Source organism: uncultured Dokdonia sp., assembly GCF_947492535.1.
In the GTDB taxonomy this organism is placed as follows: Bacteria; Bacteroidota; Bacteroidia; order Flavobacteriales; family Flavobacteriaceae; genus Dokdonia.
The window spans coordinates 115,344-173,014 of record NZ_CANLNH010000001.1; the positions used below are offsets into that span (position 1 = coordinate 115,344).

Here is a 57,671-nt window from a genome sequence, read left to right on the forward strand (position 1 = left end):
TATTATACTTTTCTATTGCCACAAAATTTTGAGCAATATATACGGTCTTTACAAAAGGAAGATAAAATAGTTGTTGTGCTAATGGAGAATTTGCAGCATCATCTATATTGTTAAACTCGTAACTATTATGGTTTACCAAAAATTGGTTTGCTTGAAATTTTTTTATTGCAGGATTTGAAGTTCCTTCAATAGTAATACTATATGTAGACATTACAATAATTTTTCTACAAAGGTAGGTATTATAGCTATTTATTACACTATAGAATATGTTCTTAAATAGAGGAGGAATCAACCTTAAAAAGTAAACATTAATGTTAAAAATGTATCTAATGATTCAATAAATAGATAAAATTGTCGTTATGCAATGCACAGGCGCCTAATATATGTTGTAATTTCCTATATTTACGCCCCCTTGAAAACTACATATTGATGAAAAGAATCCTACGTTTCTTACCATTACGAATAAATTTATGTCGCACATATTCATATGATGTGAATTTTTCTATATATGATAATAGGATATTTGAATTTGTATATGCGGTTTTCAATTACATAATGCCTGTTAAATCTGAACGCTTTAATACAAAAATTTATATATTTGAACGTTACAGAGCTTTCTGTACATCTTGTATTGTTATAAATGATTCGAAATTTAGATACAATACACTTGTGCTAAAGCCTGTGTTACAAAAAAAATAGTCCCATGAATCTAAAAAAATACTATATCATACTGGCATTGTTTTGCTCGCAATTTGTTGTTGCTCAGGAAGGTTTGCCGGTATTCTTAGATTATCTTCAAGATAACCTTTATCTGCTTCACCCTTCTATGGCTGGTGCTTCAAAAACAGCAAAGCTTAGAGGTACGGCACGTGGTCAATGGGCTGGTGTTGAAGATTCGCCTGCATTACAAACCATAAGTTTAAATGGTAGGATAGGAGAAAAAGTGGGTGTCGGAGGGATACTATTTAATGATAGGAATGGTTTTTTCTCTCAACAAGGAGTATATGCAACGTTTTCATATCATTTATTGCTTTCGCGAAATTATGTAGACCTTAATCAACTTTCATTTGGATTAAGTTTGGGAGTCTTACAAGGTAAACTAGATGAAACTAATTTTGATCTTACTGATTTTGACCCTGTGATTGCTGGTATTGAACAATCTGATTCGTATATAAATGTTGATTTCGGGATGTCTTATAATTTCTTAGATTTCTTTGCACACTTTACGGTGAAGAATGTACTTCCTGCAAACAGAGATATCTTTACAGAAGCATTTGAACCAAATAATCAACGTAGATATATTGTGTCTATGGGATATGTAATTTCTCCTAATTTTTCTGACTGGAGTTTTGAGCCTTCAGCCTTGTTCCAAGCGACAGAACGTACAGGAGAAGCAAATATTGATTTAAACGCAAAAGCATATTATAAATTAGATTGGGGTAGATTATGGGGAGGACTTTCGTATAGAAGAAGTCTTGATGGTGCAGAATTCACTCCAAACGGAGAAACTGTAGATATACAAAAAACACAATTTATTAGCCCATTTGTTGGGGGATCTTATGATAGATTCTTATTTGGATATACATATTCAAATCAAACAAACTCAGTAGTTTTAACAAACGGAGGATTTCACCAAGTAACATTAGGATATAACCTTGGAGAAAATAAAGATCCATATGATTGTAACTGTCCAGCTGTGAACTAATAAAAATGATAGTATAAAAAAGCCTCGTTTGTTATATAACAAACGAGGCTTTTTTATTGAATTATATGTCTTTTACTATAGCTTATTCATTTGATGCTATAAGCGCTAAAAATTTATCAAGATTTGGTAAAATGATAATACGAGTTCTTCGGTTTATAGATCTGTTCTCTTTACTATCATTTGGAACTATAGGCATATAGCTACTTCTTCCCGCAGCGATTAACTTGGCTGGATCTACTTGATAAGTGTTTTGTAACTCTCTAATAATAGCTGTAGATCGTTCTACACTAAGTTCCCAGTTGTCTTTGACATAAGCTCCGGGCTTTACAGACTGATCGTCCGTATGACCTTCTACCATTACTTCTATCGCAGGTTCAGAATTTACAACATCTGCAATTCGTTTAAGTAAGGCATTTGCTTCTTTATTAACTCTATAACTTCCTGACTTAAATAATAATTTGTCAGAAATAGAAATCATAACTACAGTTTCATCAATATCTATAGAAATATCATCATTTTCAATATCTTCTATGACATCACGGTCAAGATTGCGTTTAAGATTATGTGAAAGTGCTAAATTCATAGAATCTTCAAGCGTTTTGGCTTTTGAAAGTTCTGCTTGATCTACATTGGCCAATGTTGCTGCCATTCGTTTTTTGACATCATTTGATATCACAGCTCCATTACTTGTTCTGTCTAATTTCTGATCATTTGCTACGGTAAGTTCATTATTAATATCTTTTAAAGAATTAATTTTTGTATTATACTCTTCAACACGAGCTTGTATAGCGCCATATTTACTTTCTAATTCTTCTTTTTCTACTTTAGTTTTCGTTAGTGTAACCTTAGTGTTGTCATACTCCGACTGTAAAGCAACATACTTCTTTTTGGATACGCATGAAGCAAGAGATAGCGAGGTTATCGCAATAATTATAAACGTTTTTTTCATTTTAACTTGGGTTTTAATTGTTTTACTACTTTATGTCAGTAGTTCTTTGTTTATATATATTATACGTTTCAAGTAGTATATTTGGTTTTTACAAATTGTATTTAAAATAAAAAAACGTATACAATACTGTATACGCTTTTCATTTATAATGGAATATGGGTTTATTCCCAAGTATAATTTTTTTTCTTTGCTTGTGTTTTAATAGCTTCTACCATTGCATTACGTAACTGATTGTCGTCTTTTTTTGTTTGTGAAGCAACATATGCAACACGTTTACTATTAAGTTCTGCGATTTCTTTTTGTATCTGCTCTCTTTCTTTCCTTTTTGTAGCTATATATGCTTTGATTTCAGAAGTAGACTTTCCTTTAAGTTCATCAGGAAGATCTTTATCGTCTAATTTTTCATAGCTGAAATCTGCTTCTCCCTCAGCATCTACTAGATCCCAACTACTATTTTGATAAAAGTGTGAACTCTTACTAACGGCTCTTTTTACTGCGTTTGCTTGTCCATACTCATTTGCATTAGCATCTTGTTGTACTTGTAATGCCATTTTATCTTCCGCTAACCTTCCATAGCCAACATATGTATTGTTAAGTGCTTTGTTTTTTTCTAAAATGACTTGATCGTATGGAGAAGGGATATGTACAGTGCGTTTGTCATGGTTTATGGCAATGTACGTTCCTTTGGCAGACTCTGCGCCATCTTTCCAGTGGGTTTGGACTCCAGTATTATAATTTCCGCAAAAGATAGTGTTAATAGTTACGTCTTTCTCACACGCATTTAAAGATGCATCTTGGTAACGAACAGGGCCTTGGTCAAATGGTTCATTACCTGCTATAAAAATAAGATTCAAATCATTCTTATCTGTTCCCCAGTTTAATTGGTCTAATGATACTTGAATTACTTTGCCACAGTATTCATTTCCTCCATTGGTGGTAAGGCCAAATAAGCTCTTTGAAATCTCATCTAGGTCATTGCTAAATGCACTTACCTGCCTAATAAAACCTTCTTGTGCATTAAGCCTATCATTACCATATTCGTATAAAGCTATTTGTAAAGAGGGCTTACTTTCATGTTTGCATTTTGCATAAGAAAGTTCATTTACCAGCTCCCATAATTGTGATTTTGCTTGATCAATAAGGCCGTCCATGCTATTAGAGGTGTCCAATAAAAGAGCTACCTTAATAACATTTGTATCTGGTTCTAGATGAATTGTATTAGTATGATGTTGCTTTACTGCTGTTTGTTCTTTAAGGTCACTTTTAGGAGACGTATTAAAAATTGATGTAGCTAGTAGTAGCGATGTTATTAATAATGTTGCAGTCTTCATAATCGTTTGTATATTTTGATGAATATGATGTAAAACTAAAGACATAAAAAGAGGTTAAAAATTCAAAATGAGGGAACAGTTCATTTGAATGAGGGAACCCTACTATTATTTTAGTATGATTGTCATTTTGATACTTAAATAGTACTATATTTTGGTATATCTGAGTATAGTCATTTTTTGGTGTAGCAATTTTCTAGTATGTTTGAGCCTTATGAAAAAGATTTTTAAAATATATTCTACTATTGTCGTGCTAATGGCATTACTTTCTTGTGTAAACTCTTTTTCACAAAATAATAATTCACTTCCTAATGATAAAGGTCCTGAAGTTACTGTAAGAGGTAGTGTTATAGATATGGAAACATCAAGACCAGTCCCAAAAGTAAATATCGAAGTTCCAGGAGGTGATTACACGACAACAACCAAAGATGGAGAGTTTAGAATTAGAGCTCGGATAGGAGATGAGCTTGTAATACGTAGTGAAAATTTTGAAACCCAATATGTTGCAATAGAAAGTGATCAGCGTATTTATGTGCAAGTTCAACCTGTAGTATCTGATGATGATCTTCTAAGTGAGCAAGAAGATAAAAAGATATCTAAACAAAGTTTTGAAGACTATATTCGACAGGCTAAAGAAATTTATAAAGAAGATTTTTCTAAAGGAATTGATCATATAGCCTCAGCATTAAAGATTGAAACAATAAATCAATCCGAGAGAGCCATTGCTTATGAATTACTAGCAGATGTTAATAGTTATTGGAAACAATATGATCTGGCTGTAGCTAATTATAAATCAAGTTTAGAAAGCACCTATAACATAGGTGTTGATATAAAATTAGCAAGAGCGTATTTTGATAATAAAAATTATCAAGAAAGTATTAGTCTTTATCAAGTATTACAACAAAAATCATTGTCTTTTGAGCAAAATTTAGAAGTTTTAGAAGGACTTGGCGATGCCTATAAAATGACGAAAGATTATGAAAAAGCTATAGAGCAATATTCAAAAGTTGAGCGTATAGCAACAGACTCTTCTATAGTGTCATTAGCTACACGATTGAATACAAAAATAGCAGAGTCTTATGATGCCATTGGAAAATCTCAAGAAGCAGTTGTATCATACAATAGGGCATTAGATTTATCTAATCAAGAGAATTCAGAAAGCGCAGCACGATCCAAAGTCAATACAGCCGACTATTACAATAGAACACAACAATTTGATGAAGAAATAAAACTTCGTAAAGAAGTATTAGAAGATCTAGATAATGTTGTGAAAGATTCAATTTCTAATGATGATGTATTAACATCTCAAAAACAAAATTATAAAATTGCAAATGCATATGCCTATCAAAATAAGCTTGAAGAAGCAATTCCATTTTTTGAAAAAAGTATTTCTGAAGCAGCTACTAGAAATGATATTATAGTAGAAAAAGATGCTACTAGGCGATTGTCAGAGGTATATCGTGATCAAAAGAATTATGATAAAGCGACAGAAAGCTATATAAAATATATTACGCTTGTAGACGAAGAGTATCAAAGAAAAGAACAAGAATTATATAAAACAACACGATTAGAAAAAGATATAGCTGAAAAACAAGCTAGAATACGAAGCCTTGTAAAAGATAGGGAGCTGAATGAAGATCGATATGATTTGGCTTTTAGAGAGCAAGAAGTTAGAGAAGCAAGTGATAGAAATCAACGATTAATAATAGGGTCATTAATCGTAGTGGCCATTTCACTTCTTATTACAGCTTTCGCAATGTATCGCAGCTCAAAAAGACAGAAGTATGCAAACAATTTATTAGCACTTAAAGGACTTCGGTCACAAATGAATCCTCACTTTATATTTAACGCACTGAATTCTGTAAATAGTTTTATAGCGATCAATGATGAGCGTACAGCTAATAAATATCTTTCAGATTTTTCAAGTTTAATGCGAGCTGTATTAGAAAATAGTGAAGAAGATTTTATTCCATTATCAAGTGAAATAGAATTGATTAAAAAGTACACAATGCTTGAGCACTTTAGATTTAAAGATAAATTTGATTACACACTTACGGTAGATGAAAATTTAGCAATAGATGAATTTCAAATACCTCCTATGTTATTACAACCTTATGTGGAGAATGCAGTATGGCATGGCATGCGATATAAAGAAGAGAAAGGGCTGCTACATATAAACTTTAGCCAAAAAGATAAAGATACCGCTGTGATTACAGTGACAGATGATGGAGTAGGAAGGGAGCGTAGTAAAGCCATGAAAACGGATAATCAGAAAAAACAAAAATCAAAAGGAATGGGCAATATCAAAAAGCGTATCGCAATACTTAATGAGATGTATAGTGATCGCGTAGATGTAGCTATAACAGATGTTTTTGAAAATGGAGAAGGTACCAAAGTAACACTAACACTTAAAAAAGATTAATCATGCTAAAGCTTAAAACCATCATAGTAGAAGATGAAGAAATGAGTAGAGAAATTCTGCGTAATTATCTTCAAAAATATTGTCCAAAGATTGAGCTTGTAGGGGAGGCATCAAATATAGAAGAAGGACTTGCTTTGATACGTAATCATACATTAGATCTCGTTTTTTTAGACGTGGAAATGCCACATGGAAATGCTTTTGACCTATTAGAACAAGTGGGAGATCGTAGTTTTGAAACAGTCTTTGTAACTGCCTATAATCAATATGCTATTGAAGCACTTAATACACATGCCTCTTATTATTTGTTAAAACCAGTGTCTATTGATGAGCTTATTAAAGCGGTAGATTATGTGATTCAAATTAAAGAAAAAGAAAATGATTTAGAAGATAAAGTACTCACGGCTTTTAATGCAGATAAGCAAGGGAAGATTACAATTCCTGTTCAAGATGGATTTGAGGTTCTAGAAGCATCATCTATTTTATATTGCCAAGCAGACGATAATTATACCCAAATATTCTTAACCAGTGGCGGTAAAAAACTAGTAAGTAAAACACTTAAATATTTTCAAGATGCCTTGGTAGATTTCGGCTTTGTACGAGTACATAAATCGTATTTGATTAATATCAATGAAGTAACTGGGTATAGAAAAGGAAAAGGCGGTACTGTTGTTTTGAGTACAGGCAAAGAAGTGATGGTTTCCGCTTCTCAAAAAGCCAATTTACTGGCGTATTTTAAGTAAAAGTTAAAAGTCTTTATAAGAAACCTCAATGGCTATTTTTTCAGGGATTAGTCCGCTTTCGCGAAAGCGTATAATACAATCTTCAAGTACGTCAATAGTTTTATTAGAGTAGATATGATGCTTTATAGATTGAACAATCTCTGTGCGTATCATTTGCTTTTGCTCTAATATGGTTTTAGTCTGTTTTGCGACCGCTTCTCCTGAATCAATGATAGTAACTTGACTTGGTAGTAGTTCTTTTAAAATAGGTAGTAAAAATGGGTAATGACTGCAACCCAAAACTAAATAGTCAATATTTGCTTCTATCATAGGCGCTAAATAGGTAGCAAGTAACGCTCTTGTTTGTGTACTATCTATTTTTCCTTGTTCAATTAAAGGAACGAGGCCCGTGCCTATCACTTCTATGGTATTAATTTCTTGTGCGTAGCGTTTTGAAGTGGTAGAAAATAAACGACTGTTTAAGGTTCCTTTAGTCGCTAGAATAGCAATACTCTTATTTTTAGATTGTAATGCAGCAGGTTTAATCGCTGGTTCTATTCCAATAAAAGGAACATCGTAATTTGCTCTTAAATAGTCGATAGCATTTGTAGTAGCTGTATTACAAGCAACAACAATGATCTTAGCGCCTAGTTTGAGGAGTGTTTCTGTGTTTTTAATGCATAGATGTGTGATCTCTTCTTGAGATTTTCCTCCATAAGGGGCATATTTGCTATCGGCTAAATAAACGGTTGACTCTAAAGGGAGTAATTGAACAATTTCTTTCCAGATAGAAATGCCTCCTATTCCACTATCAAACACACCGATGTATTGCTTTTTTTGCATAGGTCTAAAATAAAAAACTGCCTTCATTTTGAAGGCAGTTTTTATAAACTTTCGCTTTAAGCGAAATTATAAGTAATGTGTTTAGATGCCTAAATCTGCTTTTACATCAGCCATAAGGTCATAACCATCTGCCATGATTACACCAGCAGCACCAGGCGTAGAATCAAGAACAAACTGGTATCCTTTTGCTCTAGCTACTTTTTGAATCGTTACACGAGCCTTTTCAAGGATAGGCTTTAATAACTCTTGCTCTTGCTGACGAAGCTTTGTGTATGCATTTTGCTCATAGGTATTAATTTGCTGTAATGTCTCTTGTACTTCTTTTTGACGTGCAAGATTAGTCTCGTCAGTTTGCTCGTTTACTTCACGACCATATCTTTCAGATGTTTTCTGAAGTTCAGTTTTCATTTCTGTTAACTGAGCTTGATACGATTTTTGTGCTTTTTCAAGCTCAGCATTAGCAGCTACATAACTTGGCATTGCTTCCACTAATGCCTGTGTATTAATGTGCGCAATTTTTGAATCTTGAGCTTGCATTACACTAGTCATTCCTATTACTAGAGCTATGGCTACGAATACTTTTTTAATGTGTTTCATTGTAATCTAATTAAGTTAAGTGTTATTATAAAAAGGGTTATTAAATACCTCCTTCTCCATTATCATCTTCTTCAGGAGGTTTTGGAAGGTTGTTTGCTTTGTTTTTACGAGCAGCTGTAATAGAATCTTTTCTTGCTTTACGTGCCTGTAAAATAGAATCTTTTCTTTTTTGACGCTCTGCTAATATTTTTTCTTGTCTTGCTTTCTTTTCTTCTGCTGTCAAAGGGGCTGGTCTCCCTGATTTTTCTCTAGCAGCAGCTTTCACAGCAGCAATCGAATCTTTCTTTTTTTGACGCTCAGCAAGGATACGCTGTCTTCTTTCTTCAAATGCTTTGTTACGTGCTTCTTTTTCTTCTTCACGTTGTTTTGCTTTTTCCTCTATTAAGGCTTCTCTTTCTGCTTTCTTGTCGTCTATTGCTTTCTGACGTGCTTGTGTCGCTTTATCTTGTTCTACTGTTTTTGCTTCGTCTCTATCAAAAGATTTTTCTTCTTTCTTACTATTTATTTGTTTACGTTTTGCAGATCTAGTAATACTTCTTAATACTTGATCACTCATATCAAGACGATCTGCCACATAAAGTACACCTGCTTCTTTCTTTGTTAAAACAACATCGTATTTCTTGTTTTTAGAAATTTCTTGTACGGCATTAAAAACTTGATCTTGTATAGGCTCTATTAATTGACGTTTTTGAATAGCCAAATCTCCTTCGGGTCCAAAACGTTTTTGTTGATATTCAAAAATCTGCTCTTCTTCATAAGTGATCTCTTCTTCACGCTCTTCTATCAATTCTTTTGTAAGCAATACACGTTCATTTTGTAATTGCTTTTTCATTTCCTCTATCTCTCCTATCTTTTTTTCGATTTCACTCTTCCATTTTTTAACCTTAGAGTCTAATTGCGAAGATGCTTCTTGATATTCAGGTACATTTTCAAGTATGTAGTCCATGTTTATATAGCCTACACGGATACCACGTTGTGCCTGCGCAACAAGGCTTACTAAAAAAAGTGATGCAAAAAAGAAAAAAACTTTTGTTTTCATATTTGGTTATAATAGCGTTAGAAATAATCGTGCCAAAATTAAAACTGCTGTCCTATGATAAAGTGCGTTTCCCATCCGTTTGGCTGTATTAGCCCAGGTATAGGATCGAATCCATATCCAAAATCAAGCCCCAATAATCCAAAGGCAGGCATAAATATACGAATTCCTGCACCAGCAGATCTATTCAATTGAAACGGATTATAATCTCTAAAATTGTCATAAGTTGCTCCTCCTTCTATAAAAGCTAGTGTATAAATGGTTGCAGCTTGGCTAAATGTTACTGGATAACGTAATTCTAAACTAAATTTATTGTAAATAGTAGCACCATCATTATTGTTTGCTGTTGTAGCAGCTCCTCTATCTAAAGGAGTTACAGATTGGTTAGGATATCCTCTTAAACGAATGATCTCACGACCATCTAATGCAAACCCTCCTAGTCCATCTCCTCCTAAGAAAAAGCGCTCAAATGGAGGGATACCTCTATCATTATTATAAGCACCTAGCCATCCAAATTCAACATTAGATTGTAAAACAAATTTACCTGGAAGGCTTGTGTACCACTTTCCGTCAAATTTAATTTTGTAAAATTCTAAAAAGTTGAAACGTTCTTGATCTATCTCTGCTAATGCATCTGAATCTTGATTTTCTACCGCAACTTCTCTGTCTGCTGCTAGTGCTTCATAATCTGTATTATTAAATAATGAGTATGGAGGCGTTAATTTTGCGGTAAGATTCCATCGGGAACCACTAGTCGGGAAAATAGGGTTTGTGGAAGTATTATTTCTGCTAAGACCAATAGTATATCCTAAGTTTACAGAAGATCCATTTCCAAACGTAAATAATCCTGTATTAAAATTCTTAAGATTAAAGTTTTGGTAACTAATAGCGTGTGATAAAGTAAATCTTGGATCTGGCCAGTTTAGAACTTTTGCTATACCAATAGAACCTCCAGTAATAATATTTCTACTATCTCTATTTACACGATCTCTAGCACTCGTAGCTAAGTTGTTAAATTGGAATTGTATGGTATGAGATAATGATACAGATAGCTGTACTGGTTTTTTGCCTCCAAACCAAGGGTCTGTAAGTGATATACTATATGTTTGGAAAAACTGACTCGCTTGAGCTCTTAATGAAAAGCGTTGTCCATCACCCATTGGTAATGGTTTATATGCTTCTTTTTTAAAGATGTTTTGTATGGAGAAGTTGTTAAAGGATAGTCCTAAGGTTCCAACAAAACCACCACCACCAAAACCACCTTGTAATTCTATCTGGCTAGCTCCTTGTTCAACTACATTATATTCTAAATCTACAGTACCTCCTATTTGATCAAAGTTTTTAAATTCTGGAGTAAGTTGCTGTGGATCAAAAAATCCAAGCTGTCCTAACTGTCTAATAGTAGATACTACAGCTTGCTTACTATACTGTTGACCTGGTCTCGTAAGTAGTTCTCTGTAGATTACTTTATCTTTTGTCTTGTCATTTCCTTTTACCTCAACTCTATTGAAATAAGCTAACTTCCCTTCAGAAATACGAATTTCAAAATTGATGGTGTCATTTTCAACGCCAGTTTCTACTGCATTAATATTAGAGAATAAATACCCATTATTTTGATATAAGTTGGCAAGATCGTCAGCATCAGGGTCTCCTTCTTTTTGAATACGCTCTTTCAATAATACCCCATTGTATACATCTCCTTTCTTTAAAACTAATTGTCTTAAAAGTTGTGCGTCAGAAAATACAGTATTACCAATAAAATCAATATCACCTATATAGTATTTTTTACCTTCTTCGACAGCAATTTTTAATGAAATGCCATCATCATCATTTTTGATGATAGTATCAGATACAATACGAGCATCACGATATCCATTTTCTTTGTACTTGTCTATAATAGATTTTTTATCGTCTTCGTAATCTGATTCTATATATTTAGATCGCTTATAAAAACGAAAAGGATTTTTTCTCTTCGTATTTTTCATAGCACGTCTTAGCTTTTTACTTTTGATTTTTTCACTTCCTTCAAAAATGATTTCGTCAACTTTTACACGCGACCCTCTGTCAATATTTACGAGCATATTGACTTTGTTTTTTGATACAGTATCTTCTTTCGGAATTACATTTATAAGCGTTTTGGCATTGTAATATCCTTTTTTCTTATACGTGTTCTCTATATAATTTTTTGTGGTAGTTACTAAGTTTTCTGTAACCTTAGCCCCTTTGTTTAAGCCATTGTCTTTAACAAAAGTGTTTCCCTTCTTTTCTTTAATTCCTTTAAACTTTATCTCGTTTAATTCTGGAACTTCTTGAATGTCTAGTTGAAGATCTACAACATCACCTCTTATATCTGTAACATATAAATTGATGTCTGAAAACAATTCTAGTTTCCATAGGTTTTTAATAACATTACTTATTTTTTCTCCAGGTAGGTATATACGCTCTCCTACACGTAAACCTGTAAAGGTAATTACAGTGTTTTCGTTGTACGTAGAAGTACCAGTTACTGTAATATTACCGATCTCATACTTAACTTCTGGATCTAGGGGTAAATCCCTCTGAGCTTGCGCGATTACAGCTGTAAATAATAGTAGTACAAAAGTAATTTTTTTTAATATCAAGCTTTGATTTATTAAGTTATTGAATTTGTTCACTTGTCTTTCCAAATCTTCGTTCTCTTTTCTGGTAATTGTAAATAGCTTCATGTAAATCCTTTTTCTTAAAATCTGGCCATAATACTTCTGTAAAGTAAAACTCTGCATATGCTATTTGCCATAATAAAAAATTACTAACACGTTGCTCTCCGCTAGTTCTTATAAGTAAATCAACATCTGGCATGTCGTGGGTGTAAAGATGCTTATTAATATAAGACTCATCAATCTCATCGGGCGAAATTATGTTATTTTTAACTTTAACGCTTATTTCTTTTACGGTTTTAAGAATTTCTTCACGAGCTCCATAGCTTAAGGCTAGTGTAACTCTTAATCTTTTGTTATCTTTAGTTTGATGTATAACTTCTTTTAATTCTTTTTGCGCCTTTTTAGGTAATGATTCAGTATTCCCTATTGTTCTTAATGAGACGTCGTTTTTTTGAAGTGTATTGATTTCTTTCTTTAAAGATGAAACAAGTAGATTCATTAAGGTATCTACTTCTTTTTTTGGGCGATTCCAGTTTTCTGTAGAAAAAGCGTAAAGTGTTAGATGCTCTACTCCCATTTCGGCACATCCTTCAACAGTTTCTCTTACCGCTTGAGTGCCTCTTTTGTGTCCAGCAGCTCGCAGTAGTCCTTGTTTTTTTGCCCATCGTCCATTACCGTCCATGATCACAGCGATATGGCGTGGTAATTTCTCGAGATTAATTTGATCTAAAAAGTCCATCTCATTATTAGAAGGCACAAAAACATGGTTTGCGCCCAAAGGTATAAGTTAAGGTGAATCCTGTAAACATATACCAATCATCATTGTTTATATTTCCAAAACGTAATGTTCCATTAGCATCATCGTCAGGAGCACTGCCATCTAGGTTATCTGTAAGCGTATACCTTGCACCTATTTCAAATGCAAGAATAAATTTTGTACCAATAACAGCTTTATACCCTAGAACCATTGGGATTGCAAAATCCCAAGCAGTACCAGTTTTCTGAACATTGTTGCCATTTAGGGCTAGCTCATCGTGATTAAAATATGTAAACCCCGTATATAAATAGGGCGTAGAAGGATTTCTATCATTAAACATATCAAAATCCCAGAATGTATATTCTAGACCTAATGAAACTTCTTTTACACTATTTTTAAAAGAATATCCTCTAAGCTGTCTCCTTGATTCATCACTTTGTGAGTCTGCACTTTCTAATTGTGTAAAAAGCGCAGTAAATCTAAAAGAGTGTCGCTTACTGCGATTCCATTTAAAAATACCACCTATAACAGGGGAGTTTGGAGCAATGTAACTTGTTGATCCAACATCTCCTATAAAATTTGACCCTCCAGCATACAAACCTACTTCATAAGTTTGTGCTTGAGAGTTAAAGCCTAAAAACATGGCGATTATTACAATCGTCAAATACCTCATATAGCTGTAAAAGTTTGCAAATATAACAATAATGTGCGGGTAGATACTATTCTATCAAAATAATGATCTATGAGATGCCTTCTTTTTAAATGATAAGGACTATAAAATATATCTAAACTACACACAGAGTTAACAATGTTTATTCCAAATTATTGCCTAGTTGCGTTTATCTTCTCCCCATAATAGCTTTTCACGTAAGGTTTTTAAAAAGCTTTCTCCTTCTAAATTAATAAGACTTATTGTGAAAGGGGCTTTCTTTAGGGTAATAATGGTTTCATTTTCTAGTGTAGCAATTCTTGAGTCTAATGAAATCAAATGCTGTTTTTCTCTACCTGATACTTTTAATGTAATTGTAGTGTCATCAGGAATCACAAGAGGCCTTGCATTTAAGTTGTGAGGAGCTATAGGTGTAAGAATCAAACTGGAAGTATGCGGTGTGATAACTGGTCCGCCACAACTCAAGGAATACCCAGTAGATCCAGTAGGTGTAGAGACTATTAGTCCATCTGCCCAATAATTTGTGAGAGATTCGCCATTTAAGTGCGTAGATATAGAAATCATCGATGTCGTATTCTTACGACTCACAACAATTTCATTTAATGCAAAATTTATTTCCCCAAAGACATTTGTATCTTGGCTGGTCATAACTTGCAATAAACTTCGTTGTGATAACGTATAATTACCAGCAAGAATTTTTTCTATCGAAGTAGCAATTTCTTGTTTTTTAATGGTTGCTAGAAAGCCCAGCCTTCCCGTATTAATACCTACAATAGGAATATTGAGGTCTCTTATGTATGTCGCAGTTTTTAGTATGGTGCCATCTCCTCCAATGCTAAAAAATAAATCATAACTAGTATCTAACTCTTCAAAAGTGCTAAAATGTCTATAGTTTTTGTCAATAGCATCATGCTCATGAATTAAATCAAGAAAATTCTTTTCAATAATAACTTCAATCTTCTTTTTATCTAAAATATCCAAAAGTTCTTGCACATAACGTGCAGCCTCTTGATGATAAAATTGGCCGTAAATACCTATCTTCATGAATTATATATTAAGATATTTTTCTAAATACTGAGAACGTTCTCTTAAGTCTTTGATAAATGTATCTTCTTGATGGCTGGAAATAACATTATAACTATATCTTCTAAATGCAGCCAAAATGTCATTGAAATTAGAACGTCCTATTTTTATTGAAATTTGAGCAACATCATTTTCTATTTTAGAAATAAATCCACCCCATATTTTTCCGTCATTAGACTCTACAATTTGACTTATTTCACTAAAAGAATAATCCTGTATACCTTTTTCTATAATGACAACACTTCCTGGCTCACTTATAAACGGCGTATTATTGAAAAAGTTCATAACATCTGCTAGTTCATAATACCCTATGTAACTGTTATTTTCATCAAGTACGGGCATGATGTTAGCGCTGTTTTGAGCAAATGTTTCTAATATATCTAACCAATTGGTCTCATATCTCACAAAAAAATGCTCATATGCATGTGTATAGTCAGAAATCTTACAATTAGAATCATAACAATGCGTGTCATTTTCGGCGAGACACCCCACATATACTGAACCCCTGTGTATAGGAACATGAGAGTGTGTTGTTTGACTAAAGATAGTCTGTACTTCCCCTATAGAAGCTGTCTCAGCGACTGGTTTAATATCGTTAATTATAAAATCTGTAATACTCATAGTGCAAAATAATGAAAAATAACTCGGCTAGCGTTAGCGTCTTTGTATTTTTGTGTTCAAAATTTATACCATATTTATAATGACAAAATTAAGTGTAAACGTAAATAAGATAGCAACACTTCGTAATGCACGTGGTGGTAATGTACCTAATGTCGCAAATGTTTCTGTTGATCTTGAGAAATTTGGGGCGCAAGGTATTACAATTCATCCAAGGCCAGACGAGCGACATATACGATATCAAGATGCTCGGGATTTAAAAAAAATAGTGACTACAGAATTTAATATAGAAGGAAATCCTGTTCAGAAATTTATAGATCTTGTATTAGAAGTGAAGCCAACGCAAGTGACATTAGTGCCAGATGCGGTTGATGCCATTACTAGTGATGCTGGATGGGATACGATAAAGCATAAGTCATTTCTTCAAGAGGTAATCACAGAGTTTAAAAATCAAGGCATCCGTACTTCTATATTTGTAGATCCAGTGCAAGAAATGATAGAAGGTGCTAAGGCAACAGGAACAGATCGCATAGAGCTTTATACAGAAGGTTATGCAAAGCTATACCCTTCAGATAAAGAAACGGCTGTTCGACCATATATAGATAGCGCTTTGGTTGCCAATGAGCTAGAACTTGGTATAAATGCAGGACATGACCTTTCGTTAGAAAACATTGAATACTTTAAGAATAGTATCCCAAATTTATTAGAAGTATCTATAGGACATGCATTAGTGTCTGAAGCGTTATACTATGGGTTTGAAACTGTAATTGCATCATATCTTAAAAAACTAAGCTAATGATAGTACACTCTAACATACTAGGAGAAGGGAAGCCACTCATTATTTTACACGGCTTTCTCGGAATGGGTGATAACTGGAAAACACTTGCTAAACAATTTGCAGGACAGGGATTTGAAGTGCATCTTGTAGATCAACGTAATCACGGACGTAGTTTTCATAGTGATGCGTTTAGTTATGAGTTAATGGCTAATGATCTTAAAAAATATTGCGAAGAAAAAGAATTGCCTTCTATTGATTTGATTGGGCATTCTATGGGAGGCAAAACAGCCATGCTTTTTGCTGTAATGTATCCAGAACTCATGTCAAAATTAATTGTAGCAGATATAGCGCCAAAGTTTTATCCACAACATCATCAGACTATATTAGAAGGACTAGAAGCTTTGTCTACTAATAAAGAAGCGTTAAAAGGGAGAAAAGAAGCAGATGCATTTTTGTCACACTATATTAATGAGGTAGGCGTACGCCAATTTTTATTGAAAAATCTTTATTGGGTAGACAAAGGGGTTTTAGGGCTTAGAGTGAATTTACCAGTTTTAATTCAGAATATTGAACAAATTGGAGAGGCATTACCCGTAAATTCATATTTCGAAAAACCTGCGTTATTTTTAAGAGGGGGCAATTCAAATTATATTCAAAAAGAAGATGAGGGTGCTATTTTTTCCGCTTTCGCGAAAGCAGAATTAAAAACAATTCCAAATGTAGGACATTGGTTGCATGCCGAGAATCCAACCCAATTTTATAAGGAAGTAATGGCATTTTTATGAGATTTCTCTTAAAATTTTACTATGTATGCATAATAAAGTGTGTTAATAAATTGTAAAAACTTAAAAATATCCTATTTTTGCTTGCTTTCTTTTAAGAAAACAATAATAAAATCTTAACCTAAATTAAATTATGAAAAAAGTAGTAAGTGTATTCGTACTTATACTTGTTTGTGCTGTTACTTATGCTGGTGGATACCGTGTAAGTCTTCAGGGAAACAGGTCGTTGGCTATGGGTCATACAGGAGTTGCGGTAGTGAATAATGCAGAACTAGCGTTTTTTAACCCAGCTGGGTTAGTTCATCTGGAAAATAAAATCAATCTTTCTGCGGGAGGATTTGGAGTGTTTGCAGAAGTGGCATATCAAAATGCACAATTTGGAGATTCAGCATCAACAGAAGATAATGTTGGAACACCAGTATATCTTTATGGGAGTTATAAAGTGAGTGAAAATTTTGCTTTAGGATTAGCTGTATATACTCCTTACGGAAGTACTGTAGAGTATCCAACAGATTGGGCAGGGTCACACCTTGTTAATAATATAGAGTTACAAGCAATCTATGTACAACCATTATTCTCTTGGGAAGTTGTAAAAGATAGATTTAGTATTGGTGGAGGACCTATCTTAGCGATAGGAGGTGTAGAATTTAACCGTAATCTAAGTAGAAACTTAACAGATTTAGACGGAAACAGATCTAACGTAACATTAGATGCTAGTGGTATTTTAGAATTTGGATGGTCTGTAGGAGCATTATTAAACCTTGATAACGAAGATAAATGGAAACTAGGATTCAACTATCGTTCATTAATTGATGTTGAGGTAGAAGCAGGAGATGGAGAGGCTACATTTGCAAATGTACCTAACTCACCACTTGCTCCAGTTCCAAACGGGACATTTGATTTTACAGCATCATTACCATTACCAGCAGAGTGGACCGTAGGATTATCTTATAAGCCTAATGAAAAATGGTTATTTGCTTTTGATTATAACTATGCAGAGTGGAGTGCATATGAATCTCTTGATATTGATTTCTTAAATGCAGATGGATCTGTAGCATTACAATCACTAAATCCACGTAATTATAAAAATGCAAGCACGTATCGTTTTGGAGCACAATATTCTCCTTCTAGTAAGTTAGATCTTAGATTAGGATACTACTTTGATGAATCTCCAGTGCAATCAGGGTTTTTTGCACCAGAAACGCCTCGTAACGATTCTCACGGATTTACAACAGGATTTACTTATAACATAAATGAGAAATTTGCTATTGATGCTTCTTTCTTATATCTACGTTTTGAAGAGATAGATGCTTCTTATGATTTCTTTACTGAAACTAACGGGCAAACAGCTCCTTTTAGAGGAACTTATAAGTCAAGTGTATTTTCACCAGGTATCGGGATAAGTTATAAACTTTAAATAAAAAACAGCGATGAAAAATTATATAAAATATATATCAGTTCTTGCAATAGGATTTGGGTTTGTGGCTTGTGAGCCAGAATTTGATAACCCAATTGATGAAAATGAATTTTATACTAGTGGAGAAGCAGATTTCTCTAACTATGTATCTATAGGGAATTCTCTTACTGCAGGATTTGCAGATGGAACCTTATATATCACAGGACAAGAAGATTCTTATCCAAATATCATGGCAGAGCAATTTTCGCTTGCTGGAGGTGGTACATTTACACAGCCACTTATGAATGATAATATAGGAGGGTTACTTTTAGGAGGAAATCCAATACCAGGATTTAACCCTCGTTTTGTATTAGCTACAGATGAGCAAGGTAATCCAGGACCTGCAATCATAAATCAAACACCAACAACAGAAGTTTCTAATATTCTTTCTGGACCTTTCAATAATGTAGGTGTACCAGGCGCAAGAAGTTTTGATTTATTGTTCCCAGGATATGGTAACATAGGAGGTTTAACAACAATGCCAGTAAGCGCAAACCCTTACTTTGTAAGATTCGCTTCTTCTCCAGATGCAACTGTAATTGGAGATGCAGTTTCTCAAAACCCTTCTTTCTTTTCTCTATGGATAGGAAATAATGATATTTTAGGATATGCTACTTCAGGAGGTTCTGGAGTAGATCAAACAGGTAATTTTGATCCTTCTACATATGGAGGTAGCGACATTACAGATCCTATGGTATTTGCAGGTGCATATTCTCAAATGGTAGATGCATTAGTAGCTAACGGATCAGATGGAGTACTTGTAAATATTCCAGATGTAACATCTATTCCATTTTTTACGACAGTTCCAACACAATCTATTCCTTTAGATGCACCAACAGCTGCATTTTTAAATAGTAATTTTGCATTGTATAATGATGTAGTACTTCCAACGCTAGTTAACTTTGGAGTGATTACAGCAGAAGAGGCTGCTTCACGTGCTATTAATTTTGAAGAAGGAGTAAACTTTCCAATTATTACAGATGATGATCTTACAGATGTAAGTGCTATTCTTCAAGGGCCTCCAGCTAATCTTGATCCTGCAACAGCAAATTTATTAGGACAGTTACGTCAGGCAAATGGAAATGATATACTTCCACTTACTGCGGCAGGAATATTAGGTACAACAATAAATAATGATCCTACATTAATTAATGGAGTTTCTGTACCTCTTGCAGATCAGTTTGTATTAACAACAGCAGAGCAAGCTAGAGTAACAGTAGCACAAAATGCATATAATACTACAATCCAAGCATTGGCAGCTGCTAATGGACTTGCGTTTGCAGATGCACGTTCAGCGTTACAACAAGTAGCTAATGGCGGTGTAACATTTAATGGTGGTACGCTGACTTCTACCTTTGTAACAGGAGGAGGTTTCTCTCTTGATGGAGTACATCCAACGCCTAGAGGGTATGCATTTACAGCAAATGTACTTCTAGATGCAATTAATGCAAGATATGGTTCTAATATCCCAGGTGTAGATATTGGTAATTTTGCAACAGTAACAATAAGTAATGACTAAATGACAGTCTATTATCTATAAGATTTTAAAAGATGCGCCTAATTAGCGCATCTTTTTTTTTGGTATTCTATTTGCTTTAGTAAAAGCAATATGAAATCTATTTTTAAAATTATACTTACAACAATTGCTGTGCTTGTTATAGCAAAGATACTCCCTGGAGTATATGTAGATGGTTTTATGACCTCTTTATGGGTTGCAATAGCATTGTCATTACTTAAGTTTATTGTAAAGCCTATTTTGGTGATTTTGACATTGCCAATTACAATAATTACGTTTGGACTTTTTCTATTGGTAATAAATGCAGTATTAATTTTATGGGTAGATTATTTTATTGGGGGTTTTGTAGTTAGCGGTATTTGGACAGCATTATTATTTAGTGTTTTACTAAGTATATTTCAAAGTATTTTGTTTCAATTGCTTAAAGAAGATGTGAAACTACAGGATAGAAGAAACTAAAACATTGTTGAGGTGTAAAAAAAAACGTATTTTTGCGCCCTTAAATTAAGAGAAGAATGAATATTACAAAGGAGCAAATCGATGAGCTTAATGCGGTTATCAAGGTAGATATCGCTAAAGATGATTATCAGGATAAAGTACAGTCTATTTTAAAGGATTACCGTAAAACGGCAAATATTCCTGGTTTTAGAAAAGGGCATGTGCCTATGGGACTTGTTCAAAAACAATACGGAATGGCTGTTCGTGTAGATGAAGTAAATAAATTACTTCAAGATGCATTAGGTAAATTTCTTTCTGAAGAAAAAATAGACGTTCTAGGAAATCCTCTTCCTAAAAATCAAGAAGATTTTGATTGGAGTCTAGATGATTATAGCTTTGAATTTGAATTGGGAATGGCTCCTAAATTTGATATAAATCTTAAACCTAAGAAAGCAATTGTAGGCTATGAGATTTATGCAGATGATAAGATGATCGAAAATCAACTTACGACAATTCAAAAACAATATGGTAAGTTAATCTCTCAAACTGAGGTTGCAAAAGATAGCGAAGTTACAGGTGCTTTTGTAAATGAACAACTAGAACTTGACAATACAGCTACTTTTGAAATTGCTCAATTAAAAGGAAAGAAAAATACAGATGCTTTTCTTGGAGCAAAAGCAGGTGATGTGATCACTGTAAAAACAAAAAGCCTTTTTAGTGAAGCGCATAGTTATCAAAATGCGTTTAAGAAAACTGAAGATGAAGCAAAAGAACTGAATGCAGAAGTTACTTTTACGATTTCAGAAGTAAATACAAGAGAGCTTGCAGAGTTTGATCAAGAGTTATTTGATAAACTATATGGAAAAGACGCTGTAAAAACAGTAACAGAGCTTAAAGAAAAAATGAAAGAAGATGCTGCAAAACAATTCCAGCAGCAAAGCGATCAGCAGTTAATGAATGATGTTACAGAACATCTTATCGCAGAAACAAAATTTGAATTACCTGCAGATTTTCTTCAAAAATGGATACAGTCTACAGGAGAAAATCCAATGACAATAGAAGAAGCTATAGAAGAGTATAATCGTTCTGAAAAAGGATTACGTTACCAACTTATAGAAGGAAAACTTATTCAAGAAAATAACTTGCAAGTAACCTTTGATGAGTTAAAAACATATGCTAAGGATATGATCAAAATGCAAATGATGCAATATGGTCAAATGAATCCAGAAGATAAAGAGTTAGAGGACATTGCGGCTCGTATTCTAGGAAACCAAGAAGAGGTGAAAAGACTTTCTGAACAACTTATGAATCAAAAAATGTTAACTTTCTTTAAGGAAAATGTAAACCTTAAGACTAAGAAGGTAACTTTTGACGAATTTGTTAAGGAAGTATACAATTAGAATACTTGTCTATAAATAAGTATCTTTAAGGCGTTTTACTTTTAGGAGTAAAACGTTTTTTTGTAATATAAAATCGTATTAATAATATATGGACTACGGAAAAGAGTTTAAAAATTTTGCAATTAAAGACCAAGGTATAAGTTCTACGTACTATGAAAAGATCGTAAGTAGTATGATGCCAGTGGGTCTTACTCCAAATATCATAGAAGAGCGTCAAATGAATATTGCTATATTTGATGTGTTTTCTCGTTTAATGATGGATCGTATTATCTTTCTAGGAACTGGAATAAATGATCAAGTAGCAAACATTGTTCAAGCACAGTTATTATTTTTGGAAAGTACAGATGCTGTAAAAGATATTCAGATATATATTAATTCTCCAGGAGGAAGTGTATATGCTGGATTAGGTATTTATGATACTATGCAGTTTATAAAGCCAGATGTAGCGACAATTTGTACTGGGATGGCAGCTTCAATGGGAGCTGTGTTATTATGTGCTGGAGAAAAAGGAAAACGTAGTGGTTTACCTCACTCTAGAGTGATGATTCACCAGCCAATGGGTGGTGCACAAGGTCAAGCAACAGATATTGAAATTACTGCTAGAGAAATCTTAATCTTAAAAGAAGAGCTTTATAAAATTATTGCAAAGCATTCGGGACAAGATTATGATAAAGTATATGCAGATAGTGATCGTGATTACTGGATGAAAGCAGATAAAGCGCTGGAATATGGTATGATCGATGAGATTTTAAAAAGAGATTAATTTTGATGTATACGCTTTCGCGAAAGCGTATAATTTATTAATAATAGTTAGTTTACATGGCAAAAGAAGATTTAGAATGTTCGTTTTGTGGTAGAAAAAAACCTGAGACAAACTTACTGGTTGCTGGATTAGATGCACATATCTGTGATCGATGTATTGAACAAGCACACGGTATTGTGGTTGAAGAGTCAAAAGATGTTGAAACCAACGAACTTGACAGTGATCTTATGCTTAAAAAACCACAAGAGATTAAAACATTTCTTGATGAGTATGTAATAGGGCAGGAGTATACTAAAAAAGTAATGGCTGTTGCTGTCTATAATCATTATAAGCGTTTGTTGCAGCCTAAAGATGATGACGATATTGAGATTCAGAAAAGTAATATCGTTATGGTTGGGCAAACTGGGACAGGAAAAACACTTATTGCCAAAACTGTGGCAAAAATGCTTAATGTGCCACTAGCTATTGTAGATGCGACTGTACTTACAGAGGCAGGATATGTAGGGGAAGATGTCGAGAGTATATTAACCCGTCTATTACAAGCTGCAGATTATAATCTGGAAAAAGCACAACGTGGGATTGTATTTATTGATGAGATAGATAAAATTGCTCGTAAAAGTGATAATCCATCTATTACAAGAGATGTAAGTGGAGAAGGAGTGCAGCAAGCCTTATTAAAACTTCTTGAGGGTACTATTGTAAATGTACCACCTAAAGGAGGTCGTAAACATCCGGATCAAAAATTTATAGAAGTAAATACAGAGCATATATTATTTATAGCAGGGGGTGCTTTTGATGGTATAGAAAGACATATTACCAAGCGTCTTAATATGCAAGCTATGGGCTTTAGCGCTAGTAAGAATGAAGATGCTATAGATTTAGATAATATGCTTAAATATATTATTCCTAAAGATTTAAAAGATTTTGGACTTATTCCAGAGATTATAGGGCGTTTGCCAGTTTTAACGCATATGAACCCTTTGGATAAAGGAACATTAAGAGCTATCCTTACAGAGCCTAAAAATGCCATTGTAAAGCAGTACAAGAAGCTATTTATAATGGATAATATAGCGTTTAGCATTACAGACGGTGCATTAGACTATTTAGTAGAAAAAGCGATAGAATATAAGCTTGGAGCCCGTGGTTTACGATCACTGTGTGAAGCAATACTAACAGATGCTATGTTTGAGATGCCTAGTTCTTCAGAAAAAGAACTGGTAGTAACGAAAGAATATGCAGAAGGTAAGCTTAATAAATCTACACTCAAAAAGTTAAAAGCAGTCTCTTAAAATTAAAATACATATAAAGTAAAAAGACCGTTACTTAATATAGTAACGGTCTTTTTTAGTTTGAAGTTGATTTTATATATTTTTAATCTCGTACAATGATAAATTCTACACGACGATTCATTTCATGTTGAGCATCACTACATGTATCACAATCGATTAGAGGTTGCGATTCTCCATATCCTTCTGAAGTAAGGCGATCTTCTGAAATTCCTTTACTTAGTATGTACTTCATTGCAGAGGCAGCTCTCTTTTTAGAAAGTTTTAAATTGTATGCACTACTACCTTGAATATCTGTATGTGCTTTAATATCAATTTTGATATCAGGATTTTGTGTTAATGTTGTAACTACGGTATTTAGTGTTATTGTAGAAATATCTTTAATTTGGTCACTATTAAAGTCAAATAAGATATTATCTATTTTTATAAATGTTTTCTCTTCTGTTTCTACAATTTCGGCAGCTTTAGCATCCAGAGTAATATCTGTTTCAAACGTTGCTACTAAGTTTGTATTGGTGTCAAAAGAAGTAGAATTACGTTCAAAACCTTCTTTGTAAGCTAGGATAGTGTAATCTAAAAATGCATCTACAGGAAAACTATATTCACCATTTTGATCAGAATTAACGGTAGCTACCTCTTCACCATCTGCATCTAATAGTACAATCGTAGCGTCTGCTAATGGGATTTGCGTTTCTGTATCACGCACAATACCAGCAACATTTTGATCGACAACATACTCGCGTATTTTATAGATATCATATTTTCCTTTGCCTCCTTCTCTATCTGATGTAAAATATCCTACAGTTTCTGTGGCAGGAATGTATGCAATTTCATCTTTAGCAGAGTTGATCGTGTTTCCAAGATTACGCGTTGCTACGTAATTTAATGATGCATTTCGAGATCTGAAAATATCAAAACCACCCATACTATTATGTCCGTTAGAAGAAAAGTATAAATACTTATTATCTAATGATGTGTGAGGAAACTTTTCATCTAAAACTGTGTTTACAGATCCTTCTATACGCTCTACAGCGCCATAAGTTCCGTTATTGTTTACAGCTACTTTAAAAATATCATATCCCCCAATTGCTTCTGGCATGTTTGAAGAAAAGTAAAGTGTCTTCCCATCTTTACTTAAATGAGGATTCTCTATTGAATACGAAGTGTCATTAAATGGAAGAGCTGTAATATTAATCCATTCTCCTTCAACCTCTGGATTCATAATAGCTGTATAGAGTTGGAATTTCTGAGTATCTTCTTTTATACTTTTAGAGAAATATATTCTATCACCATCTTTTGAAAAAGAAATGGTTCCAAGATTTTCACCTTTGTTAAGTACATGTGAGAATAATAATGGACGGCGTAAATCCCACTCATATGTAATATCCGAACAATATAATTTTGTATATGGTTCTTTAGTATTAGGATCTATTTTTGCTAATGCTCCGATTTTTCTAGCTGAAAATGAAATAAACTTTTCTTTAAAAAAACCAACTCCATAATCTGAATACTTAGAGTTAATTCCAGTGGTAAAGGTTTCAAATTTAAAACCGTTGTTTCCTATATTAGGATTTGAGTCTGTAAAGGCTATTTCTTGATCTAAAGACGCAACATCTTGATTAGAATCTAATGATTCTTGTGCTTGTATTTGAGATACAAATAGAAGTGCAAAAAATGTAGTAATTAATAATTTCATCATAATCTAATTTACGTTGACTTGGGGTCTTTAATACTGCTAAAGTAAATGGGGAACTATTGATTAAAAAACTTTTTGTCAATTTTTAGATGAGAAGACTGTTATAATCGTTAAAATGCAGGAATTATTCTTGTTAATCCGTAATAAAATTGAGGATTTTTGACAGTATATAGATAATACTTGTAAAAATGAGAATGCCTAATTAAAGATAATTATAAGGAAATATTGAAAAGACAGCGTGTTATTTGTTAAGTCTTAATAATTCATCTAAGAAATCTCTTTTGTTAGAGAGTCTGGGTATTTTATGTTGGCCTCCTAGTTTATTATTTTCTTTAAGCCAATCATAAAATAAGTGTTGTCTTGCACTATGGATTACAGGTGCGTTGAGTGTGGTATTGTTAAATCGCTTAGAATCATAATCACTATTTGCAGAACGAAGTGCATTATCAAGTTTAGTGTTAAAATCTTCAATGCTTTTAGGTGGGTTTTTAAATTCGATAATCCATTCGTGGGCTCCTTTTTCTTTTCCTTTCATAAATATAGGAGCAGCTGTATAGTCTTTAATCTCGCTATGCGTTTCTTTGGCAGCAATACCTAGCGCAATATCTGCATTTTCAATAATAAGCTCTTCCCCAAAAACATTAATATGATGCTTTGTACGTCCACTTACACGTATACGATAAGGATTAATAGAAGTGAATCTAACAGTGTCTCCAATCTTATAACGCCATAACCCAGCATTTGTAGTAATAACAACGGCATAGTTTTTATGTATTTCAACTTCGGATAATGGAATAATTTTTTGAGATGGAGTCCCATAAGTATCCATGGGGATAAATTCATAGAAGATTCCGTAATCTAGCATTAATAAAAGGTCTTTACTATCATTTTGATCTTGAATAGCAAAAAAACCTTCAGAAGCATTATAGATTTCATAATACTTAAAAGAATCCTCAGGGAGTAATTGTTTGTATTGATCAATATAAGGCTCAAAACTTACCCCTCCATGAAAATATACTTCTAGGTTTGGCCAAACATCAAATAGGTTTTCTTTGCCTGTAGTTTCAAGTACATTGTTAAGCAAAACTAGCATCCAAGATGGAACCCCCGCCAAACTAGTAACATTGGTTTGTATCGTCTCGTCAACAATTGCTTGCATTTTTACTTCCCAATCACTCATTAAGGAAATATCACTACTTGGCGTACTACTTAATTCTGCCCAAAAAGGCATGTTATCTATAAGAATAGCAGATAAATCACCATATACAGTGCCGTTATTTTCGTAAAGCTCTTTACTACCTCCTAATCGTAATCCTTTACCAGAAAATAACTGAGAATTTTCATTGTTATTAAGATACATACATAACAAATCTTTACTAGCAGCATAATGACAATCTTCAAGAGATTCTGAACTTACAGGAATGTATTTGCTTCTTGCATTTGTAGTACCGCTGCTTTGAGCAAACCATTTAATGGGGGTAGGCCATAAAATATTGTTTTCTCCTTTTCGGCTACGTTCTATATAAGGCTGTGTGTTTTCATATGAACATATAGGAAGGCGCTCAGCAAATTGGTCATAATTTTTTATTTCGTGAAATCCATACTTTTTACCTATCTCAGTGTCTTTAGCTTTGTCAATAAGTTGGTGTAGTAATTCATGTTGTACTTCATGAGGATATTTTAAAAAAAGTTCCATTTGATGAATACGTTTTTTTAAAAACCAAGAAGCAATAGAATGTACTAGTGGTATAGGCATAAAGTTGGTATATTTACAACGATCTATAGTCGAAATCTCAAAAGCTAATTTAGCTTTTTTTCCTAAATTCTATAAAGTTAAAACACGATAAATCGCATGCAGTATCAAGGAGTCCTCAAAAAAATGCAAACTGAAAACACAAATCCAGTAAATTATTATTTAATAATGGGAAGTGATTTTTTGCATATGAATCAGCTTATAGATAAAGAAGTGCATATAGAGTTTGTAGGATATCAGTGTCTTGCCTGTGGAGAAAATAAAAAGATATATAGACAAGGATATTGTTATGACGATTTTTATAAAGTACCACAAGCAGCAGATTGGATAATGAAACCAGAACTTTCTAAGGCACATTTAGATATTGAAGATAGAGACTTAGTATATGAAAAGAAAGTGCAGTTGCAACCTCATATCGTATACCTTGCAAATTCAAGTAATGTGAAAGTTGGAGTGACTAGAAAAACACAAGTGCCAACTCGATGGATTGATCAAGGCGCCCATGAGGCTTTAGAAATTGTAGAAGTCCCTAATCGTTACCTTGCAGGCATCACAGAAATTGCACTTAAAGAACATGTTTCTGATAAAACAAACTGGCGTAAGATGCTTAAAAATGATATTGAAGATGTAAATCTAATAGAACATCGCGAAGCATTAAAAGCATATATTCCTGAAGAAGCAAAGGCTTATTTTATAGAAGATAATGAAGAGACGCATATTCATTTTCCAGTCACAAAATATCCAGAGAAATTAAAAACTTTAAATCTAGATAAAACTCCAGCTTATGAAGGTATTTTAAAAGGAGTGAAAGGGCAGTATCTTATTTTTAATGACGATACAGTATTTAATGTGCGTAGTTGGGAAGGATATGTCGTGCGTATATCACTTTTATAGTTTTGAAATTTAATTTTCGAATTTAAAAAGACTATTTAAATAATGTATAACACATTTCTTTTGCAAGCGTAATGGACCATTCTTTTTTATGAAGATTACTTTGTGCTACAGCACCTTCAAGAAGTAAATATACTTTTTGAGCTAATACCTTATAATCTTTTTCTGGATTGTCCACTGTAATATTTTCTACTAGAAGCATTTCAATATAATTAATAAGACCATTTTTTTGAGCTTGGACTTCATTTTTAATAAGGGTATTGGACATAGGGACTTCAGAAAAAACCTTAATAGACCAACAACCATTAAAATCTTCCATTTGGTAAAAAAGTTCTAAATAATGAAATATAGCCATTATTCTTTCTTTACCTTCAGGAGCTTGTTCAACATATGCCATTACTTGTTTTGAAAATTCTTCATTACGATGTCGTAAGTGAGCAATACATATTTCTTCTTTGGTGTTAAAATGTTTAAGAAGAGTTGTCTCTGAGATACCAGAAGAAGCTATTATTTCACTTATTTCAGTATTGTTGTATCCGTTTTTATAAAAAAGATCAGATGCTTTATTAATAATGGCTTGACGCACAGAGTTCGTTTCCATGATCATAGTTTGTGAGGTTGTTTAGGACCCATCAAGGTAAAGATTTTTAGTAGACTATTTTTAATAAGACATTAAAAATGTCACAGTATACGCATGCTAGTAAATATCTTTGTTATACGACCTATTGATAATCACTTTTTTACCAATAGGTAAAAAGTGTTCTTTTTTAAAGAAAAACTCTTTTTGAAGATTTAAAAAAGTATAAGTTTTGCTGTTTGGATCAATGAAAGGCTTATAAGAACGATGCCTATCATCCTATTAAGAGAACTAGAATTAGTATCTGGTTTCTTCTTTTGAATACGAGTTCCTAACTTTCCATAACCATAAAGTGTAATCACTTTTCCTAAAAATACTCCCGTAAAAAATAAAATCAAATTAAAAGAAGACCTTTCTATACCTACATTAAAAGAACTTCTTAACAGAGAAAAAACAAGTACCCAATAGATTAATACCGGAGGATTGATAACACTCAGCGCAAATCCAGTTAAATATTTAGAACTGTATTTTCTTTTGTCTCTTTTTTCAATTTGTTTTGTTTTTATAAAGTAAATACCCGCTACTCCTAATACACCAGCTATTAAGAATTGTAACCAGATATGCATTGCAAAAAATTCTTGCACAACCATTCCAGAAGAAAAAGCAGTAAATGCAAGAAGGACTTCACCTATGCCAGAACCATAACTTATTTTTAGAGATTGGTATATGTTTTCTTTAACTGTTGTTTTGATAACAGCAAGATTTGATGCTCCAGGAGGCATGGCTCCTATAATAGTCGCAAAAAAACCGATAAGAAAAATACTTAAAATCATAGGCGTTTAGTAGTACGCTTTCGCGAAAGCTTACACAAAAAGTACCCCTAGGGAAATATTGAAAAGCATTTATGAAAATTGGATATCGCCCAATGAATCATACTTACTAAAGAAACGTAAGTTTTATCGCTTGAAGAATAGAAATGATTATTAGAATAACTCCTATTAAGCGATTTATAAAACATTTAAAATTACTTTTTTTGTTTTGAATTAGATGTCCTAATCTACCGTAGCCGTACAGTGTAAGAACTTTTCCTAAAAAAACACCAATAAAAAACAACATGAGCACAGGTATTGCAGCCATACTATTAAAATTGTAATTTTTATGAAGCATAGAAAAAATAACAACCCAATAAATAAGTACTGGAGGATTAATAATGCTTAGTAAAAAGCCAGTAGTATATTTTGAAGAAAAAGAAGAAGGGTCTTTTACTTTTTTAGGTTTTGTCTGCACTAAATAAATACCTACAATTAATAATACTATAATCAGTACTATTTGTATCCAAATATGCATGACGAAGTATTCCTTGATAACAAAACCAAAACTTAATGCTAGAAATGCAAGAATAACCTCTCCTATACCAGCACCATAACTTATTTTTAGACCTTGCTTTATATTTTCATTTATAGTTGTTTTGATAACAGCAAGGTTTGATGCTCCTGGTGGAAGTGCTCCTACTATCGTGGCAGTAATACCTATAAGAAAAAGTGAAAATATCATGCTTATTTAGTGATTTAGTATCGTAAAAGCGATAAGGTACGTTATTATAATATTCTAAAGGAACTAACGCTATAAACGAGCTGAAAATAGCTATAATTTTTAATGTGTTTGTATATAAATGAATATGGGGAGTAGATATGTTAATTTTACTTCTTGACTCATACTTTAAAACGTATCTTTGCAGACTAAATAAATACCATGAGTACCATTGTAGCCATAGTAGGTCGTCCTAATGTAGGAAAATCTACATTTTTTAATCGTTTAATTCAACGCCGAGAGGCAATTGTAGATGCCGTAAGTGGTGTGACAAGAGATAGACATTATGGGAAAACAGACTGGAATGGTCGCGAGTTTACGGTCATAGATACCGGAGGCTATGTGATAGGGAGTGATGATGTTTTTGAAGCAGAAATTGATAAGCAAGTAGAACTTGCTATTGATGAAGCAGATGCTATCATATTTATGGTAGATGTTGAAAATGGAATTACAGGAATGGATGAAGAAGTAGCTATGTTACTTCGTAAAGTGAAGAAACCAGTTTTTCTTACGGTCAATAAGGTAGATAATAATAAACGAGCAGAAGATGCTGTCGAGTTTTATAACCTAGGACTTGGAGATTATTTTACGATTGCAGCTACAAACGGAAGTGGAACAGGAGATTTACTAGATGCCGTTGTAGAAGCGCTTCCAGAAAAAGAAGAAGAGGAAGAAAATGAGCTTCCTCGCTTTGCTGTAGTAGGACGTCCTAATGCTGGAAAATCAAGTTTTATAAATGCACTTATAGGAGAAGAACGTTATATCGTTACTGATATCGCAGGGACTACACGAGATTCAATAGATACAAAGTATAATCGTTTTGGATTTGAATTTAACCTTGTTGATACTGCGGGGATACGCCGTAAAGCAAAAGTAAAAGAGGACTTAGAGTTTTACTCTGTAATGCGTAGTGTACGTGCTATAGAACATGCAGATGTATGTCTAGTGGTTGTAGATGCAACGCGAGGTTTTGATGGACAAGTTCAAAATATTTTCTGGCTTGCAGAACGCAATAGAAAAGGAATTGTGATTCTTGTAAATAAGTGGGACTTGATCGAGAAAGATACAAAGACCATGAAAGCTTTTGAAAAGCAAATTCGTCAAGAAATAGAGCCATTTACAGATGTACCTATTATATTTATATCAGTACTTAATAAACAGCGTATTTTTAAAGCGATAGAAACTGCTGTGCAAGTATATCAAAACAAGACGCGTCGTTTAAAAACAAGCGAATTAAATGATTTCTTTTTGCCGCTTATAGAGGCATTTCCTCCTCCAGCTTATAAAGGGAAATACATTAAGATTAAGTATTGTATGCAACTGCCTACACCACAGCCACAGTTTGCGTTGTTTTGTAATCTTCCACAATACCTTAAAGAGCCATACCGTAGGTTTTTAGAAAACAAACTCAGAGAAGCATATGATTTTTCAGGAGTTCCTATCTCTATTTATTTTAGGAAGAAATAAACCATGAAAAACTGGGGAAAGATACTTATAGTAGTTGCTATTTTGATAGCTATTTTTAGTACCATAGGGATTTATTCTAGTAGAGAGGTTTTAAGTGCTTTTGGAACAATAAATCAGAAGTTAGAAGAGGCAAATACTCAATCGGTAGTAAATAAAGATAGCCTCATAAATCAGATTCAAAATAATAGTTTTAAGATAAGAGCTATATTTTTGAAAGATGTTGTTCAAGAGTTTCATGAAGATCTAGAAGATCATAAAGAAAAGTTGCTGAACAACGATATTGGTGAAGACTATTCTAAAGCAGATATGGAAACTGTACTTTTTGTAAAAGATGGTCATATTACTGAAAATGGAACATCTTTTATAGCTTCTATGAATCAAATGAGGCGAGACTTTGTTAATAATGCACCAGAAGATTCTCTTTTGTTAAATAAGATCAATGAATTTTTCCCACGAGAACTTGTTAATTCTCAAGAAAAAAGAGAGTCTTGGTTACGATATCATTTTGAAGGCTTTCCAATAATCACTTCGGTTACAAAACTTACGAGTATTCAAAATGATGTTCAAGCTATTGAAAGTCAAATTTTGACTCGTTTTCTGAGTCAGAAAATTCCGGATACTCAATAAACTAGAAACTTCACAGTTATGTTAATTGTTTGCTAAACTATGTTAAGGCTATATGTAGTCTAATAAATGTTTCAGTAATTAGATTATCATCAATCAATCAACCATTCGCCTATATGACACAAGTACGTGCCGTCACTTTTCTCTTCCTTCTTTTTTCTAGTGTATTTCTACAAGCTCAAAATTTTGAAGTTACTGGAGTTTTAAAAGATAAAACGACAAAACAACCCTTAGAAGCAGCGACCGTTTTTATGGAAACAGTTAAGGATACTACCTTAATTACATATACAATAACAAATGCAAAAGGGATGTTTTCCTTAGAAGGAAAAACAAATCAAAAAGAAGTCTCTGTAAATATTTCATTTGTTGGGTATGAGAATTATAGAAAAACAATTGACTTAACAAACCCTGAAGTAGATTTAGGAGAAATTCTTTTAGATTTTAATGTAGCTACTTTAGATGAAGTAGTTGTAAAAAGTAGGGCTCCCATTACTGTAAAAAAAGACACTTTAGAATTTAATGTAAAATCTTTTAAAACCAAGAAAGATGCAAATATTGAAGATCTTCTCAAAGAGCTTCCAGGTGTAGAAGTAGATGAAGATGGGAGAATTACAGTAAACGGAAAAGAAGTTAATAAGATATTAGTAAACGGGAAACCCTTTTTTGGGGATGATCCTACCATTGCTACACGGAATCTAACGAAAGAAATTGTAGAAAAGATTCAAGTAACAGATACAAAAACAGATGATGAGGCGTTTGCAGGAGAAGATGGAGATAAAGAGAATAAAACGATCAACTTAACAATTGCAGAAGAAAACAATAAAGGAGTTTTTGGACGCGTTGCAGGAGGAGTAGGGACAGATGAACGTTTTGAATTTGCTGGGATTGTCAATGTATTTGATAATGATAGACGAGTGAGTGTTCTCGGCGGAGGAAATAACTTGAACTCTGCAGGATTTAGCTTTGGGGAAATTCGAAAGTTTTTTGGAGGAGGAAGATCCCTTTTTGTAAATAGTAATGGCTCCTTTGGAGTTGATGGACGTTCTTTTGGAGGAGGGCAAGGTATTGTAAACAGTCGTAGCGCAGGAGCAAACTATGCTGATGTCATTGGAAAGAAAGTAGATATTTCTGCCGATTATTTTTATTCTGGAGCCAATTCTTTTGATGAGGTGCGCACAGAGCGAGAAAATATCTTTCCAGATAGACGTTTCTTCACAAATAGTACCACACGATCTGATGGAAATGTAGATAATCATAGCGCTAATATGACCTTTAATATAAAAGTGGATTCTACTTTTTTAATCAATATTAGACCTGCTTTTCGATTAAATCGAAATGAAAATCGTTTTGCTTCTAATGAAGCATCCTTTGATGAAGAAGGATCACAAATCAATGAATCTAATGCTAATAACCGTACGTTAAACACAGGTGGTAATTTTGAAAATAATATAAGCTTAACAAAGCGCTTTGGAAGTAAAGGAGCTTTTTTGAAGTTTAGACTACAAAACGAGATTAATAAGCAAGACTCTGAAGATTTTATACAATCCCAAACAACTATTTTTGGGGATGAGCCTACAGAAATTAATAGGAATCAACTTACAGATGGAGAAGCTGGTGTAAATGGGTATAATCTTGGAGTTACGTACAGACAACCCTTAATTGCAAAAAAACTATTTTTAGACTTTGAGTTTGGCTATCGAAATGACAATCGAACTCGAAAGCGAAGTACGTTTGATTTTAATGAAGATACGCAACAGTTTGATGATTTTAATCTAACATTGAGTACCGATTTTGAAGGACGTAATATCCGTGCAACCCCAGAAGTAAGCGTACGATATAATACAGATAAATTTAATATAAGCTTTGGTGCTGGATATGTTTTTAGAAGATTAGAAAATGAAGACTTTTTGCGACCAGAGTTTAATATTACACAAGATTTTGAAGCAGTCGAATTATCTTCATATGTAAATTATACCTTCTCTCCAAAGGCATCTTCCTATTTTGGATATAATCTAACAAATAGACCTCCAGAAGTAACACAATTAAACCCTTTTGTAGATGTTTCCGATCCTTTAAATATCATACAAGGGAACCCTGATTTAGCACCATCAAATAATCATAGTTTTTATGGCGGATTTAATAATTATGACTTCCAAAAAGGAGGCGGGTATTATATAAACTTTAATGGCAATTTTGTGAATGATGCGATCATCACAAAAACAATAGTAGATGAAAACCTTGTACGCTCTACTACCTATGAAAATGTAAATGGAAATTATCAGATATATGGTGGCGGTGGTTATAATAAATCTTCAAAAATAGATTCAATACGTACCATAAAATATGGAGCTGGATTCAATGTAAACGCAAATCGTAATATCAATTTTAATAACGATGTGCAATATGCTAGTAGGACAACTTCTATTGGACCTAGTGTCAATGCGTCATTTACTTGGAAAGACCTATTTGAGATTAGACCTCGTTATAACTTAAGTTTTTCAAATACAGTATTTGGAATTGATGCTTTTGAAGATCAGGATTTCTTAAGACATAATTTAAATTTAGGTACAGCATTATTTATTCCTAAACATGTAGAATGGCGTAACGAAATACAATACAGTTATAACCCTAATGTGGCTCCAGGCTTTCAACAAAGCGCTTGGTTCTGGAATAGCACGGTAGCCTATAGTTTCTTAAAAGATAAAGCAACCGTAACACTTAAAGTATATGACGTACTTGATCAAAATACAAATGCACGTCGTACCGCCAATGCTAATTTTATACAAGATGTACAAAGTACTGTGCTAGAACAATATTTCTTACTAAGTTTTAGCTGGAAATTTAATACCCTAGGAAGTAAAGGAGAGTCTGACAATGGAGGAGTCTTTTTCTTTTAAATTGTATCCTTGATTTATCGTATCTATTTTAATCGTAAAATAGAACTAGAAATGTACTATGTTTGGTTACATTGCGTGATAACTATTAAATCAAAACATGTCTACAGAAAATGCCTTTACGATTATAAATCAAACTAGAGAAAATATTCTTGTTGCGTTTATCTCACGTATGACTCAATTAGAAACCTATGCATGGAAAGTAGTAGGCCCTTCCCAAGACCATCCCCATATAGAACCCTTTCCAAAACAAATGGAATTGGTGACTAACTACTACCTAGAAGGAGTGTCTAACAAAGACCCATATGGAGGGAAACAAACGGATTCTGTATGGTGGGATACTATTAAAAAAACACCAACAGCTTACAAAGCAGATTGGAATAAAGCTGCCAATAAAGTAGATGTGAAACTTGAAGGAGAAAACCATAACGGAGCAGATATAAGCATAAAAAATAATAGTGGATCTATGATATATGTACACCTTAAGTTTGGATCCAATGAATATATTCCTCCAATACCACTTATTGCTTTTTCTACAGCAAGCTATCAATTTGAATGGCCTATGTCTGTAGCAGTTGTTGATGGCTATAGTCAATACTGTCCTCCTAATGGAGAATTATATGAAGTGAAAAATAAGTTAAGTGATCTGTCTGAAATGCTTCCTGGGCAAACCGTAGTTATTACAGGCAATCTATCTGAAGGATATCAATTGGAAGTTTCTTAAATGTGCATACATGCACTTAATTTTTACTGATATAATTAGATCATGGAAAAGTTAAATGAAGAAGATATTAGTAAGTTAAAAAACGCAATTAATCTTCAGAAAAATGATTCCGATGAAGAAGCATTATCCATTCTATGGGATTTATATAAAAGGAATTCAGAAAACGGAAAAGTGATAGGGCTTTTAGGACTGATTTTAGCTAAAACAGGACAGCGCGCAAAAGCTATACCTTATTTAGAGAAGGCAATAACCATAAGTCCTCGTAGTGAATTAGTAAGCATGTCTCTTTATAATAGTTATGTTGAGATAGAAAAGTATGATATTGCTTTTAATGTGATTTTTGAATATCTCAAATTATATCCTGCAGATTTATATCTAACCACTTTAGAAGAATTGTTGGAAGGATTATTAAAGGGATATGGGACTACATATAAGGATAAGATTATTTTTCATGCTAAAAAAAATAAAGTTCCGATACCGAATGAATTACAATAAGTAAAATTATAAATAAGATTTCGTAAACTTCGCAAGGAGTCCTATCTTCGATCGTCTAATCGGTTTTTAAAAAGAAAAACTATATTATGAGGGCTTTAGTAATTTCTGGTGGAGGTAGTAAAGGCGCTTTTGGCGGCGGTGTTGCCCAATACCTTATGGAAGAGTTAGGGCATAGCTACGACTTGTTTATAGGAACGTCTACAGGAAGTTTATTAATATCTCACCTAGCCTTAGGAAAGATCGAAAAAATCAAAGAAGCCTATACCTCAGTAAATCAGTCGGCTATTTTTAGTAATTGCCCCTTTGTAATAAAAAAAGACAAATGGGGACAAGAGCAAATAAATATTAATCATTGGAGTGTTGTTCGTAATTTTATGAAAGGCTCTAAAACCTTTGGCGAAAGCCAAAATCTCAGAGAACTCATAGGAAGACTGCTTACGCGTGAAGAGTTTGAAGAACTCAAACAAAGCCATAAAGACATCGTTGTTACAGTTTCTAATCTGTCTTTGCATGAGACAGAATATAAATCTATCAAAGAGGTGACCTATGAAGATTTTTGTGATTGGATCTGGATTTCTTGTAACTATATTCCGTTTATGAGTCTTGTAAAAAAAGAAGGATGCGAGTATGCTGATGGAGGTTTTGGGAGTATGGTGCCTATTAAAGAAGCAGTAGATCGAGGTGCCACCGAAATAGATGTCATCATTCTAGAAACAGAAGTCACTTATTACAATAGCTTGCCCTCTAAAAATGTATTTTCATTATTGACCAATTTACATTCTTTTATGGTAGACCGTATTGAAAAGCAGAATATTACGATTGGGAAGTTTGCGGCAAATAACAAAGATGCCATCATCAACCTTTATTACACACCTATTGTATTAACCACAAATTCATTGGTGTTCAACAAAGAGAAAATGGCCGATTGGTGGCAACGCGGTTTTAAATATGCTGCTAGTAAAAATAGAGAGCTTAATGAAATTAGGGATTAGGGTTTTATACGCTTTCGCGAAAGCGTATACAGAATATAGACCGCTTTACTAGTAGAATATAGGTTTTAACCATACGAGCCTTTTGCCTCTTCTCTATATTCTTTTCTCTGGAAAAACTAATTCCCCACACTATCCTTCTTAGTTTCCTTCTTTTTATTGCCAAATAAACCACCCAGAAGTCCGCCAGCTGCATCTTCAATAATATCTTCCACTTTGGGTTTCGGTGTGCCTTGAGAACTTGTAGAAGTACTGTCTTTAGGAGTGTCTTTTCCGCCTCCTAAAATATCCCCAAGAATATCAGTAATCTTACTCGTACCTTCTTCTATTAATCTGTTTTTCTGAATCTCGATAATCTGATTGGTCAAGTCTCCAATAGCCGACTTTAAATTAAGCTGCACAGTGGGTTTTGTGAAATTTCCCGAAAGGGTAATAGGAACATGAGCAGATAAGTTTTCTTTTTCTTTATCCGTAAGTTTTGCAAGCAATTTACTGACATCTCCACCTAAATATTTTGCAGGAATATTAAGCTTTAAATTATATCCAATTGCATTGTCAAAACTATGCCCACCACTTACATCGATGTCAATATCATCTGCTTTAATGGTAAACGGGTTTACCGCCACTTTTCCATCTTTAAACGTAAGGGCCGCTTTAAGGTTATCTAAGTCAACACTGTCTAAGTCTATAAAATCTAATTGACTATCTAATGCAGAAAGCAACGGAGTATTTTCTGTTTGAACATTGGCGGTAAGGATTTCTGCAAATGCATTTCCATCTATAGAACTTAAAATCGGTGCAAAGTTTTCATCCAGTTGTCCCTTTATATTGATCTTAGTATTAAGAGACCCTTGCAATGCTTTTGCTATAGGAGCAAGTTGTTTTAAGAGTTTTATGTTTTGAAAAGATTGATCAATATTTATTTTACTTAAATCAAGTTCCATATCAAAAATAGGAACGCCCGTTTTTGTAGAAACATTTCCAGAAACGCCAGCAGTACCTCCAAATAGAGAAGAATTTACATTATTTAAAAGCGCTTTTTCATCGTTAATAGCAACCGTTCCTTTTACATCTGCGAGTTCTAGATCATCATAAATTACTTTGCGTGCATTAAAATCTAAAGACGCATCTAAAAAATCAGGAATCTGAATAGCAGTTGCGTCTGCCGTTCCTGTTGAGGTCTCTGAAGAACTTTTAGTAGGAGTAGTTTCGTTGTCAACCGTTTCAGTTACCGAAAAATCATTGAGATTAAACACCTGCGAAGTCACATTAAATCGTCCTTTTAGATCTTCTTTAGACATCACAAATGGGATGAGATTTTCTATCGTTCCCGTTGCACTAATATCGGTATCACCACTTTTACTTTCAAAATTAGTAAGTTGTATTGTTCCTGGTTGAAAGGTAAGTGCCGCTTGACTTATAGTCACAGGTTTAGGGAGCTCTTCCCCTTCGTATCTGAAATTAGATAATTGTGCTTGTCCGCTACTTTTAATACGTTGATATTGCTGTTTATCTACAGCGTCCATATCAAAGATAGTAGTCATATCTGCCATTACTTTTCCTTCTAAAGGTGCTCCTATATCTAATGGATATACTTTTCCAATATTTGCAAGATCTAGTGTTCCTTTAATGGCGAGATTCACTAAAATATTTGTCGTAAGATTACGCAGTTTTCCATTAGCCGAAAACAAGTCATCATCTATTTTGAAATTAAGTGTATTAATACTTACATAGGTGTCGTCTACCAATCCAGAGTCGTTTATGATCTTTGCATCAATATTGATATTATTCATTTGCTTCGGTAAATTTGGATATTTAAAAGAAGCATTATTAGAGACAATAGCAATATCTAGTTTCGGTATGGTACTCTCTGTCGCTTTTCCATTTATTTTTCCGCTTACGCGAAAATCACCGCCGGTCTGAACCCCATCAAGACTTCTAGCATATGCCTTCGGAATAATGGCTAAAAAGTTTTTAAAATCTGACGATGGTGTCTCGAACGAAACATCCATCGCAGTTCCATCATCTTCTAGCTGTACATATCCTTCAAATTGTAAAGGCAAGTCATGTACAATTGCTTTATTTTCTAGAAATGTATACTTCTGGTTTTCGAGATCAAGTTCTATATCTGCTGTCAAATCAATAGCAGCATTATCTAGATAGTTAACGCTATCAAGTTCAAAAGAGGCAAGTGCGGTTGTTTTCGTTTCAAGCGTACTTTGATTGGCACTAAAATCTCCATTGCCTTCATGATTTACTTCAGATAATCTTAGATATGTTTTAGAACTTTCATCCAAATAATTAATGATTGCATTGTTGAGTTCATAATGTTGAAGGTCAAATGTAAATGGTTTTGAAGCAGTGTCTTCTTTCGCGACAGCGGAATCAGAAGAAGAAGACTCTTTTGCAATATCATAATTGGCATTCCCTAGTGAGTCTACTTTAATGTTTATAATCGCATCATCTAGTCGTAGCGCATCTACTTTTATAGGATCATCGCCTGTATCTTTTATAAGCTGTTTTACACCCATCGCAATACGAAGCTCTTTTCCAGCGGCAAGCGTATCTCCTTCAAACGGAGCATTGTTTACCACACTAAAATTATTGAGTGTTACGGTAGCGTCTGGGAAGTTTTTAATCAAACTTATATCTAGCGTTTCCCAAGTGACTTGCGCATTTAGATTTTCATTAATCGTTTTTTTAAGTAAGTCTTCTAGTTTTCCTCTAAATAAAAAAGGAGAGGCTATAAGGAGTATAACAAGTACTAAAAGGATGCTGCCTACTATTTTTAAAATGCGTTTCATACTGTCGTTTTATTAGTGAAACTTAATTTTGAGGAGTCTATAAGACGTACTCAGAATTATAAGTTGAACTAATCCCGCTTTTTCAGCGGGATTTTGGTTTAATACCTCGACCCTTGGGTCGATTCTTTATATTGGTTCCAAGGCTTGCCCTGATGTTTAACACTTCTTATTATTATACGTCAAGTTGTAATTCTTCGCCTTCAGAAAGGTTGAATTTTTTCCTAAATACATACACTCCTAGATATAAAAATGGGGTGTCTAGTGCTGCAATTAAAACTTTAAATAAAAATCCACCTACTAATAATCCGCCAAAACGACTCCAATCTATTTCTCCAAAACTACATAGTAGTAAAAGTACGGCCGCAGTATCTATAAACTGTGACAAGAATGTTGAGAAATTGTTACGAAGCCATAAATGTTTTCCTTTAGTAAGTTTTTTCCAAAAGTGATACAAATGTATATCCACATATTGTGCCAATAAATAAGCGGTCATACTTGCAAAAACAGCAATGGCCGTCGCACCAAAAACTTTTGAAAACAATGCGTCATTTACAGGAGACCAACTAGTGGCTGTAGTTGCATTACCCACATATATAATTAATAACGAAAAAAATGAAGCAAAGATACCTGTCGTAACCATCTGATTTGCTTTCTTTTTTCCATAAATCTCACTAATGAGATCCGTAATTAAAAAAGTAATAGGGTAAGGAAGTAAACCCACTGATATTTCAAATGTGTATATGCCAAAAAAGTCCCAGCTAAAAAATTTTTGAAAAATAAGATTAGATACGACCAGTGCACATATAAATAAGGCACCAAGTGTAAAGTATATCCTATATGCAGTTTGTAAATCCTTAAGAGAATGTTTAGGTGTTGCTTGATTCATATTTCTTGATAACTTCAAGGTTAAAATTAAAGCATTATGAGAATCTTTTACTTAATTTGTTCATAAATGTTAATGTACTAACCATCTTGCATACCATCTATCTGTCATTAGGAAGTAATCAGGGGAATACTTATGAAAACCTCACAAAAGCAATACAACTATTATTTGCTCAAGTAGGTCGTATTAGTAAAATATCACCCGTATACCTGAGTCCATCATTAGGTTTTGAAGGACCAGATTTCCATAATTGTGTGGTGCGTATTCATACAAATCTTACATCAACTAAGCTTATAAAGAACATACTTGCCATCGAAACATCCATGGGACGTGTGCGAGAAGAAGGTGTGGGATACCAATCCCGTCCTATAGATATTGATGTTTTGTTGTATGATGATGCTATTATAGAGACAAGTATACTTCAGGTGCCACACCCTCGTATGTGCTATCGTACCTTTGTGCTGCAGCCACTTGCAGATATCGCAGGAAGTGAAGAACACCCAGTATCTAAAGAAACATTTTCTTCTCTATTAGAAAAGTGTCCAGATGGAAGTGTGGTTACTAAACAACCTAAGTGGCTTAAAAACCCTAAAGATTCTATGCTTTTGGGTGATTATAATTATATCGTAGTAGAAGGAAATATAGGAGCAGGTAAAACCAGTCTTGTAGAGATGATCTCTGAAGAGTTTAATGCAAAACCTATTCTTGAACGCTTTAAAGACAATCCTTTTTTGCCTAAATTCTATAAAGAACCAGATCGGTATGCGTTTCCGTTAGAAATGTCTTTTCTAGCAGATAGATATCAACAATTGCTAGACGATATAGGACAGTATGATCTTTTTAAAGATTTTATGATTGCCGATTATGATCGCTATAAATCACTCATCTTTTCACAAGTTACACTGCAAGAAGAAGAGTATGTATTGTATAAACGCTTACACGAAATGATGTATCATGATATGCCACAACCCGATTTATATGTATACTTATATCAAAATACAGAACGCCTTTTGAGTAATATCAAAAAACGGGGACGTAGTTATGAAAAAGAGATAGATGCAGCATATCTCGAAAAAATTAATCAAGGCTATCTTGATTTTATCAAATCACAACATCAACTCAATGTAAAAATTATAGATATCTCTGATCTTGATTTTGTAAAAAACAGAGAAGACTATCTAAAAGTAGTGAGTGAGTTTTACGTATAAATCCCAGTAGCTTCAGTACATAGTACAATATTGCGCTGAAATTTCAGTTATATTTGATATGTAATAATAGATGTCATAATACGTCTATACCATCATTACAACTAAAGTCGCACTAGATTTTAGTAACAAACTATCCCAATCAATATGATTAAAGAGACTCTTTAATCTCACTAAAACATGTCATGAAATACCTGTTTATTCCATCCAAACAAGTATATGTGATGTATAAAAATCGTTGTATATGAAAAAGTATATGATATTGGGGACATTACTGTTTTCTTTTTTCTCAGTTTCTGCTCAAAATGTAAGTATTGATGGGCGTTTACAGCCGCTGCTTAATGAGTTTTTTGAGTTGTGTAAAACCTATGATATTGAGTATTACGATAAATTGTTTAAACTAGAAAGTATAGATGTCGTAAACACACTTACGGTATCTGAAAAAGGATCTACACTAGGCATGTTACGTAGAAACGAACAAGGCAGTGTAGTTGCTATTGACATTAATTGGGTGGCCCAATTAGATCCTGAAATTTTAAAAGTGGTTGCTTTTCATGAGTTTGCACATTACTTTTTAGAATATTCAAAACATGTTTGTGATGACTGCGGGCGGATTATGTCTGTCGTAAATTCAAGCTATTTTGAGATTATAAGAGATTGGGATAATCGTATCAAAACATTATTTGAAAGTTCTCCTGCATATCTTAAAAAACAGCAAGTATCTAATGGTATTTCGACTCAACTATAAATTAATATAGAGTATATAGATAAGTATGCTTTCGCGAAATCGAACCTGTGAGACCTGCCTGCCGGCAGGCAGGTTCACGACCAAAGGGAGAGCGAAGCGTTAAAGCGTACCCAGTATGATTACAATTGTATTGTAAAATTAGAAAAGGCATAGATACCCTAATCTATGCCTTTTTATTTCAGAATAATGATTCTTACTCCTCTCCTAAAGAAGGATGCCAGAGATCTTTAGAAGTTCCAGTAACAGGTATAAATTGCAACGGAGGATATGACATGGTTGCATCATCTATATTCTCCCTTTTTAAAAATCGTAAAATAGTTTCTTGCGCTTTAGGATGATATACAATCTGCTCATGTCCTGCATTTTTTACGACAATATGATGGCTATTTGTATATCCCCATCGTACCTGCTCGGCTTGATACGGTGGCGTATTAAAATCTAATGTCCCGCTTAAGAATAGCGTAGGTATATCTGTAACAAGCGGAGCTCTAAAATCTTCTCCTACATCAGGAGTAGGCCAGTTTTTTAGTGTAGACATATTTACAACATTTTTAAAAAAACTTTTTTGATTTTCTTCTTCAATACGAACCATTCTACTAGCAGAAGCACCAGAAGCGGCATCCATGGTAATAGACATTCCGTGTATACCATACACCATTTGATGCCTTTTCTGAACAAACCATTGTAATAAAGAATAATCGCCTTGATCTATGCTGTATAAAAGTTTAGGTAATACTGGGATATCACTCGCGTCACCAATATCTATTCGGAGTATTAGGTTAAGGCCATACGAACCTACCAAGACTTTTAGAGGAGCTCCCGTAAGCGCAGAAGTTATTTCAACTTCTACTGGATTTGTAGTCAATTTTGTAATCACTTTCTTATATAAAGCAACTAGGTCTGGAATGTCTTTATTTATAGTAGCGTCATTATTCGAGAGCAGTGCAATTTTATGTAATTGAATATCCATTGCTAGGGGTAACTTAAATGTGTCATTAAACCCTTCAACACCTATGAGTATGGCATTTTCTACATAATCAGGGTAATATTTCATATAGGTTTGACCTAAATGTGTACCATAACTAAAACCAAATAATGAGATTTTAGAATACCCTAACGCTTGTCGTAATACATCTAAATCAGTTGCATTTTCTATAGTTGTATATCCTTGTAAATCGACGCCTCTATCATTAAAAGTTTTTAAAGCCTCATGAGACATCGTATTAAAATGCTTTTGAGAAGCCTTTGCATCGACAAAAAGGTTTTTAGGGAGTTCCTTTTGCCATATAAATAAGGTGCGTTCAGTCTCGGCACCCGTCCCTCTTTGGTCCACAAGGATAACGTCACCAAGTTCTAAATATGGCAACCAGTTTTCTAAATATCTAGGATTACTAGCTTGCCACGTACAGCTTGAACCTGGCCCTCCTTCTAAGTAAAATATAGGCGATGTAGGAGTGGGGTTGCTGCTTTTTAATTTGATAAAATGAACAGGGATTTTTGCACTATTAGGGTTGTTACGATTTTCAGGAACTTCTATCGTACCTACCTCTGCAAGTACTTCCTTTCCTGATTCACTTGTAAACGTAGCAGCAGTCATTTGTAATTGTTGGGCGAATACACTTTGTATTGCGATACTGAAACATAAAAGAAAAATAAGTTGTGATTTCATGAGATATTTAATTTTTGAGCAATGTAATAGCTGTGTAGATAGCTATTTTAAAAAGTAGATGGATGTCACATCACGATAGTTGCATACTGTATAGAAATTGTCAAATGCAATTCGTAGGACGATATGTAAAATTGAGGAGTCGATACTGCGTATTGATCGATCTGTTCTAAAATCAAGCTTATTTTTTTCTACTTTCCCATTAATTATGGAAAAATCAATTCATTTTTTAGACAAACTACTTCAGAATAGGATCGCGTTGCATGTGCTTTTTTGGCTCTTTGTATTGTTTTTAGCGCCCTTAGTAGCAGATAGAAGTATTATGGAGGTATGGCAATCTCTTGTGTATAGAGGTGTAGGATTACCTACAAAGATGATTGCTACCTATTTTTTAGCCTATTATTTGATTCCGAGGTATTTTCAGAAAGAAAAGTATTTTCAGTTTATAATATACTTCGTTATAAGCTCTTTTATTCTTTGTGTGATATATCGTTTTAATAATGTACAAATCGCAGAACGATTAGCTGGAGAAGAAGGGTATAAAGAACGCTTATGGGAAATTGTAGCCTATTATGATGAGACTATTTTAGGGTATATTGGAAGAGTTTATTCTGTAACGATTCCTTTTATTTTTATAAAAATGCTGAGGTCTCGTGGCGCTGAAAAAAGGAAAGTAGCACGTTTAGAAAAAGAAAAAATAGATGCTGAGCTTAATTTTTTAAAAGCGCAAATACATCCTCATTTTTTATTCAATACTTTAAATAATTTATATGCATTAACCCTAAAAAAATCTGATCGTGCACCAGATGTAGTCGCTAAGCTTTCAGAAATACTAGATTATATGCTATACCAATGTAAAGAGGATAGGGTTTTGGTAAGTAAAGAAATCACACTTTTAGAACACTACTTAGATTTAGAGAAGCTACGATATGGAGAACGATTGCAATTAACATTTGATCATGATCTGGATGATCATACCTCACAAATAGCACCTTTAATTTTGATTTCTATTGTAGAAAATGCATTTAAACATGGAGTAAGCGGAGCAATACAACAACCAGTTGTAGCCATTTCTATAAAAGTTAAAGAAGGAGTATCGTATATTAGAGTCTATAATTCAAAACCAGCAACTCCTCAAATAGATGAAATGGGCTATAAAAAAGGAATAGGAGAGACGAATGTAAAACGGCAATTAGAACTCATTTATCCTGAACGTTATGAATGGAATTATGAGGAGTCACCAACATCATATGAAGTTAATTTAACGATTCAGTTATGAGTAAAAAGGTGACCTGCATTGTTGTAGATGATGAACCTTTAGCGATTGAATTGCTTGAAGGGCATATCCGACAGTTTACACAATTAGAACTTATAGCGACTTGTTGGAATGCGATAGAAGCTTTTGAAATTGTAAAAAACACACCCGTTGATATTATTTTTTTAGATATTCAGATGCCAGGCCTTTCTGGAATTCAATTTGTGAAGTCGCTTCAAAACCCACCTGCTATTATTTTTACAACTGCCTATCGAGAGTATGCAGTAGAGAGTTATGAACTTGATGTCATTGACTATCTATTAAAACCCATTACAATGGATCGTTTTTTTAAATCCATTACGAAATATTTTGATAAGATAGGCAGCCCAACCATTCATAAAGAGAGTGTTAAAGCGACAGTAGTAGAAGATGAGTATATGTATGTGAATACGAATAGAAAGTACGTAAAAATTACTTTTGAAGAGGTATTGTATGTAGAAAGTATTAAAGATTATGTGCGTATACATCTAGAAAACGAAAGTATCTCTACCAAAGATAAAATTAGTCTCTTTGAACAAAAAGTACCCTCTTATTTTATGAGAGTTCACCGTTCTTATATGGTAAACACCCATAAAATCACAAGCTATACGATGCAAGATATTGAAATCGGAGCAATAGAAATCCCTATAGGTATCTCGTATAAGAAGTTAGTAATGAAGATATTGCAGAAGTAGTATTAGGGTTATGTACGCTTTCGCGAAAGCGTATAATAAAATATTAAATTATTAAAACAGACGTCTGATTAATCAAAATAGGTTTCTATAGTCTGTATACCAGCAATATCTTTATTTAGGTATTTTATGCTCACTTTAGGCGGAATAGAAATTTCAATACAGATTTCATTAAAAACGAGTTGTTCTGTAGAAATCTTACTTTGAAATTCATTAGACATTAAAAGCGATTTAAGAATCATTTTAAACATTTTTCTGTTCTTATATTCTTCTAATAATTGGTCTATTATTTTTTGATCTACTTCTTTGAATCTGCTTACGTGAATTTCAACCGAAGGAGGTACAGAAATCCCTACAATAAGTCTATTAGTTCTGAAGCCCGCTTTTTCGATGAGAGGTAGGATGTCAAATACTTCTTTCACATAATTAATAAACTTGTTTTTTGCAGTACTGCCAATTTCACTTAATTTAGAAAAACCGCTTTTAAGCTGATGTAATAATTGATCAGTACTATCAGAAATACTCTGAGTTGTTTTCTCTACTAATGACTTTTCTTTCATAAAATTAAGTTGTGCTCGTTTTTAAAGCAATGTTCATCAATTCTTGTCTATATTATTTGAAATTTAGATTTCGTCGTTCGTACTTCTAACTACTATTTTATAAAATGAGTAACGGAAAGTTTACTTCTTTTTGTAAAGGAAAAGGTACAAAAAGCTGTAAACAATCACATTCAGTTCGGCTAGCTATATCTATGATTTTAGACTTCGTACTTCCAACTTCTAACCTCGTACTTTGATTACCATCCTTGTTAAATCAGTAACGGAAAGTTTTCGAAAATTTAAACAGAAAAAAGTTTTTAAATTTTCAAAAACTACCACCGCCATATTCGGCTAGCATATTATAGTAATAGATATTTCGTCATTCGTACTTCAAACTTCGTGCTTCCAACTACCATCCTCCAGAAGCACCACCGCCTCCGAAGCCTCCACCTCCAAAGCCACCACCGAAGCCACCGCCTCCAAAACTTCCACCGCCGCCACTTCCGAAGCCTCCTCCGCTTCCAAAAGAACCACGGCCCATATTACTAAGGATAATAACATCTAAGAGGGATTCAGCTTTACGTCTACGGCCGCCACGACCGCCACCACGATGATTTTTTCTACTTAAAATGATGAGTATAACGATAAAGAATACAAATACGAGTACGGGACCTATGGGAAACGAATTATTGTTTTTGCGAGTGCCTGTAAAATTGCCTTCAAGACGTGCGATCATTTCATCGGTAGCGGCATCAAGACCTCCATAAAAATCTCCTTTTTTAAAAGCAGGAATGATGGTTCTATTGATCATACGTTCAGCATCACGATCCGAAATAATAGATTCAATGCCGTAGCCTGTATTAATATCTACTTTACGATCATCTTTGGCTACGATAATAATAATGCCATTGTCTTCATTAGCCTGTCCGATACCCCATTTCTGTCCCCATTTAGCTCCAAGGAATGAGATGTCTTCCCCTTTTGTAGAAGATATAATCGCAATCACTATTTGTGTTGAGGTAGTATCGCTATATCGTATAAGTTTTTGCTCAAGTGATTTCTGTTGGTAGGAATTAAACAAACCAATATAGTCATATACAGCTGTTTGTTTACTAGGTTTTGGTGGAATGTCAAATTGCGCATGCGCTATGTGTCCTCCTCCTAAAAAAAGAAGGATACACAATAAACGTATGCAAGTACTTACGCTTTTGCGAACTTGTCTAACTGGCAGGCAGGAGCGAACGAACCCTATGTTATATATAGATAGTAGCTGTGTCATTAACTTGTAGTAATCTCATCTGGGAGTTCATTAATATCTCCATGTTGCCATGGGAAATAAGCACTTAATCGTTTACCCACATCCTGAATCCCTTCAATGATTCCTTCTTTAAAACGCCCTTCTTTAAAATGAGTACTCATGGTATCTCTTGTGGTTTCCCAAAAATTAGTAGGCACTTTTTTATCAATCCCTCGATCGCCACATATAGCAAACTTGTGATCGTCTACAGCTATATAAATGAGAACTCCGTTTTCTTCTTTGGTATTATCCATTTTAAGGATATGAAAGATTTCTTTAGCACGCGTGAAGACGTCTAGATCTGTATGTCGTTCTAAATGCACACGTATTTCACCAGAGGTATTGCTTTCGGCAATACGAATAGCCTCAACAATGTCTTGTTCTTCTGTTTGTGTTAAAAAATCTTCTACCGTAGATGCCATTAGTTACTAAAATCAAATTCTACATTTGGTGCATTTTCAGTTCCAGCGTCAGCTTCAAAATATCCCATCTCTTCAAACTTTCCTATAAACATGTTGATGAAATTATTAGGAAACTTTTTGAGATGTTTGTTAAAGGGTTTTACAGATTCATTAAAGCGATTACGCTCTACATTGATGCGGTTTTCCGTACGCTCTAATTCGTTGATCAATTCTTTGAAATTTTCATTAGCTTTTAGATCTGGATACCTTTCAAAGGTTGCTAATAATCTTGATAAAGCTGAAGTCAATCCTGATTGTGCTTGTTGAAATTGCTTTAATTGGGCAGGTGTGATATTAGATGGGTCAATGGTAATGGAAGTTGCTTTAGAACGTGCTTCAGTAACCTTTACAAATGTTTCCTGCTCATATTCTGCATATCCTTTTGCTGTCTTTACAATGTTAGGAATTAGATCAGCACGGCGTTGATAACTACTTTCTACATTAGCCCATTGTGCAGTAGCGTTTTCTTCTAAATCTATAGATGTGTTGTAAAAACCTGGACTTACAACAAATGCAATGTATGCTATAATTGCACCAATTACTATTAATACGATTAATCCTTTCTTCATATCTGGTTAGTTTATGTTTATTGATTTTTGTTACAAAACCGCTCTGGATTTAGTAAACGATTGCAAGTTAAGAAAATCTTATTTTCTTTATTTTGTAACAAAACAAGTGTCTTATCTACCTATAAAGTGTATAAAATAATCGATAATGAGAACAACAAAGTATCTATTAGTAATTATAGGAGTTTTAGGAATGATGGCTTCTTTATATCTGGGAATTGTACATAACGATGTACTACCTAATATACCATCGTTTATTGCAAGTTTATCTTTGGTGTATTTAGGACTGTATAAAGTAGCTACTCCAAAAACAACCCAATGCTCTGTAGAAGTTGAAAAAACTAAAGATTCTTTTTAAGCTCTATAAGTTGCGCTTTTACATTTTCTAGCTTTCGAATAATATCAAAATTACTAAGGGTTTCTTTCTTTCCTTCTTTAAGATGAATTTTAGCGCCTTCTAATGTAAAGCCGCGTTCTTTAACAAGATGATAAATCAGTTCAAGGTTTTTGATGTCTTGAGGCGTAAATTTACGATTCCCTTTTGCATTCTTCTTAGGTTGTAATACATCAAATTCTTTTTCCCAGAAACGTATGAGAGACGTGTTCACTCCAAATGCTTTGGAGACTTCTCCAATGCCATAATATAATTTTTCTGGAAGGTTTACATGCATAAGATTAATCTAACGATTGGTTTTCTTGTTGAGATTGTTTTAATAATTCATCAAACTCAGCAGGAGAAAGTTTTCCGTAGTAAAAATGAATAGGATTGATGCGTTCACCTTCTTTAAAAATCTCATAATGTAAATGCGGTGCTTCAGAACGTCCTGTGCTTCCTACAAAACCAATGAGATCGCCACGTTTTACTTTTTGTCCCTTTTTTACATTGTAGGCATTTAAATGTGCATACAAACTCTCATATCCATATCCATGTGTGATACGGATGTGTTTTCCATACCCAGAAGCAGTAGCATCTGCACGAGAGACTTTACCGTCCCCAGATGCATATACAGGAGTGCCTCTTGGTGCTGTAAAATCCATTCCCCAGTGCTTCTTGCGAGCCTTTGTAAACGGATCGGTACGATATCCAAAACCTGAGGCCATACGTGTTAAATCTTCATTACTTACAGGCTGTATCGCTGGAATAGCAGCTAGTAATTTTTCTTTATCGGCAGAAAGTCGTGCAATTTCATCAAGCGACTTCGATTGAATATCCAGTTGCTTTGTGATTTGGTCCATACGCTTATGACTCTCAATAATCATAGCTGAATTGTCGTATCCTTTTAAGTTTTCATAACGATTTACACCACCAAAACCAGCTTTACGTACTTCATCAGGAATAGGATTGGCATCTAATAAGATTCTATAAATCTCATTATCTCGTTGCTGTACATTTTCAAGAACCTTACTGGCAAGGTCCATTTTAGATTCTAATATAGAGAGTTGTAATGCAAGATTTGAGTTTTCACGTTCCAGCCTACGTTCTTTAGGAGTGTCTATTCCAGAATTGAATACCGTAATGAGTATAATAAGTCCCATAAGGGTAGCTGCTGTAAAAAACAACAGAACAAATCCTATAGTGCGTCCTTTTTTACGCTCTACTTTTCGATAAGAAAGCGTGTCACTATCATAGTAATATTTTACCTTAGACATAAGTTAAAATGTGTATTTTTGCCAGATGTTAAAGATGATTTATACGCTTTCGCGAAAGCGTACTTCAATTATCAAAACGATCAAAGATAAAAATAATTATTCGATACGATTACTTCTATGAAATCTCAAGAAATACGTGCCAAATTCCTAGCGTTTTTTGAATCAAAAAAACATGATATAGTACCCTCTGCACCTATGGTGTTAAAGGATGACCCTACACTCATGTTTACAAATGCAGGGATGGTCCCGTTTAAAGAATATTTTCTAGGTAATGGAATTCCTAAAAACACACGTCTTACAGATACTCAAAAATGCTTACGTGTCTCTGGCAAGCACAATGATTTAGAAGAAGTAGGAAAGGATACCTATCATCATACCATGTTTGAGATGTTAGGAAACTGGAGCTTTGGAGATTATTTTAAAAAGGAAGCAATTGATTGGGCTTGGGAATTACTAACGGAAGTTTTTAAGATTGATAAAGACAGTTTGTATGTAACCATTTTTGAAGGAGATGAAAGCGAAAAGTTAGAACGTGATCAAGATGCCTATGATTTATGGAAAAATCATATCTCAGAAGATCGTATCCTAAATGGAAATAAAAAAGACAACTTCTGGGAAATGGGAGCACAAGGGCCTTGTGGTCCATGTAGTGAGATTCATGTAGATATACGTTCTGAAGAAGAAAAAGCTAAAGTAGACGGAAAAACATTAGTAAATCAAGATCATCCATTAGTTATAGAGGTTTGGAATCTCGTATTTATGCAATTTAACCGTCTAGCTGATGGGTCTTTAGAAAACTTACCTGCACAACACGTAGATACAGGAATGGGGTTTGAACGACTTTGTATGGTTTTACAAGGCGTACAATCTAACTACGATACGGATGTCTTTACGCCATTAATGCGCGAGATTGAGACGATCACTTCCTCTAAATGTGGTCATAAAGAAGAAACGGATATCGCTGTACGTGTAATAGCAGATCATGTAAGAGCTGTTGCATTTTCTATTGCAGATGGACAATTGCCAAGTAATACAGGAGCTGGCTACGTAATACGTCGTATTTTACGTAGAGCAATACGCTATGGATTTACATTCTTAAATACCAAAGAACCTTTTATCTATAAATTAGTAAATACACTTGTGAAACAAATGGGAGAGTCTTTCCCAGAATTGAAACGAGAGAAAAACTTGATTGTTAATGTCATTAGAGAAGAAGAGCAGTCTTTCTTGCGTACCTTAGATCAAGGATTGATTTTACTAGATACAGTGATTGCTAATACAAAAGGAGATACCATTTCTGGAGAAAAGGCTTTCGAATTGTATGATACCTATGGTTTTCCTATAGATTTAACAGCGCTTATTTTAAGTGAAAAAGGATTGAAATTAGATGAAGAAGGTTTCCAAGTAGAGCTTCAAAAACAAAAAGATCGTTCTAGAAATGCTTCTAAAGTAGAGACAGGTGATTGGACAGTATTAATAGAGGATGCCGAAGAAGAATTTATAGGGTATGATACGCTTGAAGCTTCTGTGAAAATAACAAGATATCGTAAGACAGAGAGTAAAAAAGACGGAGAGTTATATCAGCTAGTGTTTAATCTGACGCCGTTCTATCCAGAAGGAGGAGGGCAAGTAGGAGATAAGGGATATCTAGAGGTGCCTAATGGAGAAGTGGTGTATATCATAGATACTAAGAAAGAAAATAACCTTATTATACATTTAGCAAAGAATCTTCCAAGATCTACCGAAGGAACATTTAAAGCTGTCGTAGATGAGAAACAACGTTTCCGTACCTCTGCAAATCATACAGCAACGCATTTATTGCATCAAGGATTACGTAAAGTGTTAGGGACGCATGTTGAGCAAAAAGGAAGTATGGTGCATAGCCGTAATCTTCGTTTTGATTTCTCACATTTCTCAAAAGTGACTACTGAAGAATTAAAAGCAGTAGAAAACTTTGTAAACGCTCGTATTCGTGAGAGTCTGCCATTAGAAGAACAACGTGGTATTGCGTATGACCAAGCGATTAAAGAAGGTGCAATTGCATTATTCGGAGAAAAATATGGAGATGCTGTACGCGCCATTCGTTTTGGAAAATCGATGGAGCTTTGTGGAGGAACGCATGTACAAAGTACAGGTGATATCTGGCATTTTAAAATTACATCAGAAGGCGCTGTTGCTTCAGGAATACGTCGTATCGAAGCGATTACAAATGACGCTGCTAAAGAGTATTTTACTTCAGAAACTGAAGCTTATAATAAAGTAAAAGCAACCCTTAAAAATGCACAAGATCCTGTAAAAGCCATTACAAGTTTACTAGATGAAAATACGGCGCTTAAAAAACAAGTGGAAGCACTTATTAAGGAGAAAGCGCAAAACTTAAGTGGTGATTTGGAGAAAGAATTCCAAGAAGTCAATGGGGTGCAATTTTTAGCGAAGAAAGTAGACCTAGATGCAGGTGCTATCAAAGATTTGGCTTTTAAGTTAGGGCAGAATAAAAATGATGTTTTCCTTCTCTTCGGAACCGAGCAAAATGGAAAAGCATTGTTGAGTTGTTATATCTCTAAAGAGTTAGTGGACAGTAAAGGGTTGAATGCAGGTCAAGTGGTACGCGAATTAGGGAAACACATCCAAGGCGGTGGTGGCGGACAACCTTTCTTTGCAACAGCAGGAGGAAAGAATCCCGCAGGAATTAATACTGCATTGGAGGCCGCTAAGGATTTTTTAGATTAAAAAAGAAAATAGAACATAGATTATTCGCGTGCGCTCTCTTATAGATAATTGCGACTCTAATGATAGATGTTAGAAAATACAGCTCCTTCCCTTTTCAGGGGAAGGTGGATTTTTATTTACTCATGAAAGTAAATGAAAAGACGGAAGGGGTCTCCTTTTCACCATACGAGCAAAAGATTTATCTTTCAATATCTATTCTTAATTTAAAATATTACTAATGAATCTTCAATTGTTAATTCCTTTATTAATCACATCTCTTATAACAATTTTTGGCTGGTATGTTTTACATAAGCTTACCAAAAAGAGAGAGCAAGAAAATAAAAAGAAAAACCTTCGAGTAGAATACTTAATAGATGCTTGGAGTAAACTTGAATATGGTTCAAATAGAGATATTGATAAAGAAGAATTTGTTGAGTATTTTGAAAAACCTATAGCTATGATTCAGTTATTTGGAACTTTAAATCAAATTGATCTAGCTCAAAAGTTAGTTGAAGAAATAAAAAATAATAAACAAGTTAGTCTTGACGATATATTAGAAGACTTAAGAAATGATCTTAGAAGTGAATTAAATCTCGAAAAGGCTAAATCTAAGATGAAATATATTAGATTTAGTAAATGAAAACTTAGCGCCTTTGCGAGATAATATTGCAATGCCACAATAAATTTACACCTTAACGAGATGAAACTACAAACCAACATCCCATTAGAATCTGCTTCAAAACAATTTGGGTATGAAGATAATGTGTTGTTATTAGGTTCTTGCTTTGCAGAAAACATAGGAGAGAAACTTTTGTATCATAAGTTTCAAACCATGGTTAATCCCTATGGAATTCTTTTTCATCCGCTAGCTATAGAACGTGTATTACATGATGTACATAATAACACAGGAATAGGAGAAGAAGCTATTTTTGAATTAGATGGTATATGGAAGTCTTTTGTAGCCCATAGTCAACTCAATAGTTCTTCTAGAGGTGCTTTGGTAGATAAACTTACGAAGGCTCAAGAACAACTTACAAAAGCAATTACGAAAGCCTCTCATGTTTTTATTACGCTTGGAACTGCTTGGGTATACCAACATAAAGAGACAAATATTGCTGTGGCAAACTGTCATAAAGTACCTCAGAAAGCATTTGTAAAAGGACTATTGCCTGTAGAAGAAATTGCAGGAAGCCTTAAGAGGCAATGTACGATTATTAAAAAAATAAACCCCAAAGCTCAAGTTGTTTTTACGGTTTCTCCCGTACGACATCTTAAAGATGGTTTTGTAGAAAATACGCGAAGCAAAGCACATTTGATTTCGGCAGTACATACGGTAGTTAATGCAAATCACGCACAGTATTTTCCCGCCTATGAATTGATGATGGATGAACTACGTGATTATCGGTTTTATGCAACAGATATGCTGCACCCTAGCCAACAAGCCATAGAGTATATTTGGGAGAGATTTCTGGAGGTATACGCGGGAGTTTATGCTGAGTCTAGTCGAAGTACGAAAGTAAAAACAACACTCAAAGAAGTGCTAGCAATCCAACAAGGACTTTCACACCGTCCTTTTAATGTAGATAGTGAACAACATCAAGAATTTCTTCGAAAACTCAGAGTGCGTATAGCAAAACTACAGCAAGAATACCCTCATATTGAATTTTAGTAAAACGCTATGATCGAAAAATATAGTAGATTCGTAGGACTAAGTAAACTATTCTATGAATCGTAATATAGTATATGGAGTTTTTGTAGCGATACTTATTTTATTGAGTTTTCGATATTGCGAGTTTAAAGATGATGATCATCAACGTCTAGAAGAGCACTCTGCACTTATCGAGAAAACACTTAAAAACGTCGGGAAACTTGTTGTGACAGAAGGAGAGTATGCAGAAGTGTTTACCTATGAAGACTCAAAAGAGTTTTACTTAGATATCTTAACAGCAACCAAAAAAGCACTGGTGGTTGCTAATGCAAAAGCAACGATCTCTTATGATCTAAGTAAAGTAGAAACTCAAATTGATGAGGCTACTCAAACTGTTTATATCACACGTATCCCAGAACCAGAATTAACTATTAATCCTAATTTGGAGTATTACGATATTCAACAAGATTTATTGAATCCTTTTGAAGCCGAAGATTATAATGTGATTAAAGCTAGAGTAACAAATACGCTTAGAGAAAAAATAGAAGCTTCAAGTCTATATACCAATGCAGAAAATAGATTAATTACAGAACTTCATAAAATCTATATTTTGACTAATTCTTTAGGGTGGACATTGCAATATGATGCTACTCCAATTACAAACATTGCTGACTTCGAAAAGCTATTAGATTAATTCTTTATTAACTCGATACCATTTTCTATAAGATGTGCTATTTCTGGACGTGTTTCTTTGAGTGTTATGAGATGTTCTAAAACCGCTTTCGCGAAACCTGTGCTGAGCGCAGTCGAAGTAGCGGAATTATCCTCATAAACAAGTTCGTAAATTTCTAATGAAAGTAACCAGTCTGTCGGATGATGCGTTGATACATCTTTAAAAATATGTGATAATCGTTCTTTAGAAATAGATCCAGATTCCCTACTATTTCTTACCTCTTGATATAAAGCTAATAGTTGCTCTTCTTGTTCTGAAATATCAGATTTAATAGTAGTCGTACTAATGACGTGTTCTTCAAGTTTAAATGATAAATAATCGGCAGCTCCTGCAAAAGCAGATAAGATTTCTTGTCCCAACGCCATGTCAAAATCCCCCATGTCAGGAGAAAATAAGATTTCGTCTTTATAACATACTGTGCAATCAGTAAACTGGATAAGCATGAGTTTTCCGTTAAGATTACGCATTCCTGTAACGTTAAGACCATTTACCGTAATGCCGCTTTCAAACTCAAAAGAAATAGGTTTTCCATCATAAAAATTATACGCTTGTAAATCTCTAGGCCCCATATTTTCAATCGATAAATTAATACCTTTAAGTTTGCCTAGTGGCGATCTAAAACCATTAAGATGTCTAGCGGTACCATGACCGATGAGTTCTTTTTCGCGATAAGCCAGCGCTGTAGGACCTTCGGTTTCAAAATAGATAACATCATTATCTTCATTCTGAATCATACGTGTAAATACACCGCTCACTTGAAGTCCAGTACTTAACTCAATAGTACCTATTTGTTTGGATTCGATTAATTTTTTGAGTCCGCGCCACCCTCCTTTACGCACTGCCATAGTACTTGCAAATTCTTCAAGTACTTTCATGAGGTAAGCGAAGTCTGGTGTTACATACAGTTGCGGTTGAGGTTTTGTAATATCAAATTCTTTATAAATAGCCTCTATAGAATACGGAAGCTTGACAACTTTGTCTGTCATGCACCACGCACTTTCTCCAATGGAAGAAAGTAATCCTGCTCCATAAATTTTTGGGTCTTCAACAGTGCCTATGAGTCCGTACTCTACGGTCCACCAGTGTAGATTACGTATCAACGCAATTTCAGAAGGTTCTACTTTTTTATGTTGAAGTTCTTCTACGTGTTTTTCTGCTTTTCTAATAGTATCGAGATATTCTTCTTGAGCAGGAGTAAGCGTTTCCTCTCCTTTTGGGAGGGGGCTTGGAGGAGGGCTTTCTTTTAAGATAGATAATTTACGTACGGCTTCATACATATCCATATCATGTG

General features: G+C 34.0%; 53 protein-coding genes (2 of these 53 cut by a window edge). 27 read left to right on the top strand and 26 right to left on the bottom strand.

Features of this window, described 5'->3' with window-relative positions; genetic code table 11:
- On the bottom strand, positions 1-211 hold the 5' end (the start) of the coding sequence (locus Q1A60_RS00465; RefSeq protein WP_299762851.1) for a NifU family protein. Its footprint begins 692 nt before the window's first position; 211 of the gene's 903 nt are visible here — the first part of the coding sequence; it begins with the start codon at positions 209-211; the stop codon falls past the left edge of the window.
- 492 nt (positions 212-703) lie between these two features.
- On the opposite strand from Q1A60_RS00465, the gene Q1A60_RS00470 reads away from it, so the two are divergent.
- The gene (locus tag Q1A60_RS00470; RefSeq protein ID WP_299762853.1) at positions 704-1,705 is read left to right on the top strand and encodes a type IX secretion system membrane protein PorP/SprF; all 1,002 of its coding nucleotides are present in this window, start codon (positions 704-706) and stop codon (positions 1,703-1,705) included.
- An 82-nt stretch (positions 1,706-1,787) separates the two neighbouring features.
- Here Q1A60_RS00470 and Q1A60_RS00475 read toward each other — a convergent pair whose 3' ends face one another.
- Both Q1A60_RS00475 and Q1A60_RS00480 read right to left on the bottom strand, forming a co-directional pair.
- Positions 1,788-2,654, bottom strand: coding sequence for an OmpA family protein (locus Q1A60_RS00475; protein ID WP_299762855.1), 867 nt, complete (start codon positions 2,652-2,654; stop codon positions 1,788-1,790).
- A gap of 161 nt (positions 2,655-2,815) precedes the next feature.
- Entirely contained in the window at positions 2,816-4,030 is a 1,215-nt protein-coding gene (locus Q1A60_RS00480; protein ID WP_299762857.1) for a vWA domain-containing protein, read from the bottom strand.
- A 166-nt stretch (positions 4,031-4,196) separates the two neighbouring features.
- Between Q1A60_RS00480 and Q1A60_RS00485 the strand changes: the two genes are divergently transcribed.
- Entirely contained in the window at positions 4,197-6,404 is a 2,208-nt protein-coding gene (locus Q1A60_RS00485) for a histidine kinase (RefSeq protein WP_299762859.1), read from the top strand.
- Between the two features lie 2 nt (positions 6,405-6,406).
- A complete protein-coding gene (locus tag Q1A60_RS00490) occupies positions 6,407-7,144 on the top strand; it encodes a LytTR family DNA-binding domain-containing protein (protein WP_299762861.1) in 738 nt (245 codons plus the stop codon).
- Between the two features lie 3 nt (positions 7,145-7,147).
- On the opposite strand, the gene murI is transcribed toward Q1A60_RS00490, so the two are convergent.
- From murI to Q1A60_RS00530, 8 genes are all read right to left on the bottom strand, one after another.
- On the bottom strand, positions 7,148-7,993 hold the full coding sequence (murI, locus tag Q1A60_RS00495; protein ID WP_299762863.1) for a glutamate racemase: 846 nt from the start codon (positions 7,991-7,993) through the stop codon (positions 7,148-7,150).
- Positions 7,994-8,047: 54 nt separating this feature from the next.
- Positions 8,048-8,563 carry an OmpH family outer membrane protein gene (locus Q1A60_RS00500; protein WP_299762865.1) on the bottom strand — a complete coding sequence of 172 codons (516 nt, stop codon included), beginning with the start codon at positions 8,561-8,563 and terminating at the stop codon, positions 8,048-8,050.
- Between the two features lie 40 nt (positions 8,564-8,603).
- Positions 8,604-9,602, bottom strand: a complete 999-nt coding sequence (locus Q1A60_RS00505; protein WP_299762867.1) for an OmpH family outer membrane protein — start codon at positions 9,600-9,602, stop codon at positions 8,604-8,606.
- Between the two features lie 38 nt (positions 9,603-9,640).
- Positions 9,641-12,304, bottom strand: a complete 2,664-nt coding sequence (locus tag Q1A60_RS00510) for a POTRA domain-containing protein (protein ID WP_299762869.1) — start codon at positions 12,302-12,304, stop codon at positions 9,641-9,643.
- The gene (locus Q1A60_RS00515) at positions 12,237-12,977 is read right to left on the bottom strand and encodes an isoprenyl transferase (protein WP_299763770.1); all 741 of its coding nucleotides are present in this window, start codon (positions 12,975-12,977) and stop codon (positions 12,237-12,239) included. Before Q1A60_RS00515 ends, Q1A60_RS00510 begins: the two co-directional genes overlap by 68 nt.
- Positions 12,978-12,984: 7 nt before the next feature.
- Positions 12,985-13,668: a DUF6089 family protein gene (locus Q1A60_RS00520; RefSeq protein WP_299762871.1), complete on the bottom strand. Its 684-nt coding sequence runs from the start codon at positions 13,666-13,668 to the stop codon at positions 12,985-12,987.
- Between the two features lie 156 nt (positions 13,669-13,824).
- A complete protein-coding gene (locus Q1A60_RS00525) occupies positions 13,825-14,709 on the bottom strand; it encodes an NAD kinase (RefSeq protein ID WP_299762873.1) in 885 nt (294 codons plus the stop codon).
- Positions 14,710-14,712: 3 nt separating this feature from the next.
- The gene (locus tag Q1A60_RS00530) at positions 14,713-15,369 is read right to left on the bottom strand and encodes a CBS domain-containing protein (RefSeq protein WP_299762875.1); all 657 of its coding nucleotides are present in this window, start codon (positions 15,367-15,369) and stop codon (positions 14,713-14,715) included.
- A gap of 79 nt (positions 15,370-15,448) precedes the next feature.
- Between Q1A60_RS00530 and Q1A60_RS00535 the strand changes: the two genes are divergently transcribed.
- From Q1A60_RS00535 to clpX, 8 genes are all read left to right on the top strand, one after another.
- Positions 15,449-16,162: a pyridoxine 5'-phosphate synthase gene (locus Q1A60_RS00535; RefSeq protein ID WP_299762877.1), complete on the top strand. Its 714-nt coding sequence runs from the start codon at positions 15,449-15,451 to the stop codon at positions 16,160-16,162.
- Positions 16,162-16,929: an alpha/beta fold hydrolase gene (locus tag Q1A60_RS00540; protein ID WP_299762879.1), complete on the top strand. Its 768-nt coding sequence runs from the start codon at positions 16,162-16,164 to the stop codon at positions 16,927-16,929. Before Q1A60_RS00535 ends, Q1A60_RS00540 begins: the two co-directional genes overlap by 1 nt.
- Before the next feature lie 130 nt (positions 16,930-17,059).
- A complete protein-coding gene (locus tag Q1A60_RS00545) occupies positions 17,060-18,343 on the top strand; it encodes an outer membrane protein transport protein (protein ID WP_299762881.1) in 1,284 nt (427 codons plus the stop codon).
- Positions 18,344-18,356: 13 nt separating this feature from the next.
- Complete coding sequence (locus Q1A60_RS00550) at positions 18,357-19,901, top strand: G-D-S-L family lipolytic protein (RefSeq protein ID WP_299762883.1); 1,545 nt, start codon at positions 18,357-18,359, stop codon at positions 19,899-19,901.
- 90 nt (positions 19,902-19,991) lie between these two features.
- A complete protein-coding gene (locus Q1A60_RS00555; RefSeq protein ID WP_299762885.1) occupies positions 19,992-20,357 on the top strand; it encodes a phage holin family protein in 366 nt (121 codons plus the stop codon).
- Positions 20,358-20,413: 56 nt separating this feature from the next.
- Positions 20,414-21,736, top strand: a complete 1,323-nt coding sequence (gene tig / locus Q1A60_RS00560; RefSeq protein WP_299762887.1) for a trigger factor — start codon at positions 20,414-20,416, stop codon at positions 21,734-21,736.
- A gap of 88 nt (positions 21,737-21,824) precedes the next feature.
- The gene (gene clpP, locus Q1A60_RS00565) at positions 21,825-22,499 is read left to right on the top strand and encodes an ATP-dependent Clp endopeptidase proteolytic subunit ClpP (RefSeq protein ID WP_299762889.1); all 675 of its coding nucleotides are present in this window, start codon (positions 21,825-21,827) and stop codon (positions 22,497-22,499) included.
- Between the two features lie 56 nt (positions 22,500-22,555).
- Entirely contained in the window at positions 22,556-23,788 is a 1,233-nt protein-coding gene (clpX, locus tag Q1A60_RS00570; RefSeq protein ID WP_299762891.1) for an ATP-dependent Clp protease ATP-binding subunit ClpX, read from the top strand.
- Positions 23,789-23,870: 82 nt separating this feature from the next.
- On the opposite strand, the gene Q1A60_RS00575 is transcribed toward clpX, so the two are convergent.
- Positions 23,871-25,484, bottom strand: a complete 1,614-nt coding sequence (locus Q1A60_RS00575) for an OmpA family protein (protein ID WP_299762893.1) — start codon at positions 25,482-25,484, stop codon at positions 23,871-23,873.
- A gap of 238 nt (positions 25,485-25,722) precedes the next feature.
- Positions 25,723-27,237, bottom strand: coding sequence for a GH3 auxin-responsive promoter family protein (locus Q1A60_RS00580; RefSeq protein WP_299762895.1), 1,515 nt, complete (start codon positions 27,235-27,237; stop codon positions 25,723-25,725).
- 96 nt (positions 27,238-27,333) lie between these two features.
- Between Q1A60_RS00580 and Q1A60_RS00585 the strand changes: the two genes are divergently transcribed.
- Positions 27,334-28,128, top strand: a complete 795-nt coding sequence (locus Q1A60_RS00585; RefSeq protein WP_299762896.1) for a DUF2797 domain-containing protein — start codon at positions 27,334-27,336, stop codon at positions 28,126-28,128.
- Between the two features lie 31 nt (positions 28,129-28,159).
- Here the strand turns inward: Q1A60_RS00585 and Q1A60_RS00590 are convergent, their stop codons facing one another.
- From Q1A60_RS00590 to Q1A60_RS00600, 3 genes are all read right to left on the bottom strand, one after another.
- Positions 28,160-28,726 carry a TetR/AcrR family transcriptional regulator gene (locus tag Q1A60_RS00590; RefSeq protein WP_299762898.1) on the bottom strand — a complete coding sequence of 189 codons (567 nt, stop codon included), beginning with the start codon at positions 28,724-28,726 and terminating at the stop codon, positions 28,160-28,162.
- Positions 28,727-28,917: 191 nt separating this feature from the next.
- Positions 28,918-29,535, bottom strand: coding sequence for a LysE family transporter (locus tag Q1A60_RS00595; RefSeq protein WP_299762900.1), 618 nt, complete (start codon positions 29,533-29,535; stop codon positions 28,918-28,920).
- 106 nt (positions 29,536-29,641) lie between these two features.
- Positions 29,642-30,256 carry a LysE family transporter gene (locus Q1A60_RS00600; RefSeq protein ID WP_299762902.1) on the bottom strand — a complete coding sequence of 205 codons (615 nt, stop codon included), beginning with the start codon at positions 30,254-30,256 and terminating at the stop codon, positions 29,642-29,644.
- Between the two features lie 198 nt (positions 30,257-30,454).
- Here Q1A60_RS00600 and der point away from each other — a divergent pair, with 198 nt between their 5' ends.
- The 6 genes from der to Q1A60_RS00630 all read left to right on the top strand — a co-directional run bounded on the left by der (position 30,455) and on the right by Q1A60_RS00630 (position 37,488).
- On the top strand, positions 30,455-31,759 hold the full coding sequence (der, locus tag Q1A60_RS00605; protein ID WP_299762904.1) for a ribosome biogenesis GTPase Der: 1,305 nt from the start codon (positions 30,455-30,457) through the stop codon (positions 31,757-31,759).
- A gap of 3 nt (positions 31,760-31,762) precedes the next feature.
- Entirely contained in the window at positions 31,763-32,386 is a 624-nt protein-coding gene (locus Q1A60_RS00610) for a hypothetical protein (protein WP_299762906.1), read from the top strand.
- Positions 32,387-32,499: 113 nt separating this feature from the next.
- Positions 32,500-35,280 (top strand): outer membrane beta-barrel protein, encoded by a 2,781-nt coding sequence (locus Q1A60_RS00615; protein WP_299762908.1) that lies wholly within the window; start codon positions 32,500-32,502, stop codon positions 35,278-35,280.
- Positions 35,281-35,377: 97 nt separating this feature from the next.
- Complete coding sequence (locus tag Q1A60_RS00620) at positions 35,378-36,001, top strand: hypothetical protein (protein WP_299762910.1); 624 nt, start codon at positions 35,378-35,380, stop codon at positions 35,999-36,001.
- 42 nt (positions 36,002-36,043) lie between these two features.
- Complete coding sequence (locus tag Q1A60_RS00625) at positions 36,044-36,496, top strand: hypothetical protein (RefSeq protein WP_299762912.1); 453 nt, start codon at positions 36,044-36,046, stop codon at positions 36,494-36,496.
- 86 nt (positions 36,497-36,582) lie between these two features.
- Entirely contained in the window at positions 36,583-37,488 is a 906-nt protein-coding gene (locus Q1A60_RS00630; RefSeq protein WP_299762914.1) for a patatin-like phospholipase family protein, read from the top strand.
- A 116-nt stretch (positions 37,489-37,604) separates the two neighbouring features.
- On the opposite strand, the gene Q1A60_RS00635 is transcribed toward Q1A60_RS00630, so the two are convergent.
- On the bottom strand, positions 37,605-40,289 hold the full coding sequence (locus tag Q1A60_RS00635) for an AsmA-like C-terminal region-containing protein (protein WP_299762916.1): 2,685 nt from the start codon (positions 40,287-40,289) through the stop codon (positions 37,605-37,607).
- A 172-nt stretch (positions 40,290-40,461) separates the two neighbouring features.
- Positions 40,462-41,175, bottom strand: a complete 714-nt coding sequence (locus Q1A60_RS00640) for a queuosine precursor transporter (RefSeq protein WP_299762918.1) — start codon at positions 41,173-41,175, stop codon at positions 40,462-40,464.
- 86 nt (positions 41,176-41,261) lie between these two features.
- Between Q1A60_RS00640 and folK the strand changes: the two genes are divergently transcribed.
- Positions 41,262-42,380 carry a 2-amino-4-hydroxy-6-hydroxymethyldihydropteridine diphosphokinase gene (gene folK / locus Q1A60_RS00645; RefSeq protein ID WP_299762920.1) on the top strand — a complete coding sequence of 373 codons (1,119 nt, stop codon included), beginning with the start codon at positions 41,262-41,264 and terminating at the stop codon, positions 42,378-42,380.
- Positions 42,381-42,621: 241 nt separating this feature from the next.
- Positions 42,622-43,125, top strand: a complete 504-nt coding sequence (locus Q1A60_RS00650) for a hypothetical protein (protein ID WP_299762922.1) — start codon at positions 42,622-42,624, stop codon at positions 43,123-43,125.
- A 193-nt stretch (positions 43,126-43,318) separates the two neighbouring features.
- On the opposite strand, the gene Q1A60_RS00655 is transcribed toward Q1A60_RS00650, so the two are convergent.
- Entirely contained in the window at positions 43,319-44,794 is a 1,476-nt protein-coding gene (locus Q1A60_RS00655; RefSeq protein WP_299762924.1) for an alpha/beta hydrolase, read from the bottom strand.
- 205 nt (positions 44,795-44,999) lie between these two features.
- On the opposite strand from Q1A60_RS00655, the gene Q1A60_RS00660 reads away from it, so the two are divergent.
- The gene (locus Q1A60_RS00660; RefSeq protein WP_299762926.1) at positions 45,000-46,070 is read left to right on the top strand and encodes a sensor histidine kinase; all 1,071 of its coding nucleotides are present in this window, start codon (positions 45,000-45,002) and stop codon (positions 46,068-46,070) included.
- Entirely contained in the window at positions 46,067-46,780 is a 714-nt protein-coding gene (locus Q1A60_RS00665) for a LytTR family DNA-binding domain-containing protein (RefSeq protein WP_299762928.1), read from the top strand. Before Q1A60_RS00660 ends, Q1A60_RS00665 begins: the two co-directional genes overlap by 4 nt.
- A gap of 68 nt (positions 46,781-46,848) precedes the next feature.
- On the opposite strand, the gene Q1A60_RS00670 is transcribed toward Q1A60_RS00665, so the two are convergent.
- From Q1A60_RS00670 to Q1A60_RS00685, 4 genes are all read right to left on the bottom strand, one after another.
- Positions 46,849-47,337, bottom strand: a complete 489-nt coding sequence (locus Q1A60_RS00670; protein WP_299762930.1) for a hypothetical protein — start codon at positions 47,335-47,337, stop codon at positions 46,849-46,851.
- Between the two features lie 388 nt (positions 47,338-47,725).
- Entirely contained in the window at positions 47,726-48,499 is a 774-nt protein-coding gene (locus tag Q1A60_RS00675) for a TPM domain-containing protein (RefSeq protein WP_299762932.1), read from the bottom strand.
- A gap of 95 nt (positions 48,500-48,594) precedes the next feature.
- Positions 48,595-49,035 (bottom strand): TPM domain-containing protein, encoded by a 441-nt coding sequence (locus tag Q1A60_RS00680; RefSeq protein WP_299762934.1) that lies wholly within the window; start codon positions 49,033-49,035, stop codon positions 48,595-48,597.
- Entirely contained in the window at positions 49,035-49,643 is a 609-nt protein-coding gene (locus tag Q1A60_RS00685) for a LemA family protein (protein ID WP_299762936.1), read from the bottom strand. The genes Q1A60_RS00680 and Q1A60_RS00685 overlap by 1 nt, the downstream gene beginning before the upstream one ends.
- Positions 49,644-49,788: 145 nt before the next feature.
- On the opposite strand from Q1A60_RS00685, the gene Q1A60_RS00690 reads away from it, so the two are divergent.
- On the top strand, positions 49,789-49,998 hold the full coding sequence (locus tag Q1A60_RS00690) for a hypothetical protein (protein WP_299762938.1): 210 nt from the start codon (positions 49,789-49,791) through the stop codon (positions 49,996-49,998).
- Here Q1A60_RS00690 and Q1A60_RS00695 read toward each other — a convergent pair.
- Together Q1A60_RS00695 and Q1A60_RS00700 are read right to left on the bottom strand one after the other, a co-directional pair.
- Positions 49,982-50,311: a MerR family transcriptional regulator gene (locus tag Q1A60_RS00695; protein ID WP_299762939.1), complete on the bottom strand. Its 330-nt coding sequence runs from the start codon at positions 50,309-50,311 to the stop codon at positions 49,982-49,984. The two genes, Q1A60_RS00690 and Q1A60_RS00695, sit on opposite strands and share 17 nt — an antisense overlap.
- A 4-nt stretch (positions 50,312-50,315) precedes the next feature.
- Positions 50,316-51,290: a M23 family metallopeptidase gene (locus tag Q1A60_RS00700; RefSeq protein ID WP_299762941.1), complete on the bottom strand. Its 975-nt coding sequence runs from the start codon at positions 51,288-51,290 to the stop codon at positions 50,316-50,318.
- A 117-nt stretch (positions 51,291-51,407) separates the two neighbouring features.
- Between Q1A60_RS00700 and alaS the strand changes: the two genes are divergently transcribed.
- From alaS to Q1A60_RS00720, 4 genes are all read left to right on the top strand, one after another.
- Positions 51,408-54,020, top strand: coding sequence for an alanine--tRNA ligase (gene alaS, locus Q1A60_RS00705; RefSeq protein ID WP_299762943.1), 2,613 nt, complete (start codon positions 51,408-51,410; stop codon positions 54,018-54,020).
- Positions 54,021-54,237: 217 nt separating this feature from the next.
- Complete coding sequence (locus Q1A60_RS00710; RefSeq protein WP_299762945.1) at positions 54,238-54,639, top strand: hypothetical protein; 402 nt, start codon at positions 54,238-54,240, stop codon at positions 54,637-54,639.
- 60 nt (positions 54,640-54,699) lie between these two features.
- Complete coding sequence (locus Q1A60_RS00715; protein ID WP_299762947.1) at positions 54,700-55,668, top strand: GSCFA domain-containing protein; 969 nt, start codon at positions 54,700-54,702, stop codon at positions 55,666-55,668.
- Positions 55,669-55,723: 55 nt separating this feature from the next.
- The gene (locus Q1A60_RS00720; protein WP_299762949.1) at positions 55,724-56,341 is read left to right on the top strand and encodes a DUF4230 domain-containing protein; all 618 of its coding nucleotides are present in this window, start codon (positions 55,724-55,726) and stop codon (positions 56,339-56,341) included.
- Here the strand turns inward: Q1A60_RS00720 and Q1A60_RS00725 are convergent.
- Positions 56,338-57,671 carry the 3' portion of an aromatic amino acid hydroxylase gene (locus Q1A60_RS00725; RefSeq protein ID WP_299762951.1) on the bottom strand. The gene runs 487 nt beyond the window's last position, so 1,334 of the gene's 1,821 nt are visible here — the last part of the coding sequence; its start codon lies off the right edge, out of view — the gene reads right to left on this strand; its stop codon occupies positions 56,338-56,340. The two genes, Q1A60_RS00720 and Q1A60_RS00725, sit on opposite strands and share 4 nt — an antisense overlap.

What these genes read in the sequence shown, in the direction of transcription:
- Q1A60_RS00470 (WP_299762853.1), top strand. Translation starts at nt 704, where the DNA reads ATGAATCTAAAAAAATACTATATCATACTGGCATTGTTTTGCTCGCAA.
- Q1A60_RS00475 (WP_299762855.1), bottom strand. Translation starts at nt 2,654, where the DNA reads ATGAAAAAAACGTTTATAATTATTGCGATAACCTCGCTATCTCTTGCT.
- Q1A60_RS00480 (WP_299762857.1), bottom strand. Translation starts at nt 4,030, where the DNA reads ATGTCTTTAGTTTTACATCATATTCATCAAAATATACAAACGATTATG.
- Q1A60_RS00485 (WP_299762859.1), top strand. Translation starts at nt 4,197, where the DNA reads ATGAAAAAGATTTTTAAAATATATTCTACTATTGTCGTGCTAATGGCA.
- Q1A60_RS00490 (WP_299762861.1), top strand. Translation starts at nt 6,407, where the DNA reads ATGCTAAAGCTTAAAACCATCATAGTAGAAGATGAAGAAATGAGTAGA.
- murI (WP_299762863.1), bottom strand. Translation starts at nt 7,993, where the DNA reads ATGAAGGCAGTTTTTTATTTTAGACCTATGCAAAAAAAGCAATACATC.
- Q1A60_RS00500 (WP_299762865.1), bottom strand. Translation starts at nt 8,563, where the DNA reads ATGAAACACATTAAAAAAGTATTCGTAGCCATAGCTCTAGTAATAGGA.
- Q1A60_RS00505 (WP_299762867.1), bottom strand. Translation starts at nt 9,602, where the DNA reads ATGAAAACAAAAGTTTTTTTCTTTTTTGCATCACTTTTTTTAGTAAGC.
- Q1A60_RS00510 (WP_299762869.1), bottom strand. Translation starts at nt 12,304, where the DNA reads ATGAAGCTATTTACAATTACCAGAAAAGAGAACGAAGATTTGGAAAGA.
- Q1A60_RS00515 (WP_299763770.1), bottom strand. Translation starts at nt 12,977, where the DNA reads ATGGACTTTTTAGATCAAATTAATCTCGAGAAATTACCACGCCATATC.
- Q1A60_RS00520 (WP_299762871.1), bottom strand. Translation starts at nt 13,668, where the DNA reads ATGAGGTATTTGACGATTGTAATAATCGCCATGTTTTTAGGCTTTAAC.
- Q1A60_RS00525 (WP_299762873.1), bottom strand. Translation starts at nt 14,709, where the DNA reads ATGAAGATAGGTATTTACGGCCAATTTTATCATCAAGAGGCTGCACGT.
- Q1A60_RS00530 (WP_299762875.1), bottom strand. Translation starts at nt 15,369, where the DNA reads ATGAGTATTACAGATTTTATAATTAACGATATTAAACCAGTCGCTGAG.
- Q1A60_RS00535 (WP_299762877.1), top strand. Translation starts at nt 15,449, where the DNA reads ATGACAAAATTAAGTGTAAACGTAAATAAGATAGCAACACTTCGTAAT.
- Q1A60_RS00540 (WP_299762879.1), top strand. Translation starts at nt 16,162, where the DNA reads ATGATAGTACACTCTAACATACTAGGAGAAGGGAAGCCACTCATTATT.
- Q1A60_RS00545 (WP_299762881.1), top strand. Translation starts at nt 17,060, where the DNA reads ATGAAAAAAGTAGTAAGTGTATTCGTACTTATACTTGTTTGTGCTGTT.
- Q1A60_RS00550 (WP_299762883.1), top strand. Translation starts at nt 18,357, where the DNA reads ATGAAAAATTATATAAAATATATATCAGTTCTTGCAATAGGATTTGGG.
- Q1A60_RS00555 (WP_299762885.1), top strand. Translation starts at nt 19,992, where the DNA reads ATGAAATCTATTTTTAAAATTATACTTACAACAATTGCTGTGCTTGTT.
- tig (WP_299762887.1), top strand. Translation starts at nt 20,414, where the DNA reads ATGAATATTACAAAGGAGCAAATCGATGAGCTTAATGCGGTTATCAAG.
- clpP (WP_299762889.1), top strand. Translation starts at nt 21,825, where the DNA reads ATGGACTACGGAAAAGAGTTTAAAAATTTTGCAATTAAAGACCAAGGT.
- clpX (WP_299762891.1), top strand. Translation starts at nt 22,556, where the DNA reads ATGGCAAAAGAAGATTTAGAATGTTCGTTTTGTGGTAGAAAAAAACCT.
- Q1A60_RS00575 (WP_299762893.1), bottom strand. Translation starts at nt 25,484, where the DNA reads ATGATGAAATTATTAATTACTACATTTTTTGCACTTCTATTTGTATCT.
- Q1A60_RS00580 (WP_299762895.1), bottom strand. Translation starts at nt 27,237, where the DNA reads ATGCCTATACCACTAGTACATTCTATTGCTTCTTGGTTTTTAAAAAAA.
- Q1A60_RS00585 (WP_299762896.1), top strand. Translation starts at nt 27,334, where the DNA reads ATGCAGTATCAAGGAGTCCTCAAAAAAATGCAAACTGAAAACACAAAT.
- Q1A60_RS00590 (WP_299762898.1), bottom strand. Translation starts at nt 28,726, where the DNA reads ATGGAAACGAACTCTGTGCGTCAAGCCATTATTAATAAAGCATCTGAT.
- Q1A60_RS00595 (WP_299762900.1), bottom strand. Translation starts at nt 29,535, where the DNA reads ATGATTTTAAGTATTTTTCTTATCGGTTTTTTTGCGACTATTATAGGA.
- Q1A60_RS00600 (WP_299762902.1), bottom strand. Translation starts at nt 30,256, where the DNA reads ATGATATTTTCACTTTTTCTTATAGGTATTACTGCCACGATAGTAGGA.
- der (WP_299762904.1), top strand. Translation starts at nt 30,455, where the DNA reads ATGAGTACCATTGTAGCCATAGTAGGTCGTCCTAATGTAGGAAAATCT.
- Q1A60_RS00610 (WP_299762906.1), top strand. Translation starts at nt 31,763, where the DNA reads ATGAAAAACTGGGGAAAGATACTTATAGTAGTTGCTATTTTGATAGCT.
- Q1A60_RS00615 (WP_299762908.1), top strand. Translation starts at nt 32,500, where the DNA reads ATGACACAAGTACGTGCCGTCACTTTTCTCTTCCTTCTTTTTTCTAGT.
- Q1A60_RS00620 (WP_299762910.1), top strand. Translation starts at nt 35,378, where the DNA reads ATGTCTACAGAAAATGCCTTTACGATTATAAATCAAACTAGAGAAAAT.
- Q1A60_RS00625 (WP_299762912.1), top strand. Translation starts at nt 36,044, where the DNA reads ATGGAAAAGTTAAATGAAGAAGATATTAGTAAGTTAAAAAACGCAATT.
- Q1A60_RS00630 (WP_299762914.1), top strand. Translation starts at nt 36,583, where the DNA reads ATGAGGGCTTTAGTAATTTCTGGTGGAGGTAGTAAAGGCGCTTTTGGC.
- Q1A60_RS00635 (WP_299762916.1), bottom strand. Translation starts at nt 40,289, where the DNA reads ATGAAACGCATTTTAAAAATAGTAGGCAGCATCCTTTTAGTACTTGTT.
- Q1A60_RS00640 (WP_299762918.1), bottom strand. Translation starts at nt 41,175, where the DNA reads ATGAATCAAGCAACACCTAAACATTCTCTTAAGGATTTACAAACTGCA.
- Q1A60_RS00650 (WP_299762922.1), top strand. Translation starts at nt 42,622, where the DNA reads ATGAAAAAGTATATGATATTGGGGACATTACTGTTTTCTTTTTTCTCA.
- Q1A60_RS00655 (WP_299762924.1), bottom strand. Translation starts at nt 44,794, where the DNA reads ATGAAATCACAACTTATTTTTCTTTTATGTTTCAGTATCGCAATACAA.
- Q1A60_RS00660 (WP_299762926.1), top strand. Translation starts at nt 45,000, where the DNA reads ATGGAAAAATCAATTCATTTTTTAGACAAACTACTTCAGAATAGGATC.
- Q1A60_RS00665 (WP_299762928.1), top strand. Translation starts at nt 46,067, where the DNA reads ATGAGTAAAAAGGTGACCTGCATTGTTGTAGATGATGAACCTTTAGCG.
- Q1A60_RS00670 (WP_299762930.1), bottom strand. Translation starts at nt 47,337, where the DNA reads ATGAAAGAAAAGTCATTAGTAGAGAAAACAACTCAGAGTATTTCTGAT.
- Q1A60_RS00680 (WP_299762934.1), bottom strand. Translation starts at nt 49,035, where the DNA reads ATGGCATCTACGGTAGAAGATTTTTTAACACAAACAGAAGAACAAGAC.
- Q1A60_RS00685 (WP_299762936.1), bottom strand. Translation starts at nt 49,643, where the DNA reads ATGAAGAAAGGATTAATCGTATTAATAGTAATTGGTGCAATTATAGCA.
- Q1A60_RS00690 (WP_299762938.1), top strand. Translation starts at nt 49,789, where the DNA reads ATGAGAACAACAAAGTATCTATTAGTAATTATAGGAGTTTTAGGAATG.
- Q1A60_RS00695 (WP_299762939.1), bottom strand. Translation starts at nt 50,311, where the DNA reads ATGCATGTAAACCTTCCAGAAAAATTATATTATGGCATTGGAGAAGTC.
- Q1A60_RS00700 (WP_299762941.1), bottom strand. Translation starts at nt 51,290, where the DNA reads ATGTCTAAGGTAAAATATTACTATGATAGTGACACGCTTTCTTATCGA.
- alaS (WP_299762943.1), top strand. Translation starts at nt 51,408, where the DNA reads ATGAAATCTCAAGAAATACGTGCCAAATTCCTAGCGTTTTTTGAATCA.
- Q1A60_RS00710 (WP_299762945.1), top strand. Translation starts at nt 54,238, where the DNA reads ATGAATCTTCAATTGTTAATTCCTTTATTAATCACATCTCTTATAACA.
- Q1A60_RS00715 (WP_299762947.1), top strand. Translation starts at nt 54,700, where the DNA reads ATGAAACTACAAACCAACATCCCATTAGAATCTGCTTCAAAACAATTT.
- Q1A60_RS00720 (WP_299762949.1), top strand. Translation starts at nt 55,724, where the DNA reads ATGAATCGTAATATAGTATATGGAGTTTTTGTAGCGATACTTATTTTA.